This is a genomic window from Bacillus sp. XF8 (genome assembly GCF_017498755.1).
In the GTDB taxonomy this organism is placed as follows: Bacteria; Bacillota; Bacilli; order Bacillales; family Bacillaceae_G; genus Bacillus_A; species Bacillus_A bingmayongensis.
This window is the reverse complement of the sequence record NZ_JAGDQK010000011.1, coordinates 57,672-115,342: the sequence shown is the minus strand read 5'-3', so window position 1 is coordinate 115,342 and position 57,671 is coordinate 57,672. Positions and strand designations below refer to the sequence as shown.

Here is a 57,671-nt window from a genome sequence, read left to right as displayed (position 1 = left end):
AGAGAACCGCTTCCGCTTTTTATCAATCTAGCTCCGGTGGCTAGAACAGTCGGTCGTTTCGCACCTTCCTGCGAGGCAAAGAACGCCTCTTCGTCAGGAGCTCCAACGCCCTCCTGTTCTGGACAAGCCGCCTCCGCTTTTTACTGAATCCAGCTACAGCGGTTAGAATGTTCGGTGGCTTCGCTTTTTCCTGCGAGGCAAAGAACGCCTCTACGTCAAAAGCTCCATCCCCCTCTCATTCTGAACGAACCGCTTCCGCCTTTTTAATACTATTCTAACGCTGCCGCTCCACCAACGATTTCTGTAATTTCTTGCGTAATCGCTGCTTGACGAGCACGGTTGAATGAAAGTGTAAGTGAATCGATAACTTCCATCGCGTTGTCTGTAGCACTCTTCATTGCTGTCATACGCGCTGCGTGTTCACTTGCTTTACCATCTAGTAATGCACCGTACACTAAGCTTTCTGCGTATTGCGGCAATAATACTTTTAAGATATCTTCTTCAGAAGGTTCAAATTCATAAGCTGTTGTCGGTTTGTCAGACGTCACTTCCGTAAGCGGTAAAATTTTATTTTCCGTTACTTCTTGTGAAATTTTACTTACAAAATGGTTGTAGTAAATATACAGCTCATCATAAGCACCATCTGCAAACATCGCGATTGCTCGAGAAGCAAGATCTTTAATATCTGTAAATGATGGGTGGTCAGATAATCCAACTACTTCATCAATAATATTAAAGCCACGACGTTTTAAATAATCACGTCCTAGTCGTCCAAGCACAATAATTGAATATTGGTTTGAATCCATATTATGACGTTCACGAATTACGTTACTTACCGTACGTAATACGTTACTGTTATAACCACCTGCTAGTCCGCGATCAGATGTAATAACGATGTATCCTGTACGTTTTACAGGACGCGCTGTTAGCATTGGATGATTAATCCCTTTGCTACCTTGTGCAATGCTCGCTACTACTTCTTGAATTTTTTCCATATACGGAACGAAAGATTTAGCATTTTGCTCTGCACGACTTAACTTCGATGCAGATACCATCTCCATCGCTTTCGTAATTTGACTCGTTTTCTTTGTCGAGTTAATTTTCGCTTTTATATCGCGTAAAGATGCCACAGGTTTTCACCACCTTTTTCCGGAAGTTGGCACGATTAGTAAGAATCCTTTTGGTTCATCTTCCTAATCTACGTTGCAAGATATTCTTGCTCATGATTGAAGGAAAAGAATAGGTGCACCTACTCTTTTCCTCTACATAACCGTCAGCAATTCCCGTAAGAGTTGCCTATTTATATAATCTAGCTCCAGCGGCACGAGCCGCTTCCGCTTTTTATGCTTCAGAAGCTACGAATACTTTCTTAAATCCGTTGATTGCTGCAGCAAATTTTTCGTCATCCGCAAGTTTCTTTGTTGTGCGAATTTCGCTTAATAACTCAGCTGCATTTGAATCTAACCAAGCATGGAATTCTTCTTCAAAACGAGTGATATCTGCTACTGGGATATCATCTAAGAATCCACGTGTTAAAGCGTAAAGAATCACAACTTGTTTCTCTACTCGTAACGGTTTGTGTAATCCTTGTTTTAATACTTCAACTGTACGAGCACCACGGTTTAATTTCGCTTGTGTTGCTTTATCAAGGTCAGAACCGAACTGAGCGAACGCTTCTAACTCACGATAAGATGCAAGGTCAAGACGAAGTGTACCTGATACTTTACTCATCGCTTTAATCTGAGCAGATCCACCAACACGAGATACTGAAGTACCTGCATCAATCGCTGGACGTACACCAGAGAAGAATAAATCAGATTGTAAGAAGATTTGTCCATCTGTGATAGAGATTACGTTTGTTGGGATGTAAGCTGATACGTCCCCTGCTTGTGTTTCGATGAAAGGTAACGCTGTTAAAGAACCGCCGCCTTTTGCATCACTTAATTTTGCTGCACGCTCTAGTAAGCGAGAATGTAAGTAGAATACATCCCCTGGATACGCTTCACGACCTGGAGGACGACGTAATAGTAATGAAAGCTCACGATAAGCAGCTGCTTGTTTTGATAAGTCATCATATACTACTAATACGTGTTTTCCGTTGTACATGAACTCTTCACCCATTGTTACACCAGCGTAAGGAGCTAAGTATAATAATGGAGCTGGTTGAGAAGCTGATGCTGTTACAACGATTGTGTATTCTAATGCACCGTGCTTACGTAGTGTTTCTACTACGTTACGTACTGTAGATTCTTTTTGTCCGATTGCAACGTAGATACAAATCATATCTTCATCTTTTTGATTCAAGATTGTATCAAGTGCAACTGCTGTTTTACCAGTTTGACGGTCACCGATGATTAACTCACGTTGACCACGACCAATTGGTACAAGAGCATCGATCGCTTTAATACCTGTTTGAAGTGGCTCATGAACAGATTTACGATCCATTACACCTGGTGCTGGGCTTTCGATTGGACGAGTGCTTGTTGTATTGATTGGGCCTAAACCATCTACTGGTTGACCTAATGGGTTTACAACACGACCGATTAGTTCTTTCCCTACTGGTACTTGCATGATGCGACCAGTACGACGAACTTCGTCACCTTCACGGATTTCTGTGTAAGGTCCTAAAATAATGATACCTACGTTATTTTCCTCTAAGTTTTGTGCTAGTCCCATAACGCCGTTAGAGAACTCTACAAGTTCACCAGCCATAACGTTATCAAGACCATGAGCACGTGCGATACCGTCACCAACTTGGATAACTGTACCAACATCACTAACTTCGATTTCAGACTGATAGTTCTCGATTTGTTGCTTTATCAGTGCGCTAATTTCTTCAGCTCTGATGCTCATGTGCTTCACCCCTATCTATTCTTCATAAGTTCACGCTGAATACGTGCTAACTTTCCTTGTAAACTACCGTCATAAATGCGATTTCCGATGCGTACTTTAATGCCGCCTAGTAAATCTTCATCTACAACATTTTTAATACGAATTGCATCTTTTCCTGTTCTTTTTGCAAATGCTTCTGCAACGCTAAGCTTTTCCTCTTCAGATAGAGGACGAATCGAATATACAGTTGCATCTGCTACGTTACGTTCTTCATTAGCAAGAACAACATATTCATTTGCAATTTCAGGCAAGATTTCAATGCGTTTGTTATCAACTAAAATATATAACGTATTTAAAATTGATTCAGAAACAGAAGAGAATACGTTAGAAAGGAACGTTTTTTTCTGCTCCTTTGAAATGTTTGGTTGTGTTAAAAAGCTATGTAGTTCTCCGTTCTTTACAAAAACGTTTTGTACAAGGCGTAATTCCTCTTCAAACATTTCTAATACGTGTTTTTCTTTTGCAATTTTAAAAAGAGCGACAGCATAACGTTTTGCTACAATCTCATTGCTCATCGCGCTTCTCCTACTTCTTTAATATAATCGCGAATTAATTTCACTTGATCTTCTTCTTTTAATTCTTTTTCAATTACTTTAGAAGCAATTTGAACAGATAAAGAAGCGACTTGTTCTTGCAGAGCAGCAATCGCTTGCTCTTTTTCGCGTTGAATTTCTTGTACGGCAGATGCTTTAATAGATTCTGCTTCTTCTTTTGCAGCAGCAACAATAACATCTTTTTGATCTTCTGCTTGCTTTTTCGCTCTTTCGATTAACTCTTGTGCTTCAACACGTGATTGTTTTAACATTTCACGTTGTTCTTCTACTAACTTTTTCGCCTCTGCATTGCTTTGTTCTGCAGCGTCGATTTCACTAGCAACATGCTCTTCACGTTCCTTCATAATTCCCATCAAAGGACCCCAAGCAAATTTACGTAGCATGATTAATAAAATTAGGAAAACGACCAATGTATAAGCGATCGTTCCAAATGGAATGGCAGCTCCTAAAATTAAAGTTGGCACAAGGATTCACTCCCTTCGTGATATCTAAATTTACTATATGAAAAAAAAAGACATACATTTCGTTCATAAAGCAATGGCGAAGAAAGTCTAAAAACACTCTTCGCCATCTATGTAAGGGGAGTCTCCCTTATTTGTTCATTACGATGAATGCGATAACTACACCGATGATTGGAAGTGCCTCAACTAATGCAACCCCGATGAACATAATTGTTTGAAGTGCGCCTTTTAATTCTGGTTGACGAGCAACACCTTCGATTGTACGTGATACGATAAGACCGTTACCAATACCTGCACCTAATGCTGATAAACCAATTGCAATTGCAGCTGCGATTACACCTAAACTCATTTAATTTGTCCTCCTTTGTATTATAAAAAAAATAGATTTTTTTACTTACTTATTAAAGTATATTAATGGTCATGACTTACTTTATGAGCCATATAAACCATCGTTAACATTGTAAAGATAAACGCTTGGATTGAACCAACGAATACACTGAATCCCATCCACGCTAACATCGGTACAATAGCACCCAATGCTCCAAGTACTGCTCCACTTCCACCTAATTTAGCAAGTAATCCTAATAAAATCTCACCTGCATAGATGTTACCGAATAGACGAAGACCTAACGTTAAAGTGTTAGCAAACTCCTCAATAACCTTTAAAGGAAATAAGAACTTCATAGGTTGGAAATAACCTTTTAAATATTCTTTTGTACCCTTCATCTTAATTCCATAATAATGGGTGAGGGTAACTACCATCACGGCTAATGTTAATGTAACTGCTGGGTCAGACGTTGGCGATCTCCACCATGCAATATGTTCACCAGCCTCAGTTGTTGAATACATGAATGGTAGACCGAGCATGTTTGATACGAAGATAAACATCATAAGCGTAACGCCAAGTGTTAAGAAGCGTCCACCTGTTTTCCAGTCCATCGTACTGTTAATGATCCCTTTCACGAAGTCTAAAATCCATTCAAGGAAGTTTTGCATTCCTGTTGGACGAAGAGCTAAGCTGCGAGTCCCGATAACAGCGATTATGAAAACAATAAGTGCTGCAACAGTAACCATCATGACTGAGGATAAATCGAACGTTAAACCTAGAAATTCAACTAATTTACCGTGTTCCACTAGTAATTCACCTCTCTTCCCTGCTCTTATACTCTAAATAAAGAAAATCTATGATCATGACAAGATATCCTGTCAGCAATCCTACACCTAAGCTCCACATCGCAATTAAATGCTGATATTTCGCTGCAAATAAAATTAATAACCCAATCGTGGCAAATCTTGAATATGTACTGACAGCTGTCGCTTTAAATTTCACGTTCCCTCCATTGGTAACGCGATCTAATAGCTTGTCTGTTCTACGTGCAATGATGCGCAAACTAAGAAAACTGAAAATCGTTCCGATAATCAGTCCAAGAAATACATCCTTGTAAGAGGTAAAGCCCCATCCTAGTACAAAAAGCGCAAGCAAGTAGTACATATATTTCTTTTGTCTTTGGACAAGTCCATGTACGTCTATCATCATTGCTCTCCCGAATAATAATGTCGAATGAGTCGAATCATTGCGTAAATCCCTGTTCCTAATCCAAGCAATAAGCCTATAATAAGAAACAACGGAAACGTTCCAACCTTACTATCAATCCATTGCCCACCAAAAATTCCAACAAGAATGGAACCGACTAACTGAGCAAGAATTCCTGTCATTAAAGCATATGCTTTCAATGGGTTGCGATCGTCTTTTTGCAAGGATTCATCCCTCCAATATGTAACCCTCATTCACGATGTGTTAATAATAACTCATTTTTTTGCATAAATCCTATACAAAATAAAAAGTTTACTTTTTCGTCACGGAATAGATGCAATTTTGTCACTGAAAGCCCTACCATCTATCCCCGTTGTTAGCATACAATAGGGTATTAGCAGTGTCAACGAGAAATCGTAAAAAATCAAAAAATTTGAGTATTAGTCATTTCTTCCCAAAAATGAAAACGTTCCCCTTCTAAATACTGGTGAAATATATGCAATTTCTAGAAGTTTTCTCTTTATAATGGAAGGAAAAGTTCACAAGTTTGTCACCATTATATTTTTACGATATAACGTTTTTCTTCTATAATATAGTGTTCCTCAGACGTTAGACTTCTATAGTATATGTGATGTATATGCAAGTTATGTTGCATATACAAAAAATACCATTTATATATACCTTCATCTTCCCCTCCCCCACTCTCCTTATTTACATATAAAAAAGACGAGTAGGGAATCCCTCTCGTCTGTTGTCTTACTTCGTTCCAAATAAACGGTCACCAGCATCGCCAAGACCTGGAACAACATAACCATGGTCATTTAATTTCTCATCTAATGCCGCTACATAAATATCAACATCAGGATGTTCTTCTTGTACTACTTTTACTCCTTCTGGTGCAGCTACGATACACATTAATTTAATTTGCTTCGCACCGCGCTTTTTCAGAGAGTTAATTGCTTCAGCTGCAGAACCACCTGTTGCTAACATCGGATCAAGTACGATAAAGTCACGTTCTTCTACATCCGTTGGAAGTTTCACATAGTATTCTACCGGTTGCAATGTTTTCGGGTCACGGTATAAACCAACGTGTCCTACTTTCGCTGCTGGAATTAATTTCAAAATTCCATCTACCATCCCTAAGCCTGCACGTAAAATTGGAATTAAACCAAGTTTTTTACCAGCGATCACTTTTGTTTTCGCTTTGCTTACAGGTGTTTCAATTTCGATTTCTTCAAGTGGAAGGTCGCGTGTAATTTCAAATGCCATTAAGCTTGCTACTTCATCCACTAACTCACGAAATTCTTTTGTACCTGTATTTTTATCGCGAATATATGTAATCTTATGTTGAATTAACGGGTGATCAAATACATACAGTTTTCCCATGTGAATCTCTCCTTCAGATGATATTCATGCGTGCGTACACGCCGTTTTGCACTATTTACGATTGTAAAGAAAACGCTACTAATATTCAAGGGCAAATTTGGAAAAATGTTAAATTCATCATAAACCTATCTAATATCTTTACCAATTATGGAAGTCATATCCTTCATTATATATCCAGAATTTATTCACGATTTGTATACATACTTAAGAAGCGATATATGTCCTATCTTATCTACCATGCTCTTCTATGTGGAAATCCCCCAAAAATCTACTATCTAAGTGTTCCTTTCCGACTATTTATCCTGTTATTCGCAGGCCGGGAAAACTGCAGTTCCCCATCTTCCATATTAAAGACTATGATTTATAGAAAGTATGCTAAAAAACTATCTATTGAAAGTTTGCGGTTCAAATTAAAAAGAGACTGCTGAAACACTATATGCTTCAGCAGTCTCTTTGAATCTATTATAGATTTGTATACATTGGGAACTTGCTTGTTAATGCTTCTACACGCTTACGTGCTTCTTCTAATGCAGCCTCATCCTCATGATTTTTTAAAGTATGAGCAATAATTGCTGCAATTTCATCCATTTCTTCTAAACCGAAGCCGCGAGATGTTACCGCTGCTGTACCAATACGTACACCGCTTGTTACAAATGGGCTTGCTGTTTCAAATGGAATTGTGTTCTTGTTCACTGTAATACCAACTTCATCTAATACGTGCTCTGCAACTTTACCTGTAATATCTAAGTTACGAACATCAATTAAGATAAGATGGTTGTCCGTTCCACCAGAAACAAGTGTAAGTCCTTCTTTTTGAAGACCTTCCGCTAAGCGCTGTGCATTATTAATGATGTTTTGTGCGTATGTTTTAAAGTCTTCTTGTAATGCTTCACCAAATGCAACAGCTTTCGCTGCAATTACGTGCATTAATGGTCCACCTTGAATACCAGGGAAGATTGATTTATCAATTTGCTTCGCAAATTTCTCTTCACATAAAATCATACCGCCGCGTGGGCCACGTAATGTTTTATGTGTTGTTGTTGTAACGAAATGTGCATGTGGCACTGGGTTTGGATGTAAGCCTGCTGCAACTAAACCTGCAATATGTGCCATATCTACCATTAAATATGCACCAACTTCGTCTGCGATTTCACGGAATCTCTTGAAATCGATCACACGAGGATACGCACTAGCACCTGCAACGATTAGTTTTGGCTTATGTTCTTTTGCTTTTGCTAACACATCATCATAATTGATGCGGTGTGAGTCAGCATCAACGCCATATTCTACGAAATTATATTGTACTCCACTGAAGTTAACAGGGCTTCCGTGTGTTAAATGACCACCGTGGGATAAGTTCATACCAAGTACTGTATCGCCATGCTCTAAAATCGTGAAGTATACAGCCATGTTCGCTTGTGCACCAGAGTGTGGTTGAACGTTCACATGCTCTGCACCAAAGATTTCTTTTACGCGATCACGTGCGATATCCTCTACCACGTCTACATGTTCACAGCCACCATAGTAACGTTTGCCAGGATATCCTTCTGCATACTTGTTTGTTAAAACAGAACCTTGTGCTTCCATTACAGCTTCACTTACGAAGTTTTCTGAAGCAATCAGCTCAATTTTTGAACGTTGTCTTCCTAGTTCTGCTTCAATTGCAGCAAATACCTTTTCATCTTGACGTTTTAAATGATCCACCAAAATCCCCCTTTTCTGAACGAATTACACCGATTCCCGATAGTTTTTTCTCATTTATCTAGAAAAAAACGAAAATTCAAGTTGTAATTCTTTCGAACCTTCATGTTTTCAACTACATTCTAACATGACTTTCTATATCATAAAAGAAAAAAAAGACCGAGTTCGGTCTTTTCTTTTTATCCTTTATGAAGTCAGACTACATACCTCTTTACATATTATATAAAGATACGATGCATTTCTCGGTTTCTTCTCTACTTTTAGCTACAGGTAACAGTTTCTTCTACCGCCGCATATACAGCACGTGCCCCGCCAATAAGTTTCGCACGTGTTTTAGCCATCGTCACATGCGCATTTCCGATTTCTTTTACACGCGTACGAATTGGAACTGCAACATGTTTTAGATGCATACCAATAAACGTATCACCAATATCTATGCCCGCATCTGCCTTTATAAATTCTACCACTACAGGGTCTGTTAAATTGTGATAGGCATACGTTGCTAAGGCACCACCTGCTGATCTAACAGGCGTAACGGTTACAATTTCAAATTGATATTTCATCGCTACTTCTCTCTCTACTACTAAAGCACGATTTAAATGCTCACAACATTGAAATGCCAACTCTATACCAGTTTGCTTTTGAAATTGTTTTAGCTCAGAAAAAATTGCTTCCGCCACTTCCATCGTTCCTGATGTTCCAATTCTCTCCCCTAGCACTTCGCTCGTGCTACAGCCCACTACAAAAATTTGACCGCTTTGTAAAGAAGTTTGATCTTGAAAATCAGAAAGCGATGTTTGTAGCTGCTCTTTCACTTTTACTATTTCCGTCATTACGCCTCTTCCTTTCACAGGTTGGTTCAACAAATTATATTACTTCTCAATAGAAGTTAAAATCTATTACTTCGCTTCGTATGTTTTAATTTTCCCTACGCGATTTTCGTGACGTCCACCTTCATAATCAGTTGTTAACCAAATTTTCGCAATGTCACGTGCTAAACCAGCACCAATTACGCGCTCACCCATCGCTAACATGTTAGTATCATTATGTTCTCTTGTCGCTCTTGCACTAAACGTATCATGTACTAGCGCACAGCGAATACCGTGCACTTTATTTGCTGCAATTGACATACCAATACCTGTTCCACAAATTAAAATCCCACGGTCTACTTCACCATTTGCAACCATTTCTGCCGCTGGAAATGCAAAATCAGGATAATCAACAGAACCTGCTTCACATTCACATCCTAAATCAATATATTCAATATTCAATTCTTCTAATAAACTTACGATTTCTTTGCGGATATTCATTCCACCATGATCAGATGCTACTACTACTTTCATTTTAACCCCTCCAAAATTTAAGTACACCTTCTAGCAGTAAAGGCTTTCATCCCCACTGCTGAATTGCTATCTAAGCTTGACGCTTACTTGCTTATTCCAAGCAAGATTATCTCCAATATCGTATTATACACGAAACATTAACCTTCTGAATGTTTTTCCACTAAAGTTTGTACAAGTTTTTCCATCTCTACTAACGTCGATTGATAAATAGATAGAGAACCGCCAAACGGGTCTGAAATATCTTTACTTGTACCTTCTACAAATTCATATAATGTATGCACTTTCTCTTTTGTACTTGGATAGTGCCCAAGCACAAGTTGTTTATGGCTTTCCGTCATCGCGAGTACCATATCAGCCCACTCAAGTAATTCTTCCGTTATTTGCTGCGAAGCATGAAGAATTGGGATTCCCTTTTCTGCTAACGCATCTTTCGCATGCGAAGATGCATCACTTCCAGGGGATGCAAAAACACCAGCAGATTTCACTTCAAATTTCCCTTTCCCATAATGACGAAGTAACGCCTCTGCCATCGGACTACGACATGTATTTCCAGTACAAACAAACAACACTCGCTTCATCCAAAATCACTCCTTATGGTGAATGTCTACATTCATCATAACGTACATCACAATGGAACAAAAGGAATGTGAATATATAAAAAGCGCATTTCTCCTTTATTTTTCCTAAGAGAAATACGCCTTATCCACATATATGTGAAACCCTAGTTCCAAGTGCCCTAAATATAATAACATACGTGACTAAAACATCCACGCGAAAAGTCCCATCATGAAATAAAGTGAAACTTTAATCAGCAGGGGTCTTACTGCCCGCAAATAGCAGGATAAAATAAGGAATCCATTTCATATGAAACGAATTCCTTATCCAAAAACAATTATTTCATTGTAACTTTCATTACTTCTGTTGCACCTTTTGTAGCTGAAACACCTACCGTTGTGTTAATAGATTCAGCTGCATCTGTATTTGTAATAACTACTGGTGTAATTGTGCTTTTTGCTTTTTCGCGAATTAATTCTAAATCGAAAGAAATTAATTTGTCGCCAGCTTTCACAGCTTGTCCTTCAGATACGTGAGCTTCAAAACCTTCGCCTTCCATTTTTACAGTTTCTAAACCAACGTGGATTAAAATTTCTGTACCGTTTTTCGTTTTAATTCCAACAGCATGTTTTGTATGGAATAATTGTACGATTTCACCGTCTACTGGTGATACAACTACACCTTCAGTTGGAACGATTGCAACACCGTCACCCATCATACGACCAGCGAATACTGGATCTGGTACTTCTTCGATATTTTTCACTTCTCCAGTTAATGGAGCTAAGATTGTTTCTGCATTTGTTTTTGAACCAAGACCGAATAATTTTTTAAACATAGGATAGTCCTCCTTATAATTAACTTGAAAATGTATAGGGCAATCTCTAGTAAAGATTGCGATACATGTAAGACTTCATACTTCAAATATTATATTGTAAAAACGCTTTCGAAATGAAGTACGTGATTACCAATAGAATCTTATTGTATCGCTTTGTAAAATTCCAGTCAATTCAGATTGTCTGAATAACAATAATGCGAATTAACTTCTTAACTTATATTTTCTCTTTTTTCCCCCTACTTGTCTAGAGGTCTTTACGGCATTTTATTTTTTGTTATTGATTTGTAAAATTTTCTTCATATTTTTTCCGAAAGTTACTTGACTTAAGTAAGTAACTGATTTATTATTACTTACGTAAGGTAAGTTAATAACTTTTTGGAGGTTTTATAAATGATGAACATCGGTCTTCTTATTATTCGTCTTATTATCGGAATTACATTCATGGGTCATGGTACTCAAAAATTATTTGGTTGGTTTGGTGGTCACGGCCTTAAAGGAACAGGCGGCTGGATGGAATCAATCGGCTTACGCCCTGGCGTATTTATGGCATTTATGGCTGGTGCAACTGAGTTATTAGGTGGTTTCTTATTCGCAGCAGGTATCTTAACTTGGGTTGGTTCACTATTTATAGTTGGTACAATGCTAGTAGCAATCTTTACTGTACACGGCAAAAATGGCTACTGGGTAACACAAAACGGATTTGAATATAACATGATCTTAATTGCTATTGCGGTTGGTGTTGCATTAACTGGACCTGGCGCTTACGTTTTACTTTAATCAACAATCTCAGTTTCAAGACATTTATTAAGAAAAGGAGTAGGTTTCAGTTTGAAACCTACTCCTTTTCTTTTTTTCACTCATTTACAAAAAACGTCAAAAAAATATTTTTCTAGCAGGAGTTTCCCTTCATTATCTTGTAAACAAACAAAGAAGTATTCATATCGAGGAAGGGAGATTACAAATATGCTATCGATCAATCCAAATGAACAAACAGAAAAAGATAATTACAAATTATTAACAGGGAGTATTATTCCGCGTCCAGTAGCATTCGTTACTTCTGTTACAAAAGACGGGGTTTTAAATGGTGCTCCATATAGCTACTTTAATATCGTTGCTGCTAATCCACCGCTCATCTCTGTTTCAGTGCAACGAAAAGAAGGAGAGCGAAAGGATACTTCTCGAAACGCAATTGAAAAAGGTGAATTTGTTGTACATATTTCCGATGAATCCTACGTGGGGGCCATCAACGAGACTGCCGCAAATCTTCCCCCAAATCAAAGTGAAATTGAATTAGCTAAACTAACTCCTATCGAAAGCGATGTTATCTCAGTACCGGGCGTAAAAGAAGCGAATATTCGAATGGAATGCATACTAGAACGCGCTATTCCACTAGGTGGAACAGAAGACTCTCCAGCGTGCGACCTATTAATCGGCCGCGTTGTTCGCTTCCACGTTGCAGAACATTTATATGAAAACGGACGCATTCACGCAGAAGGGTTAAAACCAGTAAGCAGACTAGCAGGACACAACTACGCAAAATTAGGAGAACAATTTGAGCTTGTAAGGCCTATTTAAAAGTGGAGACGGCTCGTTCAGCTCTGACTGGCTAAGGTTCTTTCGCCCCAAAGGCGCTCTTTGCCTTTTGGGCGGAAGGTTCTTAGACACGAAGAGCTTGCCGTCGGAGCTGGATATCTTTAAAAGTGGAAGCGGCTCGTTCAGAATGGGAGGAGGATGGAGCTTCTGACGTAGAGGCGCTTTTTGCCTCGTAGGAAGACGCGAAGCCACCGACCGTTCTTGCCACTGGAGCTGGATATCTTTAAAAGTGGAATTGGCTCGTTCATTTAATAGCATAAAGAAGCCCAGCTTAAGCATCACCCAAGCTGGACTTCTTTTGTCCAATAAAAAATCCCCGCTATTATAAGTTGGTAATTCATGAAGGGAAAAGATTTAAAAATATTTCTTAATGATTTCTATCCCTTTTTCATTTAAAACTTAGGCTTCTTTTCGTTTCTTTCTAAAAAAAGGAACCTTATATTGCTTTAGCATTCCAAGTTTGATAACAAAGAAATATAAGGAAAGAAGTGTAATAACAAATACGATAAAGAGTGGGTAAGGTGAATAGAACATACGGGCATCCTCTGTTTTCCCTGCAATAAATTTCAAAGAATCTATATTAAAAAAGTCAGCAAACATTTGTATGCCAAGCATACTAAACCAAAAAACGAAAAAGCTAATAATAATACCAAAAATTTGTTTCACTCTTGTCATTCATATCATCCTTTATATATATATGGGTGATTTTTATTATAATGAATATGAATAGAAATAATATTTTGCACAGAAAGGAATTTATCTTTACTATTCACGAATCAATTTAATCCAGCCGAGAACTGCAATTTGTAGAATAACACCCTACATAATTAACCTCCCTAGCCACCTCAAAAAAAATGTCATCAAACGAACGTACAATTTTAATAAGGTCTCCACGCTTCATATCTCCTGTCACTTCTTTACATCATAACAAAATTATATTGGAAAAAGAAGGGTGAGCCCAAAACCAACAAGAATGATACCACCGAGCACTTCACCATACATACCAAGCAAACGCTTTGCATGCCTCCCAATCAGCAAACCGCCCCATGCTAGTATCATGCTAACCAATCCAAATAGCAAGATCGTTACAATCATTTGCGCTCCGTAAATTCCTAGGCTGAGCCCAACTGAAAAACTATCAATACTCACACTAAACGCAAATACCAGTAAACTTATCCCTACCGGAGCGGATCTTGTCTCTTCCCCTTCTAAAATTGCAGAGTACACAATATAAAAACCTAATCCAATTAACAAAATAGCCCCAGCTACAGTGGCAATATGACCAAATTTCTCTGATAAAAAACGACCTAGTATCATACCGAGAAACGGCATGACGATATGAAATATCCCTATTGTTATACCTATATAAAAGATCTGCCGCATTTTTAACGTTACCATACCCATGCCGAGGCTTACAGAAAATGCATCCATTCCTAAGGCAAGTGCCATGATAATCAAAGGTACTAGTTGTTCAATTGTCATCTCGACCCTCCTCGGACTTGCTACTTCACAATATGCTCATCCGAGGAAAAATAGAATCTATGAAATTTTTCTATATAAGGTGAAACTTTAATCAGTGAAGGGCTTCATCCCCACTGATTATTAGCCCTCACCAATCGGGCTTTTACGGGATACATCCATTTTAATTGTTCAACATTCACATTACAGGCTATGAAAAGCAAGTGGTGACCCGCACTCATTTTCTCTCTTTGTTTTCACTCGGCATGATTGGACCCTCTCTTCTACCTAAAAAGAAAGATTTTTATACCGTTTTTTAATTTATCTTCCTATAGAAAGACGAGTTGCATGCTCATCTACTCTTCAATAATAATATGATGTCCTGCCGCTTTCGTTAAACGGTTCATAATCGCATTCCCAATTCCTTCATTCGGAAACGACTCACTAAAAATAACATCTACTTCACTTGCATCAAATGTTCTTAGCACATCGTATAATTTGGTTGCAACGCTCGCCAAATCGTTTCGCACACCACAAGACAATACAACATCTGCTTTATACACATGTTGATACTCTTCTGTAGTTAATACACCAACTGTATATCCTTCACTTTTCTTCTTATCCACAAGCTGTTGAATAAAATCACGAGATCCTTCAACAATACTAAGTGGTGCTTTCGGTGCATAATGTGTATATTTCATTCCCGGTGCCTTTGGTTTTTCTTTTTCATCCTTTAATGCAGGGTCTAACGAAACAATTCCAATCACTTCTTCTAATTGCTCCTTCGTAATTCCGCCTGGACGTAAAATTGTTGGTACTTCACTTGTACAATCAATTACCGTTGATTCAACTCCAACACCCGTTGCACCGCCATCAACAATACCAGCAATTCTCCCATTTAAATCTTCATATACGTGAGATGCTAAAGTTGGACTCGGACGCCCAGAACGATTGGCACTCGGTGCTGCAACCGGTACATTCGCTTCTTCAATAAGAGCAAGTGCCACTGGATGATCCGGCATTCTAACTCCAACTGTATCTAAACCGGCCGTAACCTTTTCGGAAATACCCTCTTTTTTCGGTAAGATAATTGTTAAAGGTCCCGGCCAAAAGTGTTTCATCAAGACTTCTGCAACCTTTGGTATTTCCCTAACAATTCCTTTTAACTGAGATTTTGCACCAATGTGGACAATCAATGGATTATCACTTGGTCTTCCTTTCGCTTCAAAAATTTTCGCAATCGCTTCATCATTCATTGCATTTGCCCCTAGCCCATATACCGTTTCTGTAGGGAAGGCAATCGCTTCATTTTCCTTTAGTAATCTTGCTGCTTCTTGTAATTGTGGATAATCTTTTTTTATTTCCACAACATTATCCACAACCCAAATATTTGTATGCATTTTTTTCCACGTCCTTTTTTTCCATGAAATACTGTCTATATTTAGTTTACTATGAGATTTATCCAAAAGACAAACAAGGTTTATCCACAAAATGTGGATAAACCTGATTAATCAGTGGATAACTTTGTGAATAGCTGACAATTTAGTATTATTACATTCTGCTGTTTTATATTTTCACAAAAATGTTCTAGCTGCTGAATATCCTCTGGAACTTTATCTTTTTTCACAGTTGTAAAGTGAAAAAACTGAAAGATCGTCACAGATTGTGGATGATTTGTGAGTAAATACAATTGTTGAATATTTTTCTCTTTCATATACTGCAAAAACATTTCAAAAAAATATAGGAAAGTCTTGTTATCCACAGTAGGTGTGAACAAACAAGAACGAACAAGCGCATTGTCTCCTTTTTGTTCATAACCAACTACAGCCTGTATTTCCCCTTCATCTTCCAATATCATAAATTGCTCATATAACTCATTTATTTTATCATCTTTTTTATTAGCTTGTCCGAAAAAAGAATATAATCTTTCAACATCATTTTTTGTAGCAAAGTAAGTCTTTTTCACGATCAATCCCCCCTCACTTCTATATATGAGGAGGGATAAGAAAATAGTACTTATTTAGAAAATAAAGAAGAGAATGCTTCTACAATAAACAATTTTACTTCCGGTTCTTCCTCTTGCTCTTCTACTTCTACTATTTCATTTGTTTTTTCTTGTTTCTTTTCCACAGGTTTTATTTCTTCCTGTTTCACACGTTTTTCTTGCTTTGACTCCTCTTTTGTCTCTTTCACATTTTTTTGTTCTTTAGGAGTAACCTCTTTTTTCGATACTTCTTTTCCAGGTGCTTGTTTGGAAACTATTTCTTTATTTTTATTTTCAACCGCTGCTTCTTTTTCTTTCTGCACTGTCACTGGTTGTTCTTCATCCTCAATAGATTCAGCTTTCGCAACATGCTCTTCTTTTTTTACAGCTGATCCACTAGAGAAATCTAGAAAACACATCGGCGGGAATAACACACACCACCAATTTGCTCCTTCACCTTTACCAATTGAAATAAGTACTGCTTCATATTCCCCTGCGGGATAAATAAAGTTCCCATATACTTTTGTAGGAAATTTAATATTTTTACCAAATGTAACTTGAAATGATTCCTTACTTCCTTCTCGTTTTAATGTTTTCGCAACTGTTTTTTCAATTTCCGGGATGTGACTTTGAATGACACGACGTGCATCCTCAAACGATTTCAAATCTGCTACCCATCCATCAATTTGTGCCTTTACTTCATCGCGCACTTTCCGCTTTAGCGCTTGATCTTTATCTGAATCACTATTTGCTAAAATACGTAATCGAACAGCTTCTTTCGGAATAACGGTATTTCCCTTTGCATCAGCTTTCATATATCCAAACTGCACAAGTAGCTGTGCACCAATTAATAATAAAAGAAAATAGGCAATCGCTTGTTTTTTCATCTCTTGCACCGTCCCTTCTGTCAACAGTGTAGACACACTTCTCTTTTTCTAAACTATTAAATTCTAAATCTATAGAAAAACTTTCAAGTATATAAATTGAAAAACGATCTAAAACCTTTTTTTTGGGTGGAAGAGAGCATCTAGCCATGCACGGATGCGGTCAGGACCCTTTTTCGCCCCATGCCATGTAAAAACAGAAGGAGTAAACGAGTGGAGGGCTCTTTTTGTTTTCATAGCTGTAATTTATGCGTAGCAAATCAATATAAAAAAATGGAGTAAGGTTCTACCTTACTCCATCTCCGCAAAGACCATACGATCTTTTCCGTTAATATCAAAAACAACTTCTACATGGGCATGTGGAAATGTCTGCTGCAATAATCCTTTCACATCTTCACCTTGCCCTATACCTACTTCAAAAGCAACAATTGCTTTTCTTTGCAAGACGTTTGGCAACTCTTCCATAAAACGGCGATAAAAATCAAGCCCATCCTCTCCACCAACAAGCGCACGCTTTGGTTCATGCTCCTTTACAACTGGAGAAAGACCTCTCCAGTCTTCTTCTGGAATATACGGAGGGTTGGAAACAACAACATCTAATTTTTGCCCCGTTTCATAAAACGGCGATAATAAATCACCATGATAGAACGTTACATTTGCGCCCAATGCTTTTGCATTTTCTTTCGCAACTTCAATAGATTCCTGTGCAATATCTACTGTATATACATGAAGATTTTGATTTTCTAAAGCAAGCGTAATGGAAATTGCTCCACTTCCCGTACCAATATCAGCTACATGAAGTTCCCGCTTACCAAACATACGCTGGATTCTATCTAATACGCCTACTATGAGCTCTTCTGTTTCTGGTCTCGGTATTAATACTTCCTCATTTACAAAAAACGAACGACCATAAAACATTTCATATCCAATCATATATTGAACAGGAATCCCACCTACATGTTTGTGGATAAATCTCGTAAACGTCTTCTCTTGTTCCTCAGATATTTCTTCACGCATGTTCATCATTAAACCTGTTCGGTTCGTCTTTAATACATGACAAAGGACGATTTCTCCCGCATTTTCATCTCGTCCATTTTCCTGTAAAAAAGAAGAAGCCCATTTCAGGGCTTCATAGACGCGCATTACTCAGCTGCCTCCATCTTTTGCGCTTGATCTTCCATCACTAAGGCATTGATGAAATCATCTAACTTACCTTGTAAGATTTGATCTAGCTTCTGAATCGTTAAACCAATTCGATGGTCTGTAACACGGTTTTGCGGGAAGTTATACGTACGGATACGCTCTGAACGGTCTCCCGTACCAACAGCTTGTTTACGGTTTTGATCGTACTCAGCTTGCGCTTCTTGTCTAAATTTATCATAAACACGTGCACGTAATACTTTCATTGCTTTTTCTTTGTTCTTAATTTGTGATTTTTCATCCTGACAAGATACAACTACACCAGTCGGTAAATGAGTTAAACGTACCGCTGACATCGTTGTATTAACACTTTGTCCACCAGGACCACTAGAAGCAAACGTATCAACACGAACATCTTTTTCATGAATATCGATTTCTACTTCTTCTGCTTCCGGTAATACAGCTACAGTTGCTGTAGAAGTATGGATACGTCCTCCAGACTCTGTTTCCGGAACACGTTGCACACGGTGTGCACCATTTTCAAATTTCAATTTTGCGAAAGCGCCTTTACCGTTAATCATAAAGATAATCTCTTTATATCCACCTAATTCTGTATAGCTCGCTTCGATAATTTCAGTTTTCCAACCTTGCACCTCAGCATAACGGCTATACATACGGTATAAATCACCAGCAAATAAAGCAGCCTCATCGCCACCAGCAGCACCACGCACCTCCACGATAACGTTTTTATCATCGTTCGGGTCTTTTGGAACAAGTAAAATTTTCAGACGCTCTGATAATTCCTTCTCTTGTCCTTCTAGTTCAGAAACTTCTTCCTTTACCATGTCACGCATGTCAGCATCTAACTTATCTTCTAACATTGCTTTTGCATCTCGTAATTGCTCACGAACATCTTTATATTCACGATACACTTCTACCGTTTCTTGAATATCAGATTGTTCCTTTGAATACTCACGAAGCTTATTCGAATCACTAATAACTTCCGGATCACTTAACAGCTCGTTCAACTTCTCATAACGATCTTCTACAGCTTGCAAACGATCTAACACATCATTCACCTCAACATCCTAGTATCTAATACAAATAGTATATGGTACTTAATCAAAAAAACGCAAATTATATTTAAAAGCGCAAGCGGCTCGCTCAGAATGAGAGGGGGATGGAGCTTTTAACGTAGAGGCGCCCTTTGCCTCGCAGGAAGAAGCGAAGCCACCGACCATTCTTGCCGCCGGAGCTAGATATATCTAAAAGTGGAGGTGGCTCGCTCAGCTCTGACCGGCTAAGGTTCTCTCGCACAAAAGGTGCTTTTTACCTTTAGTGCGGGAGGTTCTTAGACGCGAAGAGCTTGCCACCGGAACTAGATATTATTTTAAAAGCGAAGACGGCTCGCCCCACTCTTCATCTATTTTCGAAAAAAACCCGCTCTATGTAGCGAGTTTTACTTATCTTTGTTTTGTAGGTACAGCATGACAATGACGGCAACGCGGTTCATATGACTCTGAAGCTCCAACTAAAATAATTGGATCATCAAAAGAAGCTGGTTCATCATCAATTAAACGCTGTGTACGACTTGCTGGAGATCCGCATACAGAACAAACTGCTTGCAGCTTCGTTACATACTCGGCAATCGCCATCAGCTGAGGAACTTGTCCAAATGGTAGACCACGGAAATCTTGGTCTAAACCGGCTACAATGACACGATAGCCACGATTTGCCAATATTTGCACCACTTCCACAATGTCCCCATCAAAGAATTGCACCTCATCAATTGCAATAACGTCCATTTCTTCTGTTATATGATTAAATATATCTTTTGAAGCTGAAACAGGAACTGCTTTTACCTTTAATCCATTATGTGATACAACATCTTCTTCACTATAACGATTATCAATACATGGTTTAAATACAATTGCATGTTGCTTTGCAAATTGTGTACGGCGTATGCGGCGGATGAGCTCTTCTGATTTTCCAGAAAACATACTCCCGCAAATCACTTCAATCCAACCGTTTTGATTTATTAAGTACATGGAGCTCTCCTTTCAGCTACTTTTTTATCCAAAGTAGGGTAAAGGTTTAATATTTTCGCAAAAAAACAGACAAGCGAATAGATACACTTGCCTGTTTTATGTTTTTTATTACTTAAGACCGTATTTCTTATTGAAGCGGTCAACACGTCCGTCTGCAGTAGCAAACTTCTGACGTCCAGTGTAGAATGGGTGAGAATCAGAACTGATCTCAACTTTTAGTAATGGATAAGTGTTTCCATCTTCCCACTCAACCGTTTCGCTAGATCCTTTAGTAGATCCGCTTAAGAATTTGAAGCCTGTGTTTGTGTCCATGAATACAACTTTCTTGTAATCCGGATGAATTCCTGCTTTCATTCTTTTCATCTCCTTCCGCCCTGAATCATTTTCGAAACAGAGTTTTTCATCTTTAGCTGCAATCACAACTATAATGATGAAACACATATGATGAAATTATAACAAGGCTAACTTCATTTTGCAACTACCTGTTTTTGTCTTTTTAAAATAAAAACGCAAGCGGCTCGTTCAGCTCCGACCGGCTAAGGTTCTCTCACAAAAAAGCATGAAAAAACTCGCTTAGCATAAAAATAAGCGAGTCATCACCGTTTCCCTTTACTTCGTTGTTACATATCTTTTGGAATCTGCAACAATGTTTTGTAAAAATTCTTCATTTGTTTTCGTTTGACGCAGCTTGCGTAAGAAACTTTCAACGAAGTCTGGTGTATCACGCATTGTTTTGCGAATACCCCATAGCTTGTCTAAATGTTCTTTCGGAATTAATAGATCTTCTTTACGCGTACCAGAACGGCGAATATCAATCGCTGGGAAGATACGACGCTCAGCTAACGAACGATCTAAATGAAGTTCCATATTACCTGTTCCTTTAAACTCTTCATAAATCACATCATCCATACGAGATCCTGTATCAACAAGTGCCGTTGCCAAAATTGTTAAGCTACCGCCTTCTTCAATGTTACGAGCTGCCCCAAAGAATCGCTTTGGTCTATGGAATGCAGCTGGATCAATACCACCTGACAATGTACGTCCACTTGGTGGAATAACGAGGTTGTAAGCACGCGCTAAACGGGTAATACTATCCATTAAAATGATAACGTCTTTTTTATGTTCTACAAGACGCATCGCACGTTCTAATACAAGTTCAGCTACTTTAATATGATTTTCTGGAACTTCATCGAAAGTAGAGCTTACAACATCACCTTTAACGGAACGTTCGATATCAGTTACTTCCTCTGGACGTTCGTCGATTAAAAGTACGATTAATTCTGCTTCTGGATGGTTCGTTGTGATACTATGAGCAATTTCTTTTAATAGTATCGTTTTACCAGCCTTTGGAGGCGCAACAATTAAACCACGTTGTCCAAATCCAACTGGTGCAATTAAATCCATGATGCGTGTTGATAGCTTCTTCGGCTCCGTCTCCAATTTCATTTGACGATTTGGATATAACGGTGTTAATGCAGGGAAATGCACACGCTCTTTTGCAGATTCTGGGTCATCCCCATTTACTGCTTCAACCTGTAGCAATCCAAAATAGCGTTCATTTTCTTTCGGCGGGCGTACTTTACCAGAAACCTTATCTCCATTACGCAAATCAAAACGACGAATTTGCGAAGCTGAAATATAAATATCTTCTGAGCTTGGAGAATAGTTGATTGGACGTAGGAACCCAAATCCTTCTGATTGAATAATTTCGAGTACACCTTCCATAAAGAAGAAACCTTCTTTTTCTGCACGAGCTTTTAATATAGCAAAAATTAACTCTTTCTTTGTTAATTTGCTGTAATACGAAATCTTAAATTCTTTCGCAAGCTCATATAACTCTTTTAACTTCATGTTTTCTAATGCTGCAATTGACAAATTCATTCAGACACCACACTTTAACGTTATTCTCTTTTCACATGGGTAAAGGGAAAATATACGGAAGGCAAATACATAATAATGAAAGGCAATAAGTTCAAGTAGGGTAATATTCACTATTGTAACCCTTTTGTCTAGTTTTAATCAATACGTTGTAACACAAATACAAGAAGCGAAGACAAGAAAAGTTGTCTCCGCTTTTATATCGCTTCCGTTTCTCTCTATTTATAGCATGTGGATAAGGGCTAGATCAGAGCTGATTAAGCCACCTCCGCTTTTTATTACAATCCAGTTCCAGCAGCTAGAATGGCCGGTGGCTTCGCGTCTTCCTACGAGGCAAAAAGCGCCTCTTCGTCAGAAGCTCCATCCCCCTCCCATTCTGAACGAGCTGCTTCCACTTTTTATTTAATAACCAAATTCGGTTTTTTGTTTAAGCTATGACGTCCGTCGACGAAACGAACTGTACCGGATTTTGCACGCATAACAAGAGATTCTGTTGTACCAACGCTGCCTTTAAATTGAACACCGCGTAGTAATTCTCCATCTGTTACACCTGTTGCTGCAAAGATCGCATCGTCACCTTTCACTAAGTCTTCCATACGAAGAATACGATTTATATCTTCAATGCCCATTTTTTTGCAACGAGCTAACTCTGCTTCGTTTTGAGGAAGAAGCTTCCCGTGAATTTCTCCACCTAAGCATTTTAATGCAACTGCTGCAAGAACGCCTTCAGGTGCACCACCAGAACCGAATAAAATATCAACACCTGTACGATCAAATGCTGTATTAATCGCTCCAGCTACATCGCCATCATTAATCAATTTAATACGAGCGCCAGCTTTACGAATTTCTTCAATAATCGCTTGGTGACGTGGTCGGTTTAGAACTGTTGCAACAACATCTTCAATATCTTTATTCTTTGCCTTTGCAACGGCACGTAAGTTATCAATAATAGGTGCGTCAATATCAACTGCACCAACCGCTTCTGGTCCAACCGCAATTTTATCCATGTACATGTCAGGAGCATGTAACAAATTACCATGATCCGCAATCGCAATAACAGCAAGTGCATTCCAGCCCCCAGCTGCCACGATATTTGTTCCTTCTAACGGATCAACTGCAACATCGACACGTGGGCCGTATCCCGTACCTAATTTCTCCCCGATGTATAGCATTGGCGCTTCATCCATTTCTCCTTCGCCAATTACAACTGTACCTTTCATCGGAATTGTATCGAATACATCACGCATTGCTGATGTTGCTGCACCATCAGCCTCATCTTTCTTTCCGCGTCCCATCCAACGCGCTGATGATAATGCTGCAGCCTCTGTTACACGTACTAACTCCATAGATAAACTTCTTTCCAAAATAATCCCTCTCCTTTAAGTCTTAATATTTATGCCGTATTTTGTGAACCGTTTCTTTCTATAAAGTGTCGCTTCCGTCAGCAGTGATTCTTCGTCCCCCATTAACGGAAGCACCACCACTTCATCTTTATTTTTGCAATAACAAGCAAAAAACACATTGCTATCAATCATTGCACCTTATGCATTTTTCATTTCTTCAATCTCTTGCTGCGTCATTTGTTCTCGCCAAATGTTTGCACCAAGACCTTTAAGCTTGTCTACTATATTTTCATAGCCTCGGTCAATATGTTCGAGCCCTGTCACTTCTGTAATTCCGTCAGCCATTAATCCTGCAATTACAAGTGCAGCACCTGCTCGTAAGTCGCTCGCTTTTACCTTTGCTCCTTGTAACGGCACAGGCCCTGTCACAATAGCCGAACGGCCTTCTACCTTAATTTGCGCATTCATCCGGCGCAATTCATCAATATGTTTAAAACGAGCACCGTAAATTGTATCTGTTACAACTCCTGTTCCATGCGCCTTTGTTAAAAGAGTTGTAAAAGGTTGCTGCAAATCTGTTGGAAATCCCGGATACACAAGTGTTTTTATATCGACTATCTTTAACTTACGATCCCCATTTACTGTAATTTGATCATCGTTCGTCTCGACTTGTACACCAGCTTCTCGTAATTTTGCAGTGATTGACTCTAAATGTTGCGGGATTACATTATCAACTGTTACTTCTCCACCAGACGCCGCTCCTAAAATCATATACGTACCCGCTTCAATTCGGTCTGGAATAATAGAATGGTGGCATCCGTGCAGAGAATTCACACCATCAATACGAATCACATCTGTACCAGCACCTTTAATTCTCGCTCCCATACTTGTTAGTAACGTCGCCACATCAATAATTTCTGGTTCTTTCGCAGCATTTTCAATCACTGTTCTACCTTTTGCACGCACAGCTGCTAGCATAATGTTAATTGTTGCTCCTACACTAACAACATCTAAATAAATACGAGCTCCTCGTAATTCATCCGCTCTTAAATAGATTGCACCTTGCTCATTTGTCACATGTGCACCTAATGCTTCAAATCCTTTAATGTGCTGATCGATTGGTCTTGGTCCTAAGTGACATCCACCAGGAAGCCCAATTACAGCTTTTTTAAAACGGCCAAGCATAGCGCCCATCAAGTAATAAGAAGCACGTAATTTTTTTACCTTCCCATTTGGCAAGGGCATCGCAACCATTTTGGAAGGATTAACTGTCATCTCTTCCTCCTGACCATACGTTACAACTCCTCCAATTTCCTCTAATAGGTCCCCTAACATCTTCACATCTGAAATGTTAGGTACACCACCGATGGTAACTGGAGTATCAGCTAAAATGGTCGCTGGAATTAGAGCAACCGCACTGTTCTTTGCACCGCTCACGCGAATTGATCCATTTAAAGGTCGTCCACCTTCAATCAGCAACTTTTCCATGTTGAGCTCCCTTCTTGTGAATGTATTTACTTTCAGTTTCTCCTTCTAATAAGGAAAACAGAAAGCCTTTCCTTAAGAATCTCATTCGTTCAGCAAACTATCAACAAAAATATTCTTTTCTTTCTTCCCTGGCCTGAACTTAACAAGCAGTAAGACCTCACCTAAAAATAGTTATACTTTAAGTGAGTAGATGAAGACTAACTGCCTGTCAAGATTTGTTCATCGATTGCTCTAGATACGTTATTACATTTATTAATAGGACTATGCACATTATGTTCCACTTTTATATTGAAAAGGAGTAGAGAACTCCCTTCACATATAGATAATACGAAGAAATGTAGAAATTTAATTAATCTTAAGATTTGTTCACGCTTTCATTATACAACGAAAGGAAACCGTCTAAAAGAGTAGACGGTTTCCAAAACGGAATTTTATTCTTACGCTTTACCGTTAGAACCGAATTCACGAATTTTACCAATAACAGTTGCTTTGATAGCTTCGCGGCCAGGTCCGATAAATTTACGAGGATCGTAAACTTCTTGGTCTTTGTTTAATACTTCACGAACAGCTTTTGTAAACTCGATTTGGTTCTCAGTGTTTACGTTGATTTTTGAAGTACCTAAAGAAATAGCTTTTGTGATGTCAGCAGTTGGGATACCAGTACCACCGTGAAGTACTAAAGGTACACCAGTGAAGTCACGAACTTGTTCCATTTCTTTAAATCCTAAGTTAGGCTCACCTTTGTAAGGACCGTGTACAGAACCTAAAGCTGGAGCTAGGCAATCGATACCTGTTGCTTCAACAAGGTGTTTACACTCTTCAGGATCAGCGTAGATAACGCCTTCAGCGATTACGTCGTCTTCTTGTCCGCCAACTGTTCCAAGCTCAGCTTCTACAGATACGTTACGAGCGTGTGCGTATTCTACTACTTTTTTAGTAGTTTCAACGTTTTCTTCGAATGGGTGGTGAGAAGCGTCGATCATTACAGATGTGAAACCTGCATCGATTGCTTCTTTACATTTTTCGAAGCTTGAACCATGGTCAAGGTGAATCGCTACAGGAACAGTGATGTTCATTTCTTCGATTAAAGCTTTAACCATAGCTACAACTGTTTTGAAACCAGTCATATGACGAGCTGCACCCTCAGATACACCTAAGATTACAGGAGATTTTTCTTCTTCCGCAGCAGCTAAGATAGCTTGAGTCCACTCTAAGTTGTTCATGTTGAATTGACCAACTGCGTATTTTCCTTCTAGTGCTTTGTTTAGCATTTCTTTCATGGAAACTAAAGGCATGGTGAATCCTCCTAAAAAACGTTTTTTGTATCCGATAAGTTCTTATCGCTGGTAGTATGACCAGAATAAGGTAAAACATGTATATTTACATACCGGACTTTTTTCTACACTCAATAGGATAACAACTTGTACTCAAAAACTCAACTGTATTCACCTGCTCATCAGTCCATGTAAACGCTTTTTTTCATATTTTTTATAAAAAATTCATTTTTTAAGCCTCTACAGCGATTTCATTTCGTACCGCTTGACGAATTTCATCAATATCAAATGGCTTAGCAAAGTGCATTAAAGCTCCTAAATCTTTCGCTTCTTGAATCATATCAAGCTCTCCATAAGCAGTCATTAAAATAACTTTAATATCTTCATTAATTTCTTTTACATGTTTTAAAATCTCTATACCATCCATACCTGGAATTTTCATATCTAAGATAACTAAATCTGGATTATCCTTTTTCACGATATCTAAAGCTTGAAATCCATTTGCTGCTTGAAACGTTTGATAACCTTCTTTTTGGAACACTTCATGCAATAAAACACGAATGCCATATTGATCATCAACGATTAAAATTTTCCCTTCCATAATCCCCAACCTTTCTATAGTAAATACAAGATTAAAAGCTTCTTATATCTATATCGATATTTATTTTCGCTATTCATTACCAAATTCCTTCCTATTCTTTCTTATTTTACCGCCTACTATTTTGTTATGCTAGCCCTATTACTTCGCCTTTCTGAAAAAATAGGCTATAATGAAAGCCGCCCTAACATACTCGAAAGGAGCAATACGATGTTAAAAATTTTTTCTACTCAACTGAGCGGCTATTTCACAAGAATTTCTCAAAAAGAAGAGATGAACATAGAAGATAGTGCCCGTCTACTTGCCCAAGCGTTAGTTGGTGATGGCATCGTCTATTTACACGGTACAAAAGAAATGGAAGGCGTTGTTTCGGAAGCATTGCACGGCGCAGAGCCACTAAAACAAGCAAAGCGCTTAATAGAAAATGGTAATCAAGCAGAGGTTACCTCCGCAGACCGCGTACTTCTTATCAGTCGTTTTTCAACAGATGAAAATATCATTTCATTGGCGAAAGGGCTGCAAGAAGAAGGGCACTCCATTGTTGGTATTTCAGCTATCCAAAATGGCCAAGTCTCGCTAGAGCAATTCACAGATGTACATATTGATACAAAATTGCTCAAAGGTTTAATCCCCGATGATGAAGGTAACCGTTATGGATTCCCAAGTTTAATCTTATCTCTATTTGCTTATCACGGATTAAAATTTACAATTGATGAAATGATAGACGAATATGAGTAAAGGAAAAAGGCGTCCAAATTTGGACGCCTTTTTATTACTTGCTTTCTTTGTTCGTAATAGAAGCTTTTACGAAATCATGGAACAATGGTTGTGGACGATTTGGACGAGATACAAGTTCTGGGTGGAACTGTGCTGCCACGAACCAAGGGTGATCTTGTAATTCAATGATTTCTACTAAGCGACCATCTGGGCTTGTACCAGAGAAGATGAAGCCTGCATTTTCCATGTCTTGACGGAATTGGTTGTTGAACTCATAACGATGACGATGACGCTCATATACAACCGGCTCGTTATACGCATTGTAAGCATTTGTTTCTGGCGTAAGCTTACATGGGTATAGACCAAGACGAAGTGTACCACCTAAGTCTTCTACATCTTTTTGTTCTGGTAATAAATCGATAATTGCGTAAGGTGTGTCAGGATTAATTTCAGAAGAGTTAGCACCTTCTAATCCTACTACGTTACGTGCAAATTCAATTGATGCAAGTTGCATCCCTAAGCAAATTCCTAAGAATGGAACTTTATTTTCACGTGCATATTGAATTGCAACGATTTTCCCTTCTACACCGCGATCGCCGAAGCCACCTGGTACTAGGATACCGTCTGTGTCACCAACTAATTCTTGTACGTTTTCTGCTGTTACGTGCTCAGCGTTTACCCATTTCACTTCTACGTCTGTATCAAATGAATAACCTGCATGGCGAAGTGCTTCTACAACAGAGATATATGCATCTTGAAGCTCTACATATTTACCAACAAGAGCAATTTTTGTTTTCTTAGAAAGGTTACGTACTTTTTCTACTAATGCTGTCCACTCTGTCATATCCGCAGCTGGGTTGTCTAGTTTTAAGTGATCGCAAACGATTTGGTCCATATTTTGCTCTTGAAGAGATAATGGAACCGCATATAAAGTATCTGCATCGCGCGCTTCGATAACTGCTTTTGTATCGATGTCACAGAATAATGCAAGCTTGTCTTTCATATCTTGAGAAACAGGCATTTCTGTACGAACAACGATAATATTTGGCTGGATACCTAAGCTACGAAGTTCTTTAACGCTATGTTGCGTTGGTTTTGTTTTCATTTCACCCGCTGCTTTTAAGTACGGGATTAATGTACAGTGAATGTACATTACGTTGTCACGACCAATATCGCTCTTAATTTGGCGAATTGCTTCTAGGAATGGTAGAGACTCGATGTCACCAACAGTTCCCCCGATTTCTGTAATAACAACGTCCGCATTTGTTTCACGGCCTGAACGATATACACGTTCTTTAATTTCATTTGTAATGTGAGGAATAACTTGAACTGTTCCTCCTAAATATTCACCACGACGCTCTTTTTGAAGAACAGAAGAGTAAATTTTACCTGTTGTTACGTTGCTGTATTTGTTTAAGTTAATGTCAATGAAACGCTCATAGTGACCAAGGTCTAAGTCTGTTTCTGCGCCATCATCTGTTACGAATACCTCACCGTGTTGGTATGGGCTCATTGTCCCTGGGTCTACGTTAATGTATGGGTCAAACTTTTGAATTGTTACGTTTAAACCACGATTTTTTAAAAGTCTTCCAAGAGAAGCTGCTGTAATCCCTTTCCCTAAAGAAGATACTACACCGCCTGTTACGAAAATATACTTAGTCATGAAAGTACTCCCTTCTACTTTGTTGTTATATAATCACCGTTGCAAAGCGCAACGTATGTAGATAACACGTATCTATCTTATTGTTAGACTCTTTTTATTTTCTAAACAAAAAACAAAAAAGAAAATTGCTCCCCTCATCACCAAAAGTAATAAGTAGGGAGCAATTTTCTTTTATATTTACACTTTAAAAGTATTATCGTCCTGTTTTAAAGAGCCCAAAAATGATTCTACATGGACGATAATGAAAAGTCAAGAACTACAGTTCTTCCTCTTCTTCTGTTTCATCATACTCGAGTTCTTCGTCAGCGAATTCTTCTTCATCTTCTTCTTCTAAATCATCAAGATCATCGTCGTCTTCAAGAACCTCGTCCAAATCTTCTACATCATCGTCATCGCTGTCGTCTTCACTATCGAAGTCTTCTTCCTCTTCTTCAATGTAGTCATCAAAATCTTCTTCCTCTTCAACCTTACGTTTTTTCTTAGGCTTTGGTTGAGGTAAGATTTCTTCATCGATTTGCTCATATGGGTACCAGCTGCGTAATCCCCAACGGTTTTCTCCTAAATTGATGAAACGTCCATCAATGTTTAAATCTGTATAGAATTGTGCGATCTTCGCAGCAACTTGCTCTTGAGATAGTCCCAGCACTTGAGCGATTTCTTGAACTAAATCCTGGAATGACGTTGCTTGTCTTTTATCCTCTAAAACACTATGTACAACTTCAATCATGGAAAATTCTTTTAGCTCTTCTGGTGAATATTGCTTAAAATCCACTTATGCGGCACTTCCTTTCTTAAAATATAATCCTATATATAACGGCCTGTTTAAAAAAATCCATACTATTCATTATAAACAAAACTCCAACAAATATGCTACAAAAAAAAACGGGAAACTTTTATGAGGAATCGATAAAAGTGATTACAGACTATTATTTACGAGATTAACCTGTAGAGACTATATAAATTCATTGTGATTTTTCGACATATAATTCACCGTTATGAGGAACTGAAGGTGACCTGCATTCGTTTCCTCTCTCTGTTTTCACTTGGGATGAGGCAGAAAGGGAATCTGACCGCTTCTATGCTCAGACGGACGCTCTCTCCCACCTAAAAAAGGTTGTTTTTATATTTATATAGCTTTTTATTTCAGCACCATATGTGCTCCATGTAAGACATACCGAATTTGCATTTCTGTATATTCCTCTAACGTATACAGTTTTTGCAAAGCCCAGCGTCTAAATCCCCACATTTGTCCTTGAATGAAAATATTATGAGCGAGCAGCTGTATTTCCTTTTTCGTTAATGTAAATGTGCCATTTTTCGTGCACTGTTCTAAAATATTTTCAAACATCCCCACCATTTGAAACTCTTTTTCTAGCACATACGGAAGAGATTCTTTCGGTAAAAAGCGAACTTCTTGATACATAATCAACACTTCTTCTTGCAATTCATCCATTACTTTAAAGTAATTTGTTATCGCCACTCTTAAACTTTCAACGCTCCCTATCTCTGTGCATACCACTTCTTCTAGTCGCTCTTTTACATGTTCATAAATACTATCGCATACTAAATACAACACATCATCTTTCGTACGGATATATTCGTAAAGTGTCCCAATGCTGAACCCGGCAGCTTTTGCAATTTCCCTCGTCGTTGTACGAGGAAATCCCTTTTGCTTAAAAAGCTGCACAGCTCCTTTAATCATCTGCTCGCGCCTTAGTGCAACCAACTTCTCATCTTTTACAGACGCATGCACATTATGCTTAACCATCCCCTTCACCTCTCTCTAACATTTGGAAGGAAAAAGCGTAGGAAAATCCCTACGCTTTTTCTCTTATTTCGTTAACATACGAGAAATTACAAGTCTTTGAATCTCTTGTGTTCCCTCATAAATTTGCGTAATCTTTGCATCGCGCATAAAGCGTTCTACCGGGTAATCTTTCGTATAACCGTAACCACCAAATACTTGTACTGCTTCAGTCGTTACTTTCATCGCTGTATCCCCAGCAAACACCTTCGACATCGCTGATTCTTTTCCGTATGGAAGTCCTTCTGATTCTAACCAAGCAGCTTGATATGTTAATAGGCGTGCTGCCTCTACATTTGTCGCCATATCCGCTAATTTAAAACCAATTCCTTGCTGCGCGGCAATTGGCTTCCCAAACTGATGCCGTTCTCTCGCATACTCCACAGAAGCATCTAAAGCTCCTTGCGCGATACCAACAGCCTGCGCCGCAATGCCATTACGTCCACCGTCTAATGTTTGCATTGCAATTTTGAATCCTTGCCCTTCTTCGCCAAGTAAATTCTCAGCAGGAATACGGCAGTCTTCAAACATGATTTCTGTTGTTGGTGAAGAGCGGATTCCAAGCTTACTCTCTTTCTTACCAACTGAAAATCCTAGTGCATCACTTTCTACAATGAATGCACTTGTACCGCGCTGCTTTGATTCTGGATCAGTCAATGCGAAGACAACATAAATATCAGCTATACCACCGTTTGTAATAAAAATCTTGGAACCATTTAAAATGTAATGATCTCCATCACGCTTCGCTGTCGTTCTCATTCCACCCGCATCTGAACCAGAACCTGGTTCCGTTAAGCCGTATGCACCAATCTTCTTTCCTTCCGCCATCGGACGTAAAAATTTTTGCTTTTGTTCCTCTGTTCCAAATTTAAAAATAGGCCAGCCAGCAAGCGAAGTATGAGCAGATAACGTGACACCTGTAGAAGCGCAAACACGAGATAACTCTTCTACAGCAATCACATATGCTAAGTAATCGCTTCCAATTCCGCCGTATTCTTCAGGCCATGGAATCCCTGTTAAACCAAGGTCTGCCATTTGATCAAATAAAGCGCGGTCAAATCGTTCTTCTTCATCGCGTTCTGCCGCTGTCGGTGCCACTTCATTTCTTGCAAAATCTCGAACCATTTTTCTTATCATTTCATGTTCTTCTGATAATTTGAACTGCATGTTTTCTTCCTCCCCACTCTCTTCCCTCTCCTATAGTGCGCGGCTAATAACAAGTCGCTGTATTTCACTCGTTCCCTCATAAATCTCACAAATTTTCGCATCACGGAAAAATCTCTCAACTGGATAATCTTTCGTATAACCATAGCCGCCAAATACTTGCACCGCTTCAATTGCGACATCCACCGCCGTTTTCGAAGCAAATAGCTTTGCGATAGATGCTTCCTTTCCGCACGGAAGTCCTTGTGCTCTAAGCGATGCCGCTCTATATACAAGTAACCTTGCCGCTTCTACGCTCGTAGCCATATCCGCGAGTTTAAAGCCAAGTCCTTGCTGCGCAGCAATCGGCTTTCCAAATTGCTGACGCTCCTTCGCATAATCCACTGCACACGCTAGCGCTGCCTCGGCGATTCCGAGTGCCTGTGCTCCAATACCAATACGGCCAACATCTAAATTCGCCATCGCTACTTTAAAACCTTGTCCTTCTTCGCCAAGCAGATTTTCTGCTGGCACTTTCATATCTTCAAATGTTAGCTGCACTGTACGAGATCCAAGCAACCCCATCTTATGTTCATCTTTCCCAACGATTAATCCTGGCGTATCTTTCTCTACAATAAACGCAGAAATCCCACTTTTCCCTGCATCTGGATTCGTAGAAGCAAATACGATATATGTATCCGCCTCGCCTCCATTTGTAATAAATACTTTTGATCCGTTAATGACATAGTGGTCACCTTGTTTTACAGCCTTTGATTTTAAGCTACCTGCATCTGAACCTGCATTCGGCTCCGTTAAAGCAAATGCCCCTAAATATTCACCCGTTGCTAGTTTGGAAACATATTTTCGCTTTTGTTCTTCTGTTCCAAAATATAGAATAGGGTTTGTTCCAACCGATGTATGTACCGCCAAAATAACACCAATTGTCGCACTCACCTTCGATAATTCTTCGATAGCTAAAATGTAAGAAATGAAATCCATTTCGGCACCGCCATATTTCGCTGGTGCTGGAATTCCCATAAGTCCAAGCTCACCCATTTTCGTCAAAATCTCTCTAGGAAACACCCCTTGTTCCATACTTGGAACAAAGGGAGCAATTTCCTTTTGTGCAAAATCTCGAACCATCTTCCTCATCATTTGCTGCTCTTCTGTAAAATGAAAATTCATATGCCCCGCCTCCATTTGCTATATATCTTCTTCAATCACCTGGTAAGACCACTACTTTGTAAAAAAAGAGGGAGACCTACCTTGCCTTGCTTCTTATTCGTATACGTAGAAGCCGCGACCTGTTTTTCGTCCTAGCCAACCAGCATTTACATACTTACGTAATAATGGACATGGACGATACTTACTATCTCCTAGTCCTTCATGCAGAACTTCCATAATGTATAAACACGTATCTAAACCGATAAAATCCGCTAACGTTAGTGGTCCCATCGGATGATTCATACCGAGCTTCATTACTTCATCAATTGCTTCTTTCGTTGCTACGCCCTCATATAGCGTATAAACCGCTTCATTGATCATCGGTAATAAAATACGGTTAGAAACAAATCCAGGGAAGTCATTCACTTCAACAGGTACTTTTCCAATTTTCTTTGTAATATCTTCAATTGCTTCGTATACTGCATCGTCTGTTGCAAGTCCGCGGATAATTTCAACAAGTTTCATAACCGGAACTGGATTCATAAAGTGCATACCAATTACTTTCTCTGGACGCTTTGTTACTGCTGCGATTTCCGTAATTGGTAAAGAAGAGGTATTTGTCGCCAAAATTGCATGTTCTGGTGCAATTTCATCTAAATTCGCGAAAATTTTCTTTTTAATATCCATTTTTTCAACAGCTGCCTCGATGACAAGATCTGCTTCTTTTACACAATCTAATTCAAGTGTTGCTGTAAGACGATTTAAAGTCGATTCTTTAACTTCTTCATCCATGCGTCCTTTTTCTACTTGTCTAGCTAAATTTTTCGTAATAATGGATAATCCCCGATCTAATTGTTCTTGCTTCAAATCTTGCATATACACGTTATATCCTGCCATTGCACAAACCTGTGCAATGCCGGAACCCATTTGCCCAGCGCCAATTACAACAATTTTTTGTACACTCATTTTTTCTCCCCCTTTTAATCAATGAACCTCAATCATAATCGCGTCGCCTTGGCCACCGCCGCTGCAAATCGAAGCAATTCCAATTCCGCCGCCGCGCTGCTTCAGCGCATGAATAAGCGTTACAATAATCCGTGCTCCACTTGCTCCAATTGGATGTCCCATAGCAACCGCGCCACCGTTTACGTTAATTTTTTCCGGATCAATTCCAGCAATATTTGCACTCGCAATTGCAACTGCTGCAAAAGCTTCATTGATTTCGAATAAATCAATTTCATCCACTGTCTTACCTGTTTTTTTCAAAAGTTCATTAATCACATAACCTGGCGTTCTCGGAAAATCTTTCGCTTCTACTGCAATTGCTGTATGCGCTAAAATCGTCGCTAACGGCTTTCTTCCTTCTTGCTGCGCTCTGTCCTCGCTCATTAATACAAGTGCTGCCCCGCCGTCATTTAGTCCTGGTGCATTCCCAGCTGTTACTGCCGCTGTTTTATCAAATACAGGTTTTAATTTTGCTAGCTTTTCAATTGTTGTATCTTCACGCGGCGCTTCATCTTTCGCTACAACAATTGGGTCTCCTTTTCGCTGTGGTACAGATACAGGTACGATTTCCTCTTCAAATCGCCCTTCTTTTTGCGCAGCAACCGCACGCTGATGACTGCGATACGCCCATTCATCTTGCGCTTCGCGAGAGATCCCATCTTCCTTCGCGACTTCCCCACCATACACGCCCATATGTATGCCAGAAAATGAACACGTTAAGCCATCTACTACATTTAAATCAGCAACTTCATTATGTCCCATCCGGTATCCCCAGCGCGCACCTTGTAAAATATAAGGACTATTACTCATCGATTCCATTCCGCCCGCTACAATAAGCGTTTGATCTCCGGTGCGAATAATTTGGTCCGCTAACGTCACGGAGCGAAGCCCGGATGCACAAACTTTATTCACTGTTTCTGTACGAGTTTCCCAAGGAATCCCTGCTTCTCTCGCCGCTTGGCGCGAAGGAATTTGTCCCTGTCCTCCTTGAACCACCGCTCCAAATATAACTTCTTCAACATCGTTTGCAGCAACATCCGCTCGCTCAAGCGCAGCTTTAATCGCAATTCCTCCAAGTTCCGTTGCTTTTATATCCTTTAAAGATCCCCCAAACTTTCCAACCGGTGTTCTTGCAGCACTTAAAATAACTGTTCTTACCAAGTTTCTTTCCCCCATTTCTTTTTTTCGGCGCTGAGCGCCCGCTCGGTACTCCTACGTTGAGAAGAGGTGCAAACCTTGCACCTCTTTCTAAAGTTGTATGGATTCTTACGTATTACATAGCTTCTTTCTTAGACCCAATTACAGAGCGTTCTAAAATCTCTGTTACATCAAGTGTCTGAACTTGCTCTTCTACCTCTTTTGCTTTCGTACCGTCACTAATCATCGTTAAGCAGTACGGACATCCCGTACCAATGATTGACGGTTTCACAGCAAGTGCTTGCTCTGTACGCGCAACGTTAATACGCGAGCCTGTCGTTTCTTCCATCCACATAAGCCCGCCGCCTGCGCCGCAGCACATGCCCGTTTCACGATTACGCTCCATTTCAACAACTTTTACACCGGGAATTGCTTTTAAAATACTGCGCGGTGCTTCATATACTTCGTTGTATCTTCCTAAATAACAGGAATCATGATACGTAATCGTTTCTTCAATGCGGTGAACCGGCTCTAATCGCCCTTCTTTCACCCACTGTGCTAATAATTCTGTATGATGATAGACTTCTGCTTGTAGGCCAAAGTCTGGATACTCATTTTTAAATGTGTTATAGGCATGCGGATCAATCGTAACGATTTTCTTCACACCTGCTTTTTCAAACTCCTCAATATTCTTAGTTGCCATCTCTTGGAACACGAATTCATTTCCAAGGCGGCGCGGCGTATCTCCAGAGTTCTTTTCTTTGTTACCAAGAATCGCAAATGATATGCCAGCTTTATTCATCAGCTTCGCAAATGATATCGCAATTTTCTGACTGCGATTATCATACGATCCCATTGATCCAACCCAGAATAAATATTCAAATTCTTCGCCAGCTTTTGTTTTCTCTTTTACAGTCGGAACTGTTACTTCATCATCGCCTTGACGCCATGTTTCACGCTCTTTACGATTCAGCCCCCACGGGTTCCCTTGGCGTTCGATATTTGTCATTGCACGCTGCGCTTCTGGATCCATCTTTCCTTCTGTTAAAACGAGATAACGGCGTAAATCAATGACTTTGTCAACGTGCTCATTCATAACTGGACACTGATCTTCACAGTTACGGCACGTTGTACATGCCCAAATTTCTTCTTCTGTAATGACGTCCCCAATCAAGCTTGGATCATAAGCAAGTGCCGTTGCAGCCGATTCTTGTTGTCCTTGCCCCGCTGCCATCATCGCTAACTGATTTCCTTGTGTATTGTTAAAGGCAACTGCCGGAACCCATGGTACCTTTGATGTCACCGCTGCCCCTTTATCTGTCAAATGATCGCGAAGCTTTACAATTAAATCCATTGGTGACAACATCTTGCCCGTCCCTGTTGCCGGGCACATATTTGTACAGCGGCCGCACTCTACACAAGCGTATAAATCAATGAGCTGAGTCTGTCTAAAGTCTTCAATTTTTCCAACACCAAATGTTTCTTGTGTTTCATCTTCAAAATCAATCTTTTCAAGCTTTCCTGGATTAGAAAGACGACTAAAGAATACATTGGCCGGTCCAGCAATTAAATGTGCATGTTTTGACTGTGGTACATAAACTAAGAACGTTAACAAAATAAGTAGATGCACCCACCAAGAGAAATAGAACACCGAAATGGCTACGGTTTCATTTATTCCTGAAAAAACGTAAGCAATTCCAGAAGCAATCGGTTCGCTCCATGAAAGCTCCTCGCCGTGCCATATAATGCCCATACCGTTACCAAGTAGTACAGAAAGCATTAAGCCCCCGATAAAAATAAGAACAAGGCCTGATTTAAAATTACGTTTTAAACGAACCAGCTTTTCAACGTATCTTCTATGAAAAGCCCAAAATACTGCGATTAAAATCATTAGTGTGACAATTTCCTGGAAGAATGTAAATGCAGGGTATAGTGGTCCAAGTGGAAGATGTGATCCTGGTGCAAGTCCTTTCCAAATGAAGTCAATTGCTCCAAATTGGACAAGAATAAATCCATAAAAAAACATAACGTGCATGATACCGCTTTTTTTATCTTTCAGCAACTTCTTCTGACCGAAAACGTTAACCTTCAGAAGATCCCATCGTTCTTTAAAGCGGCGATCAAATTCTACTTTTTTTCCTAATTGTATGTAGGCCATCCTCGTTCGTATAAGATATACAAACAAATACCCCGCATAAGCAATAACAGCAATGGCAGCCAGCCAATTCATGATCAGTAAGCTATTCATTTTTATGCTACCCCTCTCTTTGTAAGCCCTCTTTCTTTTAGAATCTTCGAAAATAAATAATTTTCTGAATTATATCCCCTATCCCCATTATATAATGAGTGAGCATTCAGTCAACAGTTTTTTGTTATACAACAACACATTTTTTCATAAAGCTGTTTATTTGGGTGAAAATATAAGAATGAATTCTTAGGAGGTAATTTGATTATGCTCTTTTTATCTCTCGTACTAATATGTTTTGTCATATGGGTCCTACTCGACTTTTTATTTGGAAGGAAACATCATTTAAAAAAAATAAGGCCCCGCTCTTTTCCTTTAAGACGAAGCAATTTTAAATTGTATACATGGGGAACCAATTTATACAATGATTTATTTATGGATATACAACAAGCAAATCATCATATACATATTTTATTTTTCATTGTCAAAAATGATGAAATTAGTCAAAATTTTTTACAGCTTCTCACTGAAAAAGCAAAGCAAGGTATACAAGTACGTCTTCTACTCGATCGTATAGGAAGTCATCATTTATCGGATGAATCTATTCGTTCACTGCGAGAGCACGGTGTGTCTTTTTCATATTGTCATAAAATCAAATTTCCTTTTCTCTTTTTTTCCGCAAATCAAAGAAACCATCGCAAAATTACGATTATTGATGGGAAAATTGGTTATATCGGCGGATTCAATATCGGAGAAGAATATTTAGGGCATAATCCTAAATTGGGTTTGTGGCGCGATTATCATTTGCGCCTAACCGGAGAAGGCGTGCAAGATTTACAAAAACAATTTTTACACGATTGGCGTGATGATACAAATGAAGATTTACTAGAAGAAGCGTCATTTTTTCCTAAACAAGCACCAGGTCCTATGCTACAACGCTTTATCCCAACAGACGGTGCTTATTTACAGGAAACATTTGTATCACTTATTGAAAGTGCAAAAGAAGAACTCTACATTGGCACACCCTATTTCATTCCGGGAAAAGTAGTAATGAATGCTTTATTACAAGCGAAAAAACGTGGTGTTCACATTACAATTCTTGTACCCCAAAAAGCAGATCACCCACTCGTTCGCGAAGCTAAATTACCATACTGCCGGAAATTGATGAAAGCAGGCTGTAACATTTATGAATTTCAGCAAGGGTTCTTTCACGCAAAAATTATTATGGTAGATGACCATACTTGTGATATTGGAACAGCTAATGTTGACATGAGAAGTTTATATATCAATCACGAAATAAATTGTCTCTTATATGATTCAGCTTTTATACAAGAAATTAAAACGAAAATTAATGAAGACATAGAAGGATCTGTACTACTTTCTTGGAAAGATGTTTCCTCCCTATCTTTTATTGATAAAGGAAAGGAATGGATTGGGACATTGCTGGCGTTTTTCTTATAACACAACTTACAAAGTAACGAGGTGTTTCATACATGATCATACGCTTTGGATATGTCTCACATGCAGTCGCATTGTGGGACTGTTCTCCTGCCAAAACAATGACATTTACAACGTGGAGCAAGCTAGGAAAACAAGAGCGAGAAGAAAAATTATATAACATTACAATACAAAATCTTATGCATACATTACGTATCCTTCATTACAATATCGCACATGAAATTCCATTATACCGATTATCATCTTCCATTGTTCCACTAGCAACTCATCCTGAAGTCGATTTTGATTATATCAATATCTTTAAACCACTTTGGCATAAGATAGGGGAATTAATTCGAGAGCATAACTTACGGGTTAGCTTTCATCCAAACCAGTTCACATTATTTACAAGTGAAAAACCTCATATCACAGACAATGCTGTGTTAGATATGACATATCACTATAATGTATTAGATGCAATGAGTTTAGCGGATTCTTCTTATATTAATATTCATGTAGGTGGTGCATATGGTAACAAAGAAAAAGCAGTTCTGCGCTTTCATGAGAATATAAAAAAGCTTCCATCACCTATCAAACAGCAAATGACACTTGAAAATGATGATAAAACATATACAGCTTCTGAAACATTAGCTATTTGCCAGGAAGAAAGAATTCCTTTTGTCTTTGATTATCATCATCACATAGCAAATATTTGTGATGAACCGTTAGAGGAACTACTACCAGTTATTTTCGAAACGTGGAATCATACACATACAGTTCCTAAAGTCCATATTTCTTCACCGAGGTCAGAAAAGGAGTTCAGAGCTCACGCTGACTATATTGATGCTGCATTTATAAAACCTTTTTTACACATTGCCAAGGTCATGAATCAGGACTTCGATATCATGATTGAGAGCAAACAAAAAGATTTAGCACTGTTTCAGTTAGTCGATGAGCTTGCTTCTATAAGAGGAATAAAACGGACAAGCGGTGCAACGTTACAATGGTAATTGTAACGTTCAGGCTGTGGAGAAAGTCTTCTCCACAGCCTGAAAAAAGAACCCATCAATGGGTTCTTTTTCTATCTTAATGTTCAAATGGTAAATCTGAAGCTAATTGTACTTGTTCCTGTTGATTTGTTAATGCGTGATCTTGACTCACTCCGAACGCAACACCAGCGAGCATTGCTATTGCCATTAAACCACATGCAAGAAATTTTTTCATCACTTATCACCCTATGTTCTATTTTTTCTAAATATATCATGAAATAATTTCTTAAAAAAATGCAATTATGCATATTCTCGTATGATTTTATTATTTAAAAATATAAAGTGAAACTTCCATCAGCGGGGGGTTCTTAATCCTACACTGATGGCTAACTCTCGCCGATTAGGCATTTACGGACAATTATCTTTCACCTATCTTCCTCATTTCTCCCTGAATCTTGAGGTGGGAGTCCTACTGCCCGCGAATAGCGGATAAATTTAATTAGTGAGAGAATATTGTCCGTTCATTACGACCAGCTAAGTCCTTTTTTGCTAACAATGTTTCTTTGTAAGAATGTAAATCTAGTAAATCAAAAAATAATAAAGCCTTTTCATAAACAAATGTAATTTCACTCGGCGGATAGATTAATTTCTCTAAGCACTCTCCCTTTTGGTAGTACAGTTGTCCAAGAAGCTTCATACTCCCAATAAGACGCGACGTTTCAATTGCTTTGTCTACTTGCTGGAGCGATTTTTCATATTCGTTATTTAAATATAAAGATTTCGCATAATTATATCGAACTTTAACAACAAAATCCTGATCACTCTGTAATGACTCAAGCTGTTTTAAAATATCTTGAAATAATGTAATAGCTTTTTCTAAATGGTTATTTTCTGCATAAATACTAGCAATCGAATTTTCAATATATAAATTTTGAAACACGTCCACCCCGCCATACTGCTGATGAATTATATTTTTCAGCTCTGAAATGCAATATTCAAAATTAACCTTCTTTAAAGCATAAGCAGATAAATGATAATACCATAGAAGAAACTGCTTAAATTCAGGGTGACTTTCTTCTTTCTTAAGCTCTTCTGAAACAATTTTGTGGATTTCAGCATATTGCTTCTTCTTACACAATATTTGAATTTGATCCTTAAACTGCTTCTTTCTTTCAATATCAGAATAAATGAGAACTTCATAAAAATGAATGATGGGAACTTGTAATTTCGCTGCAATCCCTTGAAGTATATCCATACTTGGATATACTGCTCCTGACTCAATCCTGCTTACTTCTGATTGATGACATATATTATCAGACAACTGCTTTTGTGTTAAACCTCTTAACATTCTAATTTTCTTTATTTCGGCTCCCAGCTTTTCTGCGTGCATAATAGCTCACCATCCCATTACAGAAATCTAACTTTTCAAGTTGTCATACCACTAGAATAATGGTTTTTCGACATTTTTAGACATGAAATATTGCATAATATGTATCATTCAGCAAACTTTTCTTGTAAATTATCTTATACAAATACAATACTCTAAGTGTTAGAGATAAGTGATAGAAAAGTTGCTAGTACATTCCTTACTTTTGTTCTACTGTATCCTTTATCAATAGAAGTAATTTTCGTGCCCCGAAATTGATAAAAGTGAAGTGAATGTTGAAGTTACTCAACCTAGTTTGATAATTAGTAAATAAAATGAACCACAAAACGTCAAAGTAGGAAATATTGCTAAAACTACTTAAAATGTGAAGTACAAGAGGCTAACGCGTAACAAAAACAAGTTACCACTGAAAAAATGTTGATTTTCAACTTACAAGAAAATCAAACCAAAGTATATCTTTTCCAAATATATAAAAATGACAAAGTATATGGTCAAGACATCATTGTTAAAGTAGATAAACATGAGGTAATTAAGACTGTTAGTGGTAAAATTGCCCAAAATATAGAACAGCAACCTATTCTTACTATAACAAATTTTTTGTCGAAAAATGAAGCAAAATCTATATTATGTCATACACTTTACATTCTAGTGATAGAGATTCAAAAAAGAAAAAAAGATGTTTACCACTATAACCGGTAAACATCTTTTTCTATATCCATCCCTTTTCCTCTGCTATTGTGATAGCTTCAATTCTATTTTTAGCATCTAGCTTTGTTAGTACCTCTGAAATATAATTGCGTACTGTACCAGGAGAAAGATAAAGGGCCTTCGCAATTTCATTTGCTGTTTTTCCTTCTTTCGCTAACAAAAGTACTTCTTTCTCGCGATCTGATAATGGATTTTGTTCTTGCCATAATCCAAACATTAATTCAGGAGAAATCTCCCGCTTTCCCTTCATTACATTACGGATTGCTGCTGCTAAATCTTCACTCGGACTATCTTTTAATAAATACCCATGAACGCCAGCTTTCATCGCCCTTTCAAAATAACCTGGTCGTGCAAACGTTGTTAAAATCATTACCTTACATGATAATTTTTTCTTCTGTAATGTTTCAGCAACATCCAATCCACTTTGAATTGGCATTTCAATATCCATAATACTTACATCTGGCTGCAGTTTTTCAATTAATTTTAAAGCTTCTTCCCCATTCTCTGCTTGCCCAACCACTTCAATATCGTCTTCTAAATCAAGTAGGGCTCCTAGCGCCCCGCGTAGCATTCGTTGATCTTCAGCAATAATAATTCGAATCATGCTCTCACCTCATCTTTTCCTGTTCTAATTACAATAGGAACTTTCACCGTTAGCATCGTTCCACGATTGATTTCATCTAACTCTAGCGTCCCATCAATAAGAGCGAGTCTTTCCCTCATACCTAATATGCCATTTCCATCTTTACCTTGCACTTGTAACCCTACTCCATTATCCTGAACCTGCAAAGTCAGTTCTCCTTGTGTTTCAAATAAAGAAACTGTACATGCCGTTGCCTTACTATGTTTGACAACATTCGTTACCGCCTCACGTAAACACATTCCTAAAATATTTTGTTCAAGTGGTGATAATGAACTAGAACTCGCCTTTTTCTCTACTTCTAATGAAATATTAGCAGCTTGCAGGATAGCCTTTATTTGCTCAAGTTCTTCCTCAACAGTAATCATCCGCATATCTGAAATTAATTCTCGTAATTGCTTCAAAGCTGTACGTGATGTTTGCGTAATTTCTTTTGCTTCAAGACTTGCACGTTCTGGATTTTTCACAATCAGTTTCTCAACAAGCTGACTTTTTAAAGTAATAAGAGATAATGTATGACCTAATGTATCGTGAAGATCCCTTGCAATTCGCTGACGTTCTTCACGTTTTACTAAGTCTTTAATTTGTTCATTAGCTTGGCTCAATTGCATTTTCAACATTTTTTTTTGATTAAAGTTACGCATACCAAATGGTGTAAGAAGCATTAAAATAAACATTGGAACTATATTGACTAAACTTGTAGTTGTTAGCTGCTTTACATACACGAATATAAACGCTCCAAGCATTACTATCAAAAGACCAAACAACACTCGAAATACTTTTTTATTTGGTACAAATCCCATCGCACTGGCAGTAAAAAAACCAAAAAAGATCATAAAGGGATTATAAAGCAAAGCAAATATGAATATAATCACCATTTGAATACATGCCCATAAAACAAACGTCTTTTTCACAAAATAAAGCTGACGGTATGTGATGACAAAAACCACCAACATGCCGATCCCCATTAAAAGTTTCCATCCCGATACTTGCGTTAAATTGTAAATTGGAAATAGTAGATACACAAACCACATATAAGGGAAGAACCCCATTTGCTTTGGAAAAAGTTCAAACTGCTTTTTCTCCATCATTTATACCGCTTCCTGTCTTTTTCTTATATATATTGATATTACAACAAATATAAGGAAATAACCTCCTAAAACCGCGGTATTTTCCCATCCTATAGACTTTCCAGCGACAATATCCCATGCTCCGCTTCCAAAATGATAGGTTGGTGTCCATTCACCAATTTTTCTTAATACCTTTGGAAACACTTCAATCGGCATCCATAAACCGCCTAGAACTGCTAAACTCATATTTAAAATATTAGCGAGCCCAGCAGCTGCGTCTGCTTTCTTAATTGAACCTACAACCGTTCCAAGTGCTAAAAATGGTGTCACACCTAGTAATAGCCATAATCCCGCACCAATCCATTGTCCAATTGTTAATTCCACATTATTAATTAATATGCCGGCAACAAAGATCACAAGTATTGAAAAAGCATTTACCACTGTTTGAGCAATAATTTTAGCTGTTAAATATGCTCCCTCTGGAAGTGGTGTAATTTTTAAAAGGTGTGTCCATCCTTGCCCCTTTTCTTGAGAAAGTCTCACGCCAAAACTAAAAAGTGCTGTTCCTACAATACTGAAAGTAGCCATCGAAATTAAATAATGCGCTTTCCAAGCATCTCCGTTTTGTGGTACTTGAATGACATTCGTAAAAATGTAATAGAACATAACTGGCATTAATAGTGAGAAAAAGATAAATAATTTATTGCGGAATGTACGTAAAATCTCTATTTTGCATTGCATCCATAATGCTTTCATGCGATTCCCTCCTTCTGATTTGCGATAAACTGTTCAAACGCTTCATCAAGACTTCCACGCTCAACTGAAATATCTGTAACAGGTAAATTCTCTTTATAAATTGCTTGCAACGTAGCATCCGTATCATCTGTTGTGAGAATAACGCGCTGCTCATGGAACTGGACTCCCGTAACATGCGGTAACTCCTTCAGCAAGCCTGTCGGAATTTTTTCCTTTGGATAAAATGAAATCGTTTTTCGAGAAATCGTCGCTTTCATTTCCTCTGGTGTACCATCTGCAATGATTTTTCCGTTTGCAAATAATAAAATGCGATCCGCTAGTGCATCAGCTTCTTCTAAATAATGCGTTGTTAAAATAATCGTTTTCCCTTCACTTGCTAACTTTCGAATCGTTTCCCAGAAGGTCTTTCTAGACGTAATATCCATTCCTACAGTCGGTTCATCTAAAAATAATAAATCCGGATTTCCAGCAAGTGCGAGCGCAAAATTTAAACGTCTTTTCTGACCACCAGATAGTTTTTCACATCGTTGCTTTATTTCTGACTCTAAGTTTGATAACTGAAGCAATGTTTCTTTTGCAACCGGATTCGTATAATAACTACGAAACAAATCAATTGCCTCGCCAACTGATATACTATCAATCACACTTACCTCTTGTAACATTGCGCCAAGACGATTACGAACATCTCGATGCTTAGGACTCTTCCCAAATATAGAAACACTTCCTTCTGATGGATCTTTTAATCCCAGCATCATTGAGATCGTTGTTGTTTTTCCCGCACCATTTGGCCCAAGGAGTGCAACAATTTGCCCTTTCTCCACATGAAATGAAACTTTATTTACAGCCTTTTTATGTTTAAATGTTTTCGAAACACCATTTACTTCGATAATCTTTTCCATCTCTCCACCTCCGCTGTTCCTTATATTTACATTGTATAAATTGGAAGAGATGGAAAACAGTAAGATACGTCATGATATGCATATGACAGTTGTCATGAAATCCTTATGAAATGAGTCACACTACTATGTTCTATACCTCTTTAAAACCTTTATAGAGAGGAGCTAATAGCACGCAAGTAGCAGGACAAAAACAAACATGATACAATCGTGTAAGATATACATTCGAGGAAGGACAGTGGTTTTTTTTATGATCATTCGTAATGAACAAGATTTAGAAGGTTTACGAAAAATCGGCCGCGTTGTTGCGCTCGCACGTGAAGAAATGAAAAAGCAAGCGAAACCAGGCATGACAACGAAGGAACTTGATTTGATCGGCAAAAAAGTATTAGACGAGCACGGTGCCATTTCTGCACCTGAAAAAGAATATGATTTCCCAGGCGTAACTTGTATTAGTGTCAATGAAGAAGTTGCTCACGGTATTCCAAAAGATCAAGTATTAAAAGAAGGCGACTTAGTAAATGTGGATGTATCTGCGGCACTTGACGGTTACTATGCAGATACAGGTATTTCTTTTGTTCTTGGGCAAGATGAAGAAAAAGAAAAACTTTGCCAAGCTGCAGTAGACGCGTTTTGGGCAGCAATGAAAAAAGTAAAAGCTGGTTCAAAACAAAATCAAATCGGTCGTGCAGTTTCCAATTTTGCACATAAAAATGGCTATGCAGTTATCCAAAACTTAACAGGACATGGCATTGGGCTTAGCTTACACGAAGCACCAAACCATATTTTAAGCTACTACGACCCAATGGATAATGCGCTTCTGAAAGACGGTCTTGTTATCGCTGTAGAACCATTTATCTCCATGAAAGCTGATCACATCATTGAACGCGGCGATGATGGCTGGACATTTGTAACACCAGATAAAAGCCTTGTTGCACAATGTGAACATACAGTTGTCGTAACACGTGGTGAACCAATTATTTTAACTCAGCTATAAGAAATAGAAGGAATGCACATAGCATTCCTTTTTCTATACAAAAAAAGAGAAATCAATCGTGATTTCTCTTTTTTCATATGGATATCTTACAGCTTCTAATGATTACCATGGAATGTGGAAACATGACAATCCTCTTGTTCAAAAGGTTCAAGCATGAGAAAAAGAAATCCCACCCTGAATTTCTTTTTCTCTACATAATCTAAAGCTTGGGTACACTAGATTCATGCAATTTAGGGGCCTTCAATATGAAAGCGAACCTTTCTCTAGAATAATAGCACATACATCTCTTCTAAAAATATGCAAATATGCATACAGAATTATTCTCACTTTTATTTCTCAACTTTAATTAATTGAAAATACAAAAAATAAAAGATAGAATAGAGTCGTTATCCGTCTTCTTTTGTCAGTCAGATAGAATAGAAGAATGGGAGAGGAATATATGAAGAGAACATTGAAACAAAAAATAGTAAGCTCTTTGCTTGCTGCAACACTCGCTGTCAGTTTAGCTCCAATTGGACAAGCAAAAGCTGATTCTCCATCAGAAACTATTAAAACTCCATCTATTACAGAGCAAGTTGATGCTAACCGCGCAATCGAACACGTCCGTTTTTTATCAGAAACAATTGGTCCCCGTCCTGGTGGAACACAATCAGAACAATGGGCTTCTCGCTATGTTGGAATGAAATTAAAGTCAATGGGATATGAAGTAGAATACCAACCATTTGCTGTACCCGATCAATATGTAGGGTTCATTGAATCACCGTTGTCCAAATCACGAAATTGGCAAGCCGGCGCTGCTCCAAATTCCCTTATTTCAACTGAAGCTGTTACGGCTCCCCTCATTTTTGTGCCAAATGGGACAAAGTTAGACGAAATTCCAAATGAAGTAAATGGAAAAATTGTCTTATTTGAAAGAGGCGCAACAGTAGCAGATTACAACAAACAAGTAGAAAATGCTGTAGCAAAAGGTGCAAAAGGCGTTCTCTTATATAGTTTAATTGGTGGGCGCGGCAACTATGGACAAACGTTCAATCCAAGATTAACGAAAAAACAATCAATCCCTGTATTTGGTCTTGCTTATGCACAAGGAAATGCCTTCAAAGAGGAATTAGCAAAAAAAGGTAGTACAATTCTTTCTTTAAAAGCACGACATGAATCAAACTTACAATCTCTAAATGTTATCGCGAAAAAGAAACCGAAAAACAGCACTGGAAATGAAAAAGCTGTTATTGTAAGTTCCCACTATGACAGCGTAATCGGAGCACCTGGAGCGAATGACAATGCTTCTGGAACAGGATTAGTATTAGAATTAGCTCGTGCGTTTCAAAATGTAGAAACCGATAAAGAAATCCGCTTTATTGCTTTTGGCTCAGAGGAGATGGGTCTACTTGGCTCTGAACACTACGTTGACAACTTATCAAAGCAAGAACGTGATCGTATTTTAGGTGTTTTCAATGCTGATATGGTTGCTACAAGCTATGATAAAGCGAAAAATTTATACGCAATGACGCCAGATGGTTCTACGAATCTTGTAACAGATGCTACACTAAATGCTGCTAAACAATTAAATAATGATCTTGTTCTGCAAGGAAAATTCGGTTCTAGTGACCATGTGCCATTTGCTTACGCGGGTATTCCTGCAGCTCTATTCATTTGGATGGGAGTAGATAGTTGGGATCCACTTATCTATCACATTGAAAAGGTATACCACACACCACAAGATAACATTCTAGAAAACATGTCACCTGAGCGTATGAAAATGGCGTTAGATGTCATTGGTACTGGTGTTTATGATGTTCTTCAAAAGCCAGCCGCAAGCCAAGGACAGAAAGCCGCCTAATCATATTCAAAGCCACCGTTTACAATTAATCGGTGGCTTTTTATTGAGAAAAAATAAATATGCATAAAAGCATATTTATTACAAGGTATTATCATGTAGAATACCAAATGTAACAATAACTATTATTCCTAAATAAGAAGGCATTTCTATTATGAAAAAACGATTCCTGCAGATGCATTAACTTTTGCTGAATTAACAAGAACTACTGCCTTTGTTTCAGAAACAAAAGCTACCTCTGCAATCATTTAAGAACAAAGTTTTACAAAATACTATTTCTAACTTCACCGTAAAGATGGCTATGCAGTCATCCAAAATTTAATGGAATATAGCATTGACCTTAAATTACATGAGGTACCAAATTACATTCTAAATTTATGATTCAATGGATAATGGACTTCTTAAAGACGGTTTTGTTATCACTTTAAAGCCGTTCATCTCTATGAAAGCTGACCATATTATTGAGCTGCCGATTGAGTCCACTTTGAAAGCGCTCTCTTCTTTCGGTAAAAAAGACCCCCTTCAGGTTGCATTCTTTTCTTCACCTTATCATGAAGTTTTTTTGAATATCTACCTAAAGGGAGTACTATCAATAGTAATTTTTTAATTTATCTACTACTCAGATTACAGTGTAATCAATAATCTAAAGCTTTTTTATTCTTTTATTCTTTGACGAGCGAATAAAATTCCACCTAAAAGGAACAATACCATACCTCCAACAATTGAAATCATTTCTGATGATGTTCCTCCTGTGTTAGGAAGTAATACTGTCGGCTTATCATTTTCTTTAGTAGGTGGAACTTTGGCATCGTTATTTGGGTTTGTACCTGGCTCTTTACCTAGATCTGTGCCTGGTTCTTTACCTGGATCTGTGCCTGGCTCTTTACCTGGATCTTTACCTGGATCTGTGCCCGGTTCTTTACCTGGATCTGTAGGAACTTCACCTGTTCCGTCCTTGATTTTTGTATTCGTGATGTCATAACCGTTTACTTCTGTTTGATATCCATCTACCGGTTGTTCTTTCACTTCATACTTATATGCCTTGCCTTCTGCATCGTATGCCGCTAAATCTTTGAATTCATATTTCCAGCCTGCTGCTTCGCTCACTTCTTGCGTTGCGATCACTTGGCCATTTTGTAGTAAGTCTACTTTAATCATTTCCGGACGATCTTTCGCATTGTCATCCTTCCACGTCTTCGTTCCTTCTACTTTTGTTTGGCCTACTTTTGTATTCGTGATGTCATAACCTTTTACTTCTGTTTGATATCCGTCTACCGGTTGTTCTTTCACTTCATACTTATATGCCTTACCTTCAACATCGTATGCTGCTAGATCTTTAAATTCATATTTCCAGCCTGTTGCTTCACTTACTTCTTGTGTTGCGATTACTTGGTCATTTTGTAGTAAATCTACTTTAATCATCTTCGGACGATCTGTTGCGTTATCGTCTTTCCATGTCTTCGTTCCTTCTACTTTTGTTTGACCAACTTTTGTATTCGTGATGTCATAACCTTTTACTTCTGTTTGATATCCATCTACTGCTTGTTCTTTCACTTCATACTTGTATGCCTTACCTTCGGCATCGTATGCTGCTAAATCTGCAAACGCATATTTCCAATCGCTTGCTGCGCTCACTTCTTTTGTTGCGATTACTTGGCCATTTTGTAGTAGGTCTACTTTTATTGTTTCCGGACGTCCTTCACCATTTCCGTCCTTCCATATCTTCGTTCCTTCTACTTTTGTTTGCGCCACTTTTGTATTTGTAATGTCATAACCTTTTACTTCTGATTGATATCCATCTACCGGTTGTTCTTTTACTTCATACTTATATGCTTTTCCATCGGCATCGTATGCTGCTAAATCTGCAAACGCATATTTCCAATCGCTTGCTGCGCTCACTTCTTGTGTTGCGATTACTTTGTCATTTTGTAGTAAGTCTACTTTGATCATGTTAGGACGTTCTGATGAATTATCGTCTTTCCATGTCTTCGTTCCTTCTACTTTTGTTTGGCCTACCTTTGTATTCGTAATGTCATAACCTTTTACTTTTGATTCATATCCGTCTACTGCTTGTTCTTTCACTTCATACTTATACGCCTTACCTTCGGCATCGTATAACGCTAAATCTTTGAATTCATATTTCCACTTTGTTGCTTCACTTACTTCTTGTGTTGCGATTACTTTGTCATTTTGTAGTAGGTCTACTTTGATTATGTTAGGACGTTCTGATGAATTATCGTCTTTCCATGTCTTCGTTCCTTCTACTTTTGTTTGGCCTACCTTTGTATTCGTAATGTCATAACCGTTTACTTTTGATTCATATCCGTCTACTGCTTGTTCTTTCACTTCATACTTATATGCCTTACCTTCGGCATCGTATAACGCTAAATCTTTGAATTCATACTTCCAATCGCTCACCTTACTTACTTCTTGCGTTGCGATTACTTGACCATTTTGTAGTAAGTCTACTTTTATTGTTTTTGGACGATCTTTCGCATTGTCGTCCTTCCACGTTTTTGTTCCTTCTACTTTTGTTTGACCTACTTTTGTATTCGTAATGTCATAACCTTTTACTTCTGTTTGATATCCATCTACTGCTTGTTCTTTCACTTCATACTTATATGCTTTGCCTTCTGCATCGTATGCCGCTAAATCTTTGAATTCATATTTCCAGCCTGTTGCTTCGCTTACTTCTTTTGTTGCGATTACTTGGCCATTTTGTAGTAAGTCTACTTTAATCATCGTCGGACGACCTGTTGCGTTGTCGTCTTTCCATGTCTTCGTTCCTTCTACTTTTGTTTGACCAACTTTTGTATTCGTGATGTCATAACCTTTTACTTCTGTTTGATATCCGTCTACTGCTTGTTCTTTCACTTCATACTTGTATGCCTTACCTTCTGCATCGTATGCCGCTAAATCTTTGAATTCATATTTCCAATCACTTGCTTTACTTACTTCTTGCGTTGCGATCACTTCGCCATTTTGTAGTAAGTCTATTTTGATCATTTCCGGACGATCTTTCGCGTTATCGTCTTTCCATGTCTTCGTTCCTTCTACTTTTGTTTTGCCTACTTTTGTATTCGTGATGTCATAACCTTTTACTTCTGTTTGGTATCCATCTACTTTTTGTTCTTTCACTTCATACTTATATGCTTTGCCTTCTGCATCGTATGCCGCTAAATCTTTAAATTCGTATTTCCAGCCTGTTGCTTCACTTACTTCTTGTGTTGCGATTACTTTACCATTTTGTAGTAAGTCTACTTTGATTGTTTCCGGACGTCCTTCACCATTTCCGTCTTTCCATGTCTTCGTTCCTTCTACTTTTGTTTGACCTACCTTTGTATTCGTAATGTCATAACCTTTGATTTTTGATTGATATCCGTCTACCGGCTGTTCTTTTACTTCATACTTGTATGCCTTACCTTCGGTATCGTATGCCGCTAAATCTTTAAATTCATACTTCCAACCTGTTGCTTCGCTTACTTCTTGTGTTGCGATTACTTGGCCATTTTGTAGTAAGTCTACTTTAATCATTGTCGGACGATCTTTTGAATTATCGTCTTTCCATGTTTTCGTTCCCTCTACTTTTGTTTGACCTACCTTTGTATTCGTAATGTCATAACCATGTACTTCTGTTTGATATCCGTCTACAGCTTGTTCTTTTACTTCATACTTATATGCCTTACCTTCGGCATCGTATGCCGCTAAATCTTTAAATTCATACTTCCAACCTGTTGCTTCATTTACTTCTTGTGTCGCAATTACTTCGCCATTTTGTAGTAGGTCTACTTTGATCATTGTCGGACGATCTTTCGCATTGTCGTCTTTCCATGTCTTCGTTCCTTCTACTTTTGTTTTCGCCACTTTTATATTTGTAATGTCATAACCTTTGACTTTTGATTGATATCCATCTACCGGTTGTTCTTTTACTTCATACTTATATGCCTTACCTTCAGCATCGTATAACGCTAAATCTTTAAATTCATACTTCCAACCTGTTGCTTCACTTACTTCTTGTGTTGCGATTACTTCGCCATTTTGTAGCAAGTCTACTTTAATCATCTTCGGACGATCTTTCGAATTGTCGTCTTTCCACGTTTTTGTTCCTTCTACTTTTGTTTGGCCTACCTTTGTATTCGTGATGTCATAACCGTTTACTTCTGTTTGATATCCGTCTACTGCTTGTTCTTTTACTTCATACTTATATGCCCTACCTTCGGCATCGTATAACACTAAATCTTTGAATTCATATTTCCAGCCTGTTGCTTCACTTACTTCTTGTGTTGCGATGACCTGACCATTTTGTAGTAACTCTACTTTAATCATCGTCGGACGATCTTTCGCGTTATCGTCTTTCCATGTTTTCGTTCCTTTTACTTTTGTTTGGCCTACCTTTGTATTCGTGATGTCATAACCATTCACTTCTGTTTGGTATCCATCTACTTTTTGTTCTTTCACTTCATACTTGTATGCCTTACCTTCGGCATCGTATGCTGCTAAATCTGTAAACGCATATTTCCAATCGCTTGCTGCGCTCACTTCTTTTGTTGCGATTACTTTGTCATTTTGTAGTAGGTCTACTTTGATTGTTTCCGGACGCCCTTCACCATTTCCGTCCTTCCATATCTTCGTTCCTTCTACTTTTGTTTGGCCTACCTTTGTATTCGTGATGTCATAACCGTTTACTTTTGATTCATATCCGTCTACGGCTTGTTCTTTCACTTCATACTTATATGCCTTACCTTCGGCATCGTATAACGCTAAATCTTTGAATTCATATTTCCACTTTGTTGCTTCACTTACTTCTTGTGTTGCGATTACTTTGTCATTTTGTAGTAAGTCTACTTTAATCATTGTCGGACGATCTTTCGCATTATCGTCTTTCCATGTCTTCGTTCCTTCTACTTTTGTTTGACCTACTTTTGTATTCGTGATGTCATAACCGTTTACTTTTGATTCATATCCGTCTACGGCTTGTTCTTTCACTTCATACTTGTATGCCTTACCTTCGGCATCGTATAACGCTAAATCTGTAAACGCATATTTCCAATCGCTTGCTGCGCTCACTTCTTTTGTTGCGATTACTTGGCCATTTTGTAGTAGGTCTACTTTGATTGTTTCCGGACGTCCTTCACCATTTCCGTCCTTCCATATCTTCGTTCCTTCTACTTTTGTTTGCGCCACTTTTGTATTTGTAATGTCATAACCTTTGACTTCTGATTGATATCCATCTACCGGTTGTTCTTTTACTTCATACTTATATGCTTTTCCATCTGCATCGTATACCTCTAAATCTGTAAACGCATATTTCCAATCGCTTGCTGCGCTCACTTCTTTTGTTGCGATTACTTGGCCATTTTGTAGCAAGTCTACTTTAATCATCGTCGGACGATCTTTCGAATTGTCGTCTTTCCATGTTTTCGTTCCTTCTACTTTTGTTGTTTGTACCACTTTTGTATTTGTAATGTCATAACCATTTACTTCTGTTTGATATCCGTCTACCGGTTGTTCTTTTACTTCATATTTATATGCTTTTCCGTCTACATCGTATGCCTTTAAATCTTTGAATTCATATTTCCAGCCGCTTGCTTCTGTTACTTCTTGCGTTGCGATCACTTTACCATTTTGTAGTAAGTCTACTTTGATTGCTTTCGGACGATCTTTCTCATTATCGCCTTTCCATATCTTCGTTCCTGAAACAGATGTAGTTTTCACTTTATTCGGAATTGACAACTCGACTCCATTTTCAGCATCTGATTTTACTTCAAACTCTACTTTTGTCTGAGGGTCGAAATCAATATAGTCCGGAGCTGAAACCTCTTGCACATAATATTTACCTGGTGGCAATTTAGGAGTTTCAATTATCCCTTTGTCATTTGTTTTATATTCGCCCCCAACTTGTTCACCAGACTCTTTATACAACTTAAACGAAACATTCGGTATTACTTTGTCTTCATTTCCTTCAATATATTTAACAATTTTTAGCGTTCCTTTTGGAATCTCGTTACCTTCAGCACCACCGTTAGATGTTATATTTTCGACTTTGGCACTATTCGAATCCACAACTGGTTCTTTGTTTTCTACTTGATACTCAATCGTATAATCGTTCTTGAAAAATTCTTGTTTCTTTCCGGCTTCCGTTATGGCAGCAGTATAACCAATTCCAAATTTGTTTCCACTTGCTTTATCTTTATTAAATACAAATTTAAATGAGTTATCGCTAGTAAACGTAACCTTTCCATAACCTTGGTTCTCAAAGTCTGTTAGTGATAAATAGGCTTTATCATTAACATATATATAGAAGCTATCTTTATTCAGTGTTTGGCCTTCTTGCAAACTATCAGACAAAATAATATCAGTATTTAATTTTGCTTTATTATAGTTTACATTCAAGAACCAGCGTACTTCATCGGTATTATCCGGCTGAATATCACCAACTTTGTAGAAGAACGGCCCCTCTCCAGGGTCTGTACCGCCACCACTGCTCGGACCAGTAATCGTTACCGTTTGCTTATCTAAATTTGTACCTAAATTTGTTTCAACTTCTTTTGTTTCATCCGTCGCTACATTAGTAGCTTGAACGTTAAAAGTAAAAAACCCATTAATATTTTGATGTGTATCTACTTTATCATTAAATGTACATACCACAGTACCCGCAGTTACTTTACAAGTACCATAATCATCTAACTGAATCGTTCCATTAAATCCTTTTAGTTCTGGAGGCATTGTTAATGTTAGTGTGTCTCCAGGCTGCAGCTCAATTCCATCTTTTTCACTGAAGTTTACAGTTATTTGAGTCCGTTCTCCGTACTGTAGATCTGTTTTATCAATCTTAAAACTATCTACAAGTCCTAATGTATTGAGTTCTTGTGCATTTGCTATTATAGGTAGCAAACTCTGACCTATAGTAAACATCAAAATCATTATAATCGAAAAAATCGAAGTTATTCTTTTTAAATACATGCTTTGTGTGATTCCTCCCTATAAAGTTAAATATAGATAAATCCTGGTACAAACATACTATGACAAAGATTTTATTATTCAATGTCATTAAGCTATTTTCCTTAAATATGTTTGATAGCTATTATCATCTTTTTCTCTTTTTCAACTCTTCTATTACTTAGAGACTTGAAATTTGCTTTTTATATAGATTCATCTCATTTCTCCGACATATCTAAACTGTGTTATTTCTGGTCTATATTGTTTAACAAAAACAGATAAAGGAATTCAAATTACAAATACCCATGAACGGACCAACAACTCCAAAGTCAGGAGAAGACCATTCAACAAGCATTCACAATAAAACTCATGACAGTCATTCGTCTTATTATGCCGTAGAATTCCCGAAATTTCTTCATATCTAACGCAAACGATTGCTCAATACCACAAAAAATTTCAGTGCGGGCAAGTATGGACGAGCTACTTCACACAGCAAATATGCATTTGGTCAACTTCCATAATTATTCTCCTGAAGAATAACAAGAAGTACAACGTATAATCGAATTTAGCATACCAGCCTAAGAAGGTTATGGCTGTGAAACATGCTAGGATACTCGTATTCTAAAGGATGTCATTGAAGATACGTTTTCTGTCATCATGAGTTGAGGTGAGATTGGCCATATGTTAAAACGTTTTGTGTTTCGTTACACAACCGACCTACACATCGAAACAATCAGACAGGAAAAACAAGAAACGTTCCAATATCAGCGCTATGTGATAGAAAACGCTCCGGACGAAGTATTGGTTGCACATGAAGATGAAAGTCATATTCTCCAAATCTGAATAAAGTGGAACGAATTTGGGGGTAAATAAAAAAGTGTGTGATTGTCAACTAATTTCATGTGAATCGTGCAGAAATACGAAATTTAGCCTTTTCATTTTTGGAGTCTATAAATGAGTGTCGAGAAAAATTAATTTGCCTAATGGATCCATGGCTATGTCGAAGAATTAAAATGAACTTATATATATTCACTTACTGGTTAAGAAGCGTTAGCTTTTCTAGAGCAACATCAAATCTTAACGTCAAGATGTTTATATAAATGATGATAATATCAAAACCGAGAGATTTATATCCTTTCATTATTTTTTATCAAATCATGAAAACTTTAATTGCACTATATGTACTATTTTAAACATAAAACCCTTAGTTTCTTGACTAGGTTAGAAGTTTTCAAGATTACTTACTAATTGTTTAGATACTTGGTTAGATGAAGTGTTATTTTAGTATTTGGCATGGCTGCTACAACATTATTTGCAACAATCATACCATTCCCTAGTAACATTCCATCAACTAATAATACATATACGGCTTTTTCATAGTTTTACCCCCAACAACTTATTATTCTAGAATCGTTTCCAAAAATCAATAGTTAATTGGTGTTTTTCTATTTTCGCTTCATCACCATAACATATATTTGTCACATACATTAGAGCAAAAAATTGAAACAGAAAAAGAGATAGCTTTTGCCATCTCTTTTTCTGCTTCAGCTTCCCCTCATCAAGCCGTACTTGAGGTTCTCCCCATACGGTTTTTCGGTGTGCTTCTTTCTTTGACGTCTGATCAGTCTATAGACTGATCAGACGTTTTTCCCCCGCATTAACGGCAGTATAATACTCTCACCTCAAAATTCGGTGAAAGCCAAGAAGTTAGGTGGGAGTATTACTGCTCGTAAAAGCCCGATTGGTTCAACTAATAATCAGTGGGGGATGATGAAAACCCCACTGATTAAAGTTTCACTTTATGTCAACTTGTATATCACTTCTAAACAAAAATAGGTATCTTTTCTTTTACCTATTACATTTTCTCTGGCGCAGATACACCAACTAATGCTAATGCATTTTGAAGTGTGATGCGTACTGCACGCATTAAGTCGTAACGAGCTTTACTTAACTCTAAGTTATCTTGGTTTAATACTTTTTCTGCATTGTAGAAGCTGTGAAGTGCTGCAGCTAATTCAAATGCATAGCTTGTAATGCGGTGTGGCAGACGTTTTTGCGCTGCGTCTGCAACTACTGCTGGGAATTCACCAAGTTTTTTCAGTAATTCTACTTCTTTTTCAGAAGCAACCAGTTTGTAGTTTACATCTCCGCCTGCAGTTAATCCAAGTTCTTCGCCTTGACGAAGAATACTGCATACGCGTGCATGAGCGTATTGTGCATAGTATACAGGGTTTTCGTTAGATTTTGA

The 57,671-nt window shown here is 38.1% G+C and carries 50 protein-coding genes and 5 pseudogenes (1 of these 55 only partly in view); 9 read left to right on the top strand and 46 right to left on the bottom strand.

What is annotated here, in order from left to right; translation table 11 throughout:
* Positions 1 to 269: 269 nt before the first annotated feature.
* From atpG to J4P91_RS08445, 15 genes are all read right to left on the bottom strand, one after another.
* A complete protein-coding gene (gene atpG, locus J4P91_RS08515; protein WP_017153549.1) occupies positions 270 to 1,130 on the bottom strand; it encodes a F0F1 ATP synthase subunit gamma in 861 nt (286 codons plus the stop codon).
* Between the two features lie 211 nt (positions 1,131 to 1,341).
* Positions 1,342 to 2,853, bottom strand: coding sequence for a F0F1 ATP synthase subunit alpha (gene atpA / locus J4P91_RS08510; protein ID WP_207993601.1), 1,512 nt, complete (start codon positions 2,851 to 2,853; stop codon positions 1,342 to 1,344).
* Between the two features lie 11 nt (positions 2,854 to 2,864).
* Positions 2,865 to 3,407: a F0F1 ATP synthase subunit delta gene (locus J4P91_RS08505; RefSeq protein ID WP_207993600.1), complete on the bottom strand. Its 543-nt coding sequence runs from the start codon at positions 3,405 to 3,407 to the stop codon at positions 2,865 to 2,867.
* Positions 3,404 to 3,910, bottom strand: a complete 507-nt coding sequence (gene atpF / locus J4P91_RS08500) for a F0F1 ATP synthase subunit B (RefSeq protein WP_017153552.1) — start codon at positions 3,908 to 3,910, stop codon at positions 3,404 to 3,406. Before atpF ends, J4P91_RS08505 begins: the two co-directional genes overlap by 4 nt.
* 127 nt (positions 3,911 to 4,037) lie before the next feature.
* Complete coding sequence (gene atpE / locus J4P91_RS08495) at positions 4,038 to 4,256, bottom strand: F0F1 ATP synthase subunit C (RefSeq protein WP_000052064.1); 219 nt, start codon at positions 4,254 to 4,256, stop codon at positions 4,038 to 4,040.
* 62 nt (positions 4,257 to 4,318) lie between these two features.
* Positions 4,319 to 5,041: a F0F1 ATP synthase subunit A gene (gene atpB, locus J4P91_RS08490; RefSeq protein WP_207993599.1), complete on the bottom strand. Its 723-nt coding sequence runs from the start codon at positions 5,039 to 5,041 to the stop codon at positions 4,319 to 4,321.
* A gap of 7 nt (positions 5,042 to 5,048) precedes the next feature.
* Positions 5,049 to 5,441, bottom strand: coding sequence for an ATP synthase subunit I (locus J4P91_RS08485; RefSeq protein WP_207993598.1), 393 nt, complete (start codon positions 5,439 to 5,441; stop codon positions 5,049 to 5,051).
* Positions 5,441 to 5,665 carry an AtpZ/AtpI family protein gene (locus J4P91_RS08480; RefSeq protein WP_207993597.1) on the bottom strand — a complete coding sequence of 75 codons (225 nt, stop codon included), beginning with the start codon at positions 5,663 to 5,665 and terminating at the stop codon, positions 5,441 to 5,443. Before J4P91_RS08480 ends, J4P91_RS08485 begins: the two co-directional genes overlap by 1 nt.
* A 26-nt stretch (positions 5,666 to 5,691) precedes the next feature.
* Entirely contained in the window at positions 5,692 to 5,805 is a 114-nt protein-coding gene (locus J4P91_RS08475) for a DUF4024 domain-containing protein (RefSeq protein WP_034278971.1), read from the bottom strand.
* Between the two features lie 392 nt (positions 5,806 to 6,197).
* The gene (gene upp / locus J4P91_RS08470) at positions 6,198 to 6,827 is read right to left on the bottom strand and encodes a uracil phosphoribosyltransferase (RefSeq protein WP_003202275.1); all 630 of its coding nucleotides are present in this window, start codon (positions 6,825 to 6,827) and stop codon (positions 6,198 to 6,200) included.
* Positions 6,828 to 7,289: 462 nt separating this feature from the next.
* Complete coding sequence (gene glyA / locus J4P91_RS08465) at positions 7,290 to 8,531, bottom strand: serine hydroxymethyltransferase (RefSeq protein ID WP_207993596.1); 1,242 nt, start codon at positions 8,529 to 8,531, stop codon at positions 7,290 to 7,292.
* A 257-nt stretch (positions 8,532 to 8,788) separates the two neighbouring features.
* Positions 8,789 to 9,361, bottom strand: a complete 573-nt coding sequence (locus J4P91_RS08460) for a TIGR01440 family protein (protein ID WP_207993595.1) — start codon at positions 9,359 to 9,361, stop codon at positions 8,789 to 8,791.
* Positions 9,362 to 9,427: 66 nt separating this feature from the next.
* A complete protein-coding gene (rpiB, locus tag J4P91_RS08455; protein ID WP_017153557.1) occupies positions 9,428 to 9,871 on the bottom strand; it encodes a ribose 5-phosphate isomerase B in 444 nt (147 codons plus the stop codon).
* A gap of 137 nt (positions 9,872 to 10,008) precedes the next feature.
* Positions 10,009 to 10,449, bottom strand: a complete 441-nt coding sequence (locus J4P91_RS08450) for a low molecular weight protein arginine phosphatase (protein ID WP_207993594.1) — start codon at positions 10,447 to 10,449, stop codon at positions 10,009 to 10,011.
* Positions 10,450 to 10,763: 314 nt separating this feature from the next.
* The gene (locus J4P91_RS08445) at positions 10,764 to 11,261 is read right to left on the bottom strand and encodes a PTS sugar transporter subunit IIA (protein ID WP_017153559.1); all 498 of its coding nucleotides are present in this window, start codon (positions 11,259 to 11,261) and stop codon (positions 10,764 to 10,766) included.
* Positions 11,262 to 11,651: 390 nt separating this feature from the next.
* Here J4P91_RS08445 and J4P91_RS08440 point away from each other — a divergent pair, with 390 nt between their 5' ends.
* Both J4P91_RS08440 and J4P91_RS08435 read left to right on the top strand, forming a co-directional pair.
* A complete protein-coding gene (locus tag J4P91_RS08440) occupies positions 11,652 to 12,038 on the top strand; it encodes a DoxX family protein (protein WP_207993593.1) in 387 nt (128 codons plus the stop codon).
* 186 nt (positions 12,039 to 12,224) lie between these two features.
* Positions 12,225 to 12,836 (top strand): flavin reductase family protein, encoded by a 612-nt coding sequence (locus tag J4P91_RS08435; RefSeq protein ID WP_207993592.1) that lies wholly within the window; start codon positions 12,225 to 12,227, stop codon positions 12,834 to 12,836.
* Between the two features lie 417 nt (positions 12,837 to 13,253).
* Here the strand turns inward: J4P91_RS08435 and J4P91_RS08430 are convergent, their stop codons facing one another.
* From J4P91_RS08430 to spo0F, 15 genes and pseudogenes are all read right to left on the bottom strand, one after another.
* Positions 13,254 to 13,529 carry a DUF3935 domain-containing protein gene (locus J4P91_RS08430; RefSeq protein ID WP_207993591.1) on the bottom strand — a complete coding sequence of 92 codons (276 nt, stop codon included), beginning with the start codon at positions 13,527 to 13,529 and terminating at the stop codon, positions 13,254 to 13,256.
* Between the two features lie 258 nt (positions 13,530 to 13,787).
* Positions 13,788 to 14,336, bottom strand: a complete 549-nt coding sequence (locus tag J4P91_RS08425; RefSeq protein ID WP_017153565.1) for a manganese efflux pump MntP — start codon at positions 14,334 to 14,336, stop codon at positions 13,788 to 13,790.
* Positions 14,337 to 14,668: 332 nt separating this feature from the next.
* The gene (locus J4P91_RS08420) at positions 14,669 to 15,712 is read right to left on the bottom strand and encodes an L-threonylcarbamoyladenylate synthase (RefSeq protein ID WP_207993590.1); all 1,044 of its coding nucleotides are present in this window, start codon (positions 15,710 to 15,712) and stop codon (positions 14,669 to 14,671) included.
* Between the two features lie 107 nt (positions 15,713 to 15,819).
* Positions 15,820 to 16,278: a GNAT family N-acetyltransferase gene (locus J4P91_RS08415; RefSeq protein WP_207993589.1), complete on the bottom strand. Its 459-nt coding sequence runs from the start codon at positions 16,276 to 16,278 to the stop codon at positions 15,820 to 15,822.
* Between the two features lie 50 nt (positions 16,279 to 16,328).
* A pseudogene (locus tag J4P91_RS29685) lies at positions 16,329 to 16,547 on the bottom strand (stage II sporulation protein R); the annotation flags it as partial.
* 86 nt (positions 16,548 to 16,633) lie between these two features.
* Positions 16,634 to 17,192, bottom strand: a pseudogene (gene spoIIR / locus J4P91_RS29680) (stage II sporulation protein R); the annotation flags it as partial.
* Positions 17,193 to 17,471: 279 nt separating this feature from the next.
* Positions 17,472 to 18,323 carry a peptide chain release factor N(5)-glutamine methyltransferase gene (prmC, locus tag J4P91_RS08405; protein ID WP_207993588.1) on the bottom strand — a complete coding sequence of 284 codons (852 nt, stop codon included), beginning with the start codon at positions 18,321 to 18,323 and terminating at the stop codon, positions 17,472 to 17,474.
* The gene (gene prfA / locus J4P91_RS08400) at positions 18,323 to 19,390 is read right to left on the bottom strand and encodes a peptide chain release factor 1 (protein WP_026049319.1); all 1,068 of its coding nucleotides are present in this window, start codon (positions 19,388 to 19,390) and stop codon (positions 18,323 to 18,325) included. The genes prmC and prfA overlap by 1 nt, the downstream gene beginning before the upstream one ends.
* Before the next feature lie 393 nt (positions 19,391 to 19,783).
* Positions 19,784 to 20,368 (bottom strand): thymidine kinase, encoded by a 585-nt coding sequence (locus tag J4P91_RS08395; RefSeq protein WP_017153572.1) that lies wholly within the window; start codon positions 20,366 to 20,368, stop codon positions 19,784 to 19,786.
* A gap of 108 nt (positions 20,369 to 20,476) precedes the next feature.
* Positions 20,477 to 20,722, bottom strand: a complete 246-nt coding sequence (locus J4P91_RS08390; RefSeq protein ID WP_000643436.1) for a type B 50S ribosomal protein L31 — start codon at positions 20,720 to 20,722, stop codon at positions 20,477 to 20,479.
* 255 nt (positions 20,723 to 20,977) lie between these two features.
* Positions 20,978 to 22,249, bottom strand: coding sequence for a transcription termination factor Rho (gene rho / locus J4P91_RS08385; RefSeq protein WP_017153573.1), 1,272 nt, complete (start codon positions 22,247 to 22,249; stop codon positions 20,978 to 20,980).
* A gap of 395 nt (positions 22,250 to 22,644) precedes the next feature.
* On the bottom strand, positions 22,645 to 23,610 hold the full coding sequence (gene glpX, locus J4P91_RS08380; protein ID WP_003209232.1) for a class II fructose-bisphosphatase: 966 nt from the start codon (positions 23,608 to 23,610) through the stop codon (positions 22,645 to 22,647).
* Positions 23,611 to 23,787: 177 nt separating this feature from the next.
* A complete protein-coding gene (gene murA / locus J4P91_RS08375) occupies positions 23,788 to 25,077 on the bottom strand; it encodes a UDP-N-acetylglucosamine 1-carboxyvinyltransferase (RefSeq protein WP_017153574.1) in 1,290 nt (429 codons plus the stop codon).
* 437 nt (positions 25,078 to 25,514) lie between these two features.
* Positions 25,515 to 26,372, bottom strand: coding sequence for a class II fructose-bisphosphate aldolase (locus J4P91_RS08370; RefSeq protein ID WP_017153575.1), 858 nt, complete (start codon positions 26,370 to 26,372; stop codon positions 25,515 to 25,517).
* Positions 26,373 to 26,583: 211 nt separating this feature from the next.
* Entirely contained in the window at positions 26,584 to 26,952 is a 369-nt protein-coding gene (gene spo0F / locus J4P91_RS08365; RefSeq protein ID WP_000398590.1) for a sporulation initiation phosphotransferase Spo0F, read from the bottom strand.
* Positions 26,953 to 27,159: 207 nt separating this feature from the next.
* On the opposite strand from spo0F, the gene J4P91_RS08360 reads away from it, so the two are divergent.
* On the top strand, positions 27,160 to 27,687 hold the full coding sequence (locus J4P91_RS08360; RefSeq protein ID WP_207993587.1) for a DUF2529 domain-containing protein: 528 nt from the start codon (positions 27,160 to 27,162) through the stop codon (positions 27,685 to 27,687).
* A gap of 34 nt (positions 27,688 to 27,721) precedes the next feature.
* Here the strand turns inward: J4P91_RS08360 and pyrG are convergent, their stop codons facing one another.
* The 8 genes and pseudogenes from pyrG to J4P91_RS08320 form a co-directional block, all read right to left on the bottom strand.
* On the bottom strand, positions 27,722 to 29,329 hold the full coding sequence (gene pyrG / locus J4P91_RS08355; protein ID WP_017153577.1) for a CTP synthase: 1,608 nt from the start codon (positions 29,327 to 29,329) through the stop codon (positions 27,722 to 27,724).
* 256 nt (positions 29,330 to 29,585) lie between these two features.
* Complete coding sequence (gene rpoE, locus J4P91_RS08350) at positions 29,586 to 30,101, bottom strand: DNA-directed RNA polymerase subunit delta (RefSeq protein WP_207993586.1); 516 nt, start codon at positions 30,099 to 30,101, stop codon at positions 29,586 to 29,588.
* 366 nt (positions 30,102 to 30,467) lie between these two features.
* A complete protein-coding gene (locus J4P91_RS08345) occupies positions 30,468 to 31,097 on the bottom strand; it encodes a TetR/AcrR family transcriptional regulator (protein ID WP_207993585.1) in 630 nt (209 codons plus the stop codon).
* Between the two features lie 63 nt (positions 31,098 to 31,160).
* Positions 31,161 to 32,300 carry an acyl-CoA dehydrogenase AcdA gene (gene acdA, locus J4P91_RS08340; RefSeq protein WP_207993584.1) on the bottom strand — a complete coding sequence of 380 codons (1,140 nt, stop codon included), beginning with the start codon at positions 32,298 to 32,300 and terminating at the stop codon, positions 31,161 to 31,163.
* Between the two features lie 30 nt (positions 32,301 to 32,330).
* A complete protein-coding gene (locus J4P91_RS08335; protein ID WP_207993583.1) occupies positions 32,331 to 33,461 on the bottom strand; it encodes an acyl-CoA dehydrogenase in 1,131 nt (376 codons plus the stop codon).
* 93 nt (positions 33,462 to 33,554) lie between these two features.
* Positions 33,555 to 34,406, bottom strand: coding sequence for a 3-hydroxybutyryl-CoA dehydrogenase (locus tag J4P91_RS08330; protein WP_207993582.1), 852 nt, complete (start codon positions 34,404 to 34,406; stop codon positions 33,555 to 33,557).
* 18 nt (positions 34,407 to 34,424) lie between these two features.
* Positions 34,425 to 35,709 (bottom strand): annotated as a pseudogene (locus J4P91_RS08325) (acetyl-CoA C-acetyltransferase).
* Positions 35,710 to 35,718: 9 nt separating this feature from the next.
* Positions 35,719 to 37,830 (bottom strand): (Fe-S)-binding protein, encoded by a 2,112-nt coding sequence (locus J4P91_RS08320; RefSeq protein WP_017153584.1) that lies wholly within the window; start codon positions 37,828 to 37,830, stop codon positions 35,719 to 35,721.
* Positions 37,831 to 38,034: 204 nt separating this feature from the next.
* Here J4P91_RS08320 and cls point away from each other — a divergent pair, with 204 nt between their 5' ends.
* Both cls and uvsE read left to right on the top strand, forming a co-directional pair.
* Positions 38,035 to 39,228, top strand: a complete 1,194-nt coding sequence (gene cls, locus J4P91_RS08315; RefSeq protein WP_207993580.1) for a cardiolipin synthase — start codon at positions 38,035 to 38,037, stop codon at positions 39,226 to 39,228.
* A gap of 32 nt (positions 39,229 to 39,260) precedes the next feature.
* A complete protein-coding gene (uvsE, locus tag J4P91_RS08310; protein ID WP_207993579.1) occupies positions 39,261 to 40,214 on the top strand; it encodes a UV DNA damage repair endonuclease UvsE in 954 nt (317 codons plus the stop codon).
* A gap of 76 nt (positions 40,215 to 40,290) precedes the next feature.
* On the opposite strand, the gene J4P91_RS08305 is transcribed toward uvsE, so the two are convergent.
* Positions 40,291 to 40,428 carry a quorum-sensing peptide PapR gene (locus J4P91_RS08305; RefSeq protein WP_017153587.1) on the bottom strand — a complete coding sequence of 46 codons (138 nt, stop codon included), beginning with the start codon at positions 40,426 to 40,428 and terminating at the stop codon, positions 40,291 to 40,293.
* 264 nt (positions 40,429 to 40,692) lie between these two features.
* The gene (locus tag J4P91_RS08300) at positions 40,693 to 41,583 is read right to left on the bottom strand and encodes a helix-turn-helix domain-containing protein (protein WP_207993578.1); all 891 of its coding nucleotides are present in this window, start codon (positions 41,581 to 41,583) and stop codon (positions 40,693 to 40,695) included.
* A gap of 165 nt (positions 41,584 to 41,748) precedes the next feature.
* Between J4P91_RS08300 and J4P91_RS29565 the strand changes: the two are divergent.
* Positions 41,749 to 42,225, top strand: a pseudogene (locus J4P91_RS29565) (M4 family metallopeptidase); the annotation flags it as partial.
* Positions 42,226 to 42,289: 64 nt separating this feature from the next.
* On the opposite strand, the gene J4P91_RS08295 reads toward J4P91_RS29565, so the two are convergent.
* From J4P91_RS08295 to J4P91_RS08280, 4 genes are read right to left on the bottom strand one after another with little or no spacing between them, the layout of a single operon-like run.
* Complete coding sequence (locus J4P91_RS08295; protein WP_207993577.1) at positions 42,290 to 42,892, bottom strand: response regulator transcription factor; 603 nt, start codon at positions 42,890 to 42,892, stop codon at positions 42,290 to 42,292.
* Complete coding sequence (locus tag J4P91_RS08290; protein ID WP_207993576.1) at positions 42,889 to 44,019, bottom strand: sensor histidine kinase; 1,131 nt, start codon at positions 44,017 to 44,019, stop codon at positions 42,889 to 42,891. The genes J4P91_RS08295 and J4P91_RS08290 overlap by 4 nt, the downstream gene beginning before the upstream one ends.
* Positions 44,020 to 44,754 carry an ABC transporter permease gene (locus tag J4P91_RS08285; RefSeq protein ID WP_207993575.1) on the bottom strand — a complete coding sequence of 245 codons (735 nt, stop codon included), beginning with the start codon at positions 44,752 to 44,754 and terminating at the stop codon, positions 44,020 to 44,022.
* Positions 44,751 to 45,653 (bottom strand): ABC transporter ATP-binding protein, encoded by a 903-nt coding sequence (locus J4P91_RS08280; RefSeq protein ID WP_207993574.1) that lies wholly within the window; start codon positions 45,651 to 45,653, stop codon positions 44,751 to 44,753. The genes J4P91_RS08285 and J4P91_RS08280 overlap by 4 nt, the downstream gene beginning before the upstream one ends.
* 196 nt (positions 45,654 to 45,849) lie before the next feature.
* Between J4P91_RS08280 and map the strand changes: the two genes are divergently transcribed.
* From map to J4P91_RS28810, 3 genes and pseudogenes are all read left to right on the top strand, one after another.
* A complete protein-coding gene (gene map, locus J4P91_RS08275) occupies positions 45,850 to 46,647 on the top strand; it encodes a type I methionyl aminopeptidase (protein WP_207993573.1) in 798 nt (265 codons plus the stop codon).
* Between the two features lie 439 nt (positions 46,648 to 47,086).
* Entirely contained in the window at positions 47,087 to 48,487 is a 1,401-nt protein-coding gene (locus J4P91_RS08270; RefSeq protein WP_207993572.1) for a M28 family metallopeptidase, read from the top strand.
* A gap of 288 nt (positions 48,488 to 48,775) precedes the next feature.
* Positions 48,776 to 48,950: pseudogene (locus J4P91_RS28810) on the top strand (type I methionyl aminopeptidase); the annotation flags it as partial.
* A gap of 188 nt (positions 48,951 to 49,138) precedes the next feature.
* Here the strand turns inward: J4P91_RS28810 and J4P91_RS08265 are convergent.
* A complete protein-coding gene (locus J4P91_RS08265) occupies positions 49,139 to 55,447 on the bottom strand; it encodes a Cna B-type domain-containing protein (RefSeq protein ID WP_207993571.1) in 6,309 nt (2,102 codons plus the stop codon).
* Positions 55,448 to 57,278: 1,831 nt separating this feature from the next.
* Positions 57,279 to 57,671, bottom strand: partial view of an arginine--tRNA ligase gene (gene argS, locus J4P91_RS08260; RefSeq protein ID WP_207993570.1) — the 3' end only. Its footprint extends 1,278 nt past the window's final position; the window shows 393 of its 1,671 coding nt (coding positions 1,279-1,671); its start codon lies beyond the right edge, outside the window; the stop codon is at positions 57,279 to 57,281.

Bases quoted from the DNA above. Each gene is read 5' to 3' on its own strand.
- atpA (WP_207993601.1), bottom strand. From the start codon at position 2,853: ATGAGCATCAGAGCTGAAGAAATTAGCGCACTGATAAAGCAACAAATC.
- J4P91_RS08505 (WP_207993600.1), bottom strand. From the start codon at position 3,407: ATGAGCAATGAGATTGTAGCAAAACGTTATGCTGTCGCTCTTTTTAAA.
- atpE (WP_000052064.1), bottom strand. From the start codon at position 4,256: ATGAGTTTAGGTGTAATCGCAGCTGCAATTGCAATTGGTTTATCAGCA.
- J4P91_RS08485 (WP_207993598.1), bottom strand. From the start codon at position 5,441: ATGATAGACGTACATGGACTTGTCCAAAGACAAAAGAAATATATGTAC.
- J4P91_RS08475 (WP_034278971.1), bottom strand. From the start codon at position 5,805: ATGGTAGGGCTTTCAGTGACAAAATTGCATCTATTCCGTGACGAAAAA.
- upp (WP_003202275.1), bottom strand. From the start codon at position 6,827: ATGGGAAAACTGTATGTATTTGATCACCCGTTAATTCAACATAAGATT.
- J4P91_RS08460 (WP_207993595.1), bottom strand. From the start codon at position 9,361: ATGACGGAAATAGTAAAAGTGAAAGAGCAGCTACAAACATCGCTTTCT.
- rpiB (WP_017153557.1), bottom strand. From the start codon at position 9,871: ATGAAAGTAGTAGTAGCATCTGATCATGGTGGAATGAATATCCGCAAA.
- J4P91_RS08450 (WP_207993594.1), bottom strand. From the start codon at position 10,449: ATGAAGCGAGTGTTGTTTGTTTGTACTGGAAATACATGTCGTAGTCCG.
- J4P91_RS08445 (WP_017153559.1), bottom strand. From the start codon at position 11,261: ATGTTTAAAAAATTATTCGGTCTTGGTTCAAAAACAAATGCAGAAACA.
- J4P91_RS08440 (WP_207993593.1), top strand. From the start codon at position 11,652: ATGATGAACATCGGTCTTCTTATTATTCGTCTTATTATCGGAATTACA.
- J4P91_RS08435 (WP_207993592.1), top strand. From the start codon at position 12,225: ATGCTATCGATCAATCCAAATGAACAAACAGAAAAAGATAATTACAAA.
- J4P91_RS08430 (WP_207993591.1), bottom strand. From the start codon at position 13,529: ATGACAAGAGTGAAACAAATTTTTGGTATTATTATTAGCTTTTTCGTT.
- J4P91_RS08425 (WP_017153565.1), bottom strand. From the start codon at position 14,336: ATGACAATTGAACAACTAGTACCTTTGATTATCATGGCACTTGCCTTA.
- J4P91_RS08420 (WP_207993590.1), bottom strand. From the start codon at position 15,712: ATGCATACAAATATTTGGGTTGTGGATAATGTTGTGGAAATAAAAAAA.
- prmC (WP_207993588.1), bottom strand. From the start codon at position 18,323: ATGCGCGTCTATGAAGCCCTGAAATGGGCTTCTTCTTTTTTACAGGAA.
- J4P91_RS08395 (WP_017153572.1), bottom strand. From the start codon at position 20,368: ATGTACTTAATAAATCAAAACGGTTGGATTGAAGTGATTTGCGGGAGT.
- J4P91_RS08390 (WP_000643436.1), bottom strand. From the start codon at position 20,722: ATGAAAGCAGGAATTCATCCGGATTACAAGAAAGTTGTATTCATGGAC.
- rho (WP_017153573.1), bottom strand. From the start codon at position 22,249: ATGAATTTGTCAATTGCAGCATTAGAAAACATGAAGTTAAAAGAGTTA.
- murA (WP_017153574.1), bottom strand. From the start codon at position 25,077: ATGGAAAAGTTGCTGATTGAAGGTGGACGACCTTTAAATGGATCAATT.
- J4P91_RS08370 (WP_017153575.1), bottom strand. From the start codon at position 26,372: ATGCCTTTAGTTTCCATGAAAGAAATGCTAAACAAAGCACTAGAAGGA.
- spo0F (WP_000398590.1), bottom strand. From the start codon at position 26,952: ATGGAAGGGAAAATTTTAATCGTTGATGATCAATATGGCATTCGTGTT.
- J4P91_RS08360 (WP_207993587.1), top strand. From the start codon at position 27,160: ATGTTAAAAATTTTTTCTACTCAACTGAGCGGCTATTTCACAAGAATT.
- pyrG (WP_017153577.1), bottom strand. From the start codon at position 29,329: ATGACTAAGTATATTTTCGTAACAGGCGGTGTAGTATCTTCTTTAGGG.
- J4P91_RS08345 (WP_207993585.1), bottom strand. From the start codon at position 31,097: ATGGTTAAGCATAATGTGCATGCGTCTGTAAAAGATGAGAAGTTGGTT.
- acdA (WP_207993584.1), bottom strand. From the start codon at position 32,300: ATGCAGTTCAAATTATCAGAAGAACATGAAATGATAAGAAAAATGGTT.
- J4P91_RS08335 (WP_207993583.1), bottom strand. From the start codon at position 33,461: ATGAATTTTCATTTTACAGAAGAGCAGCAAATGATGAGGAAGATGGTT.
- J4P91_RS08330 (WP_207993582.1), bottom strand. From the start codon at position 34,406: ATGAGTGTACAAAAAATTGTTGTAATTGGCGCTGGGCAAATGGGTTCC.
- J4P91_RS08320 (WP_017153584.1), bottom strand. From the start codon at position 37,830: ATGAATAGCTTACTGATCATGAATTGGCTGGCTGCCATTGCTGTTATT.
- cls (WP_207993580.1), top strand. From the start codon at position 38,035: ATGCTCTTTTTATCTCTCGTACTAATATGTTTTGTCATATGGGTCCTA.
- uvsE (WP_207993579.1), top strand. From the start codon at position 39,261: ATGATCATACGCTTTGGATATGTCTCACATGCAGTCGCATTGTGGGAC.
- J4P91_RS08305 (WP_017153587.1), bottom strand. From the start codon at position 40,428: ATGAAAAAATTTCTTGCATGTGGTTTAATGGCAATAGCAATGCTCGCT.
- J4P91_RS08300 (WP_207993578.1), bottom strand. From the start codon at position 41,583: ATGCACGCAGAAAAGCTGGGAGCCGAAATAAAGAAAATTAGAATGTTA.
- J4P91_RS08295 (WP_207993577.1), bottom strand. From the start codon at position 42,892: ATGATTCGAATTATTATTGCTGAAGATCAACGAATGCTACGCGGGGCG.
- J4P91_RS08290 (WP_207993576.1), bottom strand. From the start codon at position 44,019: ATGATGGAGAAAAAGCAGTTTGAACTTTTTCCAAAGCAAATGGGGTTC.
- J4P91_RS08285 (WP_207993575.1), bottom strand. From the start codon at position 44,754: ATGAAAGCATTATGGATGCAATGCAAAATAGAGATTTTACGTACATTC.
- J4P91_RS08280 (WP_207993574.1), bottom strand. From the start codon at position 45,653: ATGGAAAAGATTATCGAAGTAAATGGTGTTTCGAAAACATTTAAACAT.
- map (WP_207993573.1), top strand. From the start codon at position 45,850: ATGATACAATCGTGTAAGATATACATTCGAGGAAGGACAGTGGTTTTT.
- J4P91_RS08270 (WP_207993572.1), top strand. From the start codon at position 47,087: ATGAAGAGAACATTGAAACAAAAAATAGTAAGCTCTTTGCTTGCTGCA.
- J4P91_RS08265 (WP_207993571.1), bottom strand. From the start codon at position 55,447: ATGTATTTAAAAAGAATAACTTCGATTTTTTCGATTATAATGATTTTG.